Annotated in this window: 42 protein-coding genes and 1 pseudogene; 16 read left to right on the top strand and 27 right to left on the bottom strand. The window is 65.9% G+C overall.

The window, feature by feature from the left end:
* The 10 genes from QZY44_RS00265 to QZY44_RS00310 form a co-directional block, all read right to left on the bottom strand.
* On the bottom strand, positions 1-2,129 hold a 2,129-nt coding region (locus QZY44_RS00265; protein WP_295440591.1), incomplete at its 3' end, for a protein kinase.
* A gap of 133 nt (positions 2,130-2,262) precedes the next feature.
* Positions 2,263-2,853 carry an FHA domain-containing protein gene (locus QZY44_RS00270; protein ID WP_295440593.1) on the bottom strand — a complete coding sequence of 197 codons (591 nt, stop codon included), beginning with the start codon at positions 2,851-2,853 and terminating at the stop codon, positions 2,263-2,265.
* Positions 2,854-3,301: 448 nt separating this feature from the next.
* Positions 3,302-6,142, bottom strand: coding sequence for a serine/threonine protein kinase (locus tag QZY44_RS00275; RefSeq protein WP_295440595.1), 2,841 nt, complete (start codon positions 6,140-6,142; stop codon positions 3,302-3,304).
* 162 nt (positions 6,143-6,304) lie between these two features.
* Entirely contained in the window at positions 6,305-6,850 is a 546-nt protein-coding gene (locus tag QZY44_RS00280; RefSeq protein WP_295440597.1) for a DUF805 domain-containing protein, read from the bottom strand.
* A gap of 27 nt (positions 6,851-6,877) precedes the next feature.
* Entirely contained in the window at positions 6,878-7,447 is a 570-nt protein-coding gene (locus QZY44_RS00285) for a YggT family protein (RefSeq protein WP_295440600.1), read from the bottom strand.
* A complete protein-coding gene (proC, locus tag QZY44_RS00290) occupies positions 7,444-8,277 on the bottom strand; it encodes a pyrroline-5-carboxylate reductase (protein WP_295440602.1) in 834 nt (277 codons plus the stop codon). Before proC ends, QZY44_RS00285 begins: the two co-directional genes overlap by 4 nt.
* A gap of 85 nt (positions 8,278-8,362) precedes the next feature.
* A complete protein-coding gene (locus tag QZY44_RS00295; RefSeq protein WP_295440604.1) occupies positions 8,363-9,088 on the bottom strand; it encodes a YggS family pyridoxal phosphate-dependent enzyme in 726 nt (241 codons plus the stop codon).
* Positions 9,088-9,699: an RdgB/HAM1 family non-canonical purine NTP pyrophosphatase gene (rdgB, locus tag QZY44_RS00300; RefSeq protein WP_295440606.1), complete on the bottom strand. Its 612-nt coding sequence runs from the start codon at positions 9,697-9,699 to the stop codon at positions 9,088-9,090. The genes QZY44_RS00295 and rdgB overlap by 1 nt, the downstream gene beginning before the upstream one ends.
* A 2-nt stretch (positions 9,700-9,701) precedes the next feature.
* Positions 9,702-10,418, bottom strand: a complete 717-nt coding sequence (gene rph / locus QZY44_RS00305; RefSeq protein ID WP_295440608.1) for a ribonuclease PH — start codon at positions 10,416-10,418, stop codon at positions 9,702-9,704.
* 27 nt (positions 10,419-10,445) lie between these two features.
* A complete protein-coding gene (locus tag QZY44_RS00310; protein ID WP_295440672.1) occupies positions 10,446-11,417 on the bottom strand; it encodes a serine/threonine-protein kinase in 972 nt (323 codons plus the stop codon).
* A gap of 198 nt (positions 11,418-11,615) precedes the next feature.
* On the opposite strand from QZY44_RS00310, the gene QZY44_RS00315 reads away from it, so the two are divergent.
* Both QZY44_RS00315 and QZY44_RS00320 read left to right on the top strand, forming a co-directional pair.
* Positions 11,616-12,482, top strand: a complete 867-nt coding sequence (locus QZY44_RS00315; protein WP_295440609.1) for a YicC/YloC family endoribonuclease — start codon at positions 11,616-11,618, stop codon at positions 12,480-12,482.
* A gap of 60 nt (positions 12,483-12,542) precedes the next feature.
* Entirely contained in the window at positions 12,543-12,962 is a 420-nt protein-coding gene (locus QZY44_RS00320; protein WP_295440611.1) for a hypothetical protein, read from the top strand.
* Here the strand turns inward: QZY44_RS00320 and QZY44_RS00325 are convergent.
* Positions 12,955-14,340 (bottom strand): YhjD/YihY/BrkB family envelope integrity protein, encoded by a 1,386-nt coding sequence (locus QZY44_RS00325; RefSeq protein WP_295440613.1) that lies wholly within the window; start codon positions 14,338-14,340, stop codon positions 12,955-12,957. The genes QZY44_RS00320 and QZY44_RS00325 overlap by 8 nt on opposite strands.
* Positions 14,341-15,524: 1,184 nt before the next feature.
* Between QZY44_RS00325 and QZY44_RS00330 the strand changes: the two genes are divergently transcribed.
* The gene (locus QZY44_RS00330) at positions 15,525-16,220 is read left to right on the top strand and encodes a hypothetical protein (RefSeq protein WP_295440615.1); all 696 of its coding nucleotides are present in this window, start codon (positions 15,525-15,527) and stop codon (positions 16,218-16,220) included.
* Between the two features lie 190 nt (positions 16,221-16,410).
* Here QZY44_RS00330 and QZY44_RS00335 read toward each other — a convergent pair whose 3' ends face one another.
* Together QZY44_RS00335 and QZY44_RS00340 are read right to left on the bottom strand one after the other, a co-directional pair.
* Complete coding sequence (locus QZY44_RS00335) at positions 16,411-18,438, bottom strand: SUMF1/EgtB/PvdO family nonheme iron enzyme (protein ID WP_295440617.1); 2,028 nt, start codon at positions 18,436-18,438, stop codon at positions 16,411-16,413.
* A 27-nt stretch (positions 18,439-18,465) separates the two neighbouring features.
* Positions 18,466-19,227, bottom strand: a complete 762-nt coding sequence (locus tag QZY44_RS00340; protein ID WP_295440619.1) for a PP2C family serine/threonine-protein phosphatase — start codon at positions 19,225-19,227, stop codon at positions 18,466-18,468.
* On the opposite strand from QZY44_RS00340, the gene QZY44_RS00345 reads away from it, so the two are divergent.
* The gene (locus QZY44_RS00345; RefSeq protein WP_295440620.1) at positions 19,202-19,528 is read left to right on the top strand and encodes a hypothetical protein; all 327 of its coding nucleotides are present in this window, start codon (positions 19,202-19,204) and stop codon (positions 19,526-19,528) included. The two genes, QZY44_RS00340 and QZY44_RS00345, sit on opposite strands and share 26 nt — an antisense overlap.
* 26 nt (positions 19,529-19,554) lie before the next feature.
* On the opposite strand, the gene QZY44_RS00350 is transcribed toward QZY44_RS00345, so the two are convergent.
* The 5 genes from QZY44_RS00350 to QZY44_RS00370 form a co-directional block, all read right to left on the bottom strand.
* Complete coding sequence (locus tag QZY44_RS00350) at positions 19,555-19,893, bottom strand: VWA domain-containing protein (protein ID WP_295440622.1); 339 nt, start codon at positions 19,891-19,893, stop codon at positions 19,555-19,557.
* A 328-nt stretch (positions 19,894-20,221) separates the two neighbouring features.
* Entirely contained in the window at positions 20,222-20,551 is a 330-nt protein-coding gene (locus QZY44_RS00355; RefSeq protein ID WP_295440623.1) for a Uma2 family endonuclease, read from the bottom strand.
* 355 nt (positions 20,552-20,906) lie between these two features.
* Positions 20,907-21,866: an alcohol dehydrogenase catalytic domain-containing protein gene (locus QZY44_RS00360; RefSeq protein ID WP_295440625.1), complete on the bottom strand. Its 960-nt coding sequence runs from the start codon at positions 21,864-21,866 to the stop codon at positions 20,907-20,909.
* Positions 21,867-21,868: 2 nt separating this feature from the next.
* The gene (gene ptsP / locus QZY44_RS00365; protein ID WP_295440675.1) at positions 21,869-24,130 is read right to left on the bottom strand and encodes a phosphoenolpyruvate--protein phosphotransferase; all 2,262 of its coding nucleotides are present in this window, start codon (positions 24,128-24,130) and stop codon (positions 21,869-21,871) included.
* A gap of 117 nt (positions 24,131-24,247) precedes the next feature.
* Complete coding sequence (locus tag QZY44_RS00370; protein ID WP_295440627.1) at positions 24,248-24,787, bottom strand: RNA pyrophosphohydrolase; 540 nt, start codon at positions 24,785-24,787, stop codon at positions 24,248-24,250.
* 230 nt (positions 24,788-25,017) lie between these two features.
* Between QZY44_RS00370 and QZY44_RS00375 the strand changes: the two genes are divergently transcribed.
* Complete coding sequence (locus QZY44_RS00375) at positions 25,018-25,674, top strand: HAD family hydrolase (protein WP_295440629.1); 657 nt, start codon at positions 25,018-25,020, stop codon at positions 25,672-25,674.
* A 257-nt stretch (positions 25,675-25,931) separates the two neighbouring features.
* Here QZY44_RS00375 and QZY44_RS00380 read toward each other — a convergent pair whose 3' ends face one another.
* The 7 genes from QZY44_RS00380 to QZY44_RS00410 all read right to left on the bottom strand — a co-directional run bounded on the left by QZY44_RS00380 (position 25,932) and on the right by QZY44_RS00410 (position 32,880).
* Positions 25,932-26,891, bottom strand: coding sequence for a serine hydrolase (locus QZY44_RS00380; protein ID WP_295440631.1), 960 nt, complete (start codon positions 26,889-26,891; stop codon positions 25,932-25,934).
* Positions 26,892-27,157: 266 nt separating this feature from the next.
* Positions 27,158-28,264, bottom strand: a complete 1,107-nt coding sequence (locus QZY44_RS00385; RefSeq protein ID WP_295440633.1) for a response regulator — start codon at positions 28,262-28,264, stop codon at positions 27,158-27,160.
* Positions 28,264-29,538: a glutamate-5-semialdehyde dehydrogenase gene (locus tag QZY44_RS00390; protein WP_295440635.1), complete on the bottom strand. Its 1,275-nt coding sequence runs from the start codon at positions 29,536-29,538 to the stop codon at positions 28,264-28,266. Before QZY44_RS00390 ends, QZY44_RS00385 begins: the two co-directional genes overlap by 1 nt.
* Positions 29,539-29,979: 441 nt before the next feature.
* Positions 29,980-30,753: a class III cytochrome C family protein gene (locus QZY44_RS00395; protein ID WP_295440637.1), complete on the bottom strand. Its 774-nt coding sequence runs from the start codon at positions 30,751-30,753 to the stop codon at positions 29,980-29,982.
* Entirely contained in the window at positions 30,750-31,328 is a 579-nt protein-coding gene (locus QZY44_RS00400; protein WP_295440639.1) for a hypothetical protein, read from the bottom strand. The genes QZY44_RS00395 and QZY44_RS00400 overlap by 4 nt, the downstream gene beginning before the upstream one ends.
* A gap of 18 nt (positions 31,329-31,346) precedes the next feature.
* Entirely contained in the window at positions 31,347-31,853 is a 507-nt protein-coding gene (locus QZY44_RS00405) for a 2Fe-2S iron-sulfur cluster-binding protein (protein WP_295440641.1), read from the bottom strand.
* A 277-nt stretch (positions 31,854-32,130) separates the two neighbouring features.
* The gene (locus QZY44_RS00410; protein ID WP_295440643.1) at positions 32,131-32,880 is read right to left on the bottom strand and encodes a class I SAM-dependent methyltransferase; all 750 of its coding nucleotides are present in this window, start codon (positions 32,878-32,880) and stop codon (positions 32,131-32,133) included.
* A gap of 323 nt (positions 32,881-33,203) precedes the next feature.
* Between QZY44_RS00410 and QZY44_RS00415 the strand changes: the two genes are divergently transcribed.
* The 7 genes from QZY44_RS00415 (at position 33,204) to QZY44_RS35560 (ending at position 39,666) form a co-directional block, all read left to right on the top strand.
* Positions 33,204-33,647 carry a DUF4399 domain-containing protein gene (locus tag QZY44_RS00415; RefSeq protein ID WP_295440645.1) on the top strand — a complete coding sequence of 148 codons (444 nt, stop codon included), beginning with the start codon at positions 33,204-33,206 and terminating at the stop codon, positions 33,645-33,647.
* Between the two features lie 616 nt (positions 33,648-34,263).
* Entirely contained in the window at positions 34,264-34,431 is a 168-nt protein-coding gene (locus tag QZY44_RS00420; RefSeq protein WP_295440647.1) for a hypothetical protein, read from the top strand.
* 111 nt (positions 34,432-34,542) lie between these two features.
* Positions 34,543-35,541, top strand: a complete 999-nt coding sequence (locus tag QZY44_RS00425) for a zinc-dependent alcohol dehydrogenase family protein (RefSeq protein WP_295440649.1) — start codon at positions 34,543-34,545, stop codon at positions 35,539-35,541.
* A 68-nt stretch (positions 35,542-35,609) separates the two neighbouring features.
* Complete coding sequence (locus QZY44_RS00430) at positions 35,610-36,170, top strand: metallophosphoesterase family protein (protein WP_295440651.1); 561 nt, start codon at positions 35,610-35,612, stop codon at positions 36,168-36,170.
* Positions 36,171-36,219: 49 nt separating this feature from the next.
* On the top strand, positions 36,220-37,164 hold the full coding sequence (locus tag QZY44_RS00435) for a hypothetical protein (protein WP_295440653.1): 945 nt from the start codon (positions 36,220-36,222) through the stop codon (positions 37,162-37,164).
* Positions 37,165-37,194: 30 nt separating this feature from the next.
* Positions 37,195-37,950 (top strand): ATP-binding protein, encoded by a 756-nt coding sequence (locus QZY44_RS00440; protein WP_295440656.1) that lies wholly within the window; start codon positions 37,195-37,197, stop codon positions 37,948-37,950.
* Between the two features lie 39 nt (positions 37,951-37,989).
* Entirely contained in the window at positions 37,990-39,666 is a 1,677-nt protein-coding gene (locus QZY44_RS35560; protein ID WP_365302867.1) for a hypothetical protein, read from the top strand.
* Between the two features lie 308 nt (positions 39,667-39,974).
* Here the strand turns inward: QZY44_RS35560 and QZY44_RS00460 are convergent, their stop codons facing one another.
* Complete coding sequence (locus QZY44_RS00460) at positions 39,975-40,382, bottom strand: type II toxin-antitoxin system VapC family toxin (protein WP_295440660.1); 408 nt, start codon at positions 40,380-40,382, stop codon at positions 39,975-39,977.
* Positions 40,379-40,633: an AbrB/MazE/SpoVT family DNA-binding domain-containing protein gene (locus QZY44_RS00465; RefSeq protein WP_295440663.1), complete on the bottom strand. Its 255-nt coding sequence runs from the start codon at positions 40,631-40,633 to the stop codon at positions 40,379-40,381. Before QZY44_RS00465 ends, QZY44_RS00460 begins: the two co-directional genes overlap by 4 nt.
* A gap of 1,153 nt (positions 40,634-41,786) precedes the next feature.
* Here QZY44_RS00465 and QZY44_RS00470 point away from each other — a divergent pair.
* From QZY44_RS00470 to QZY44_RS00480, 4 genes and pseudogenes are all read left to right on the top strand, one after another.
* The gene (locus tag QZY44_RS00470; RefSeq protein ID WP_295440665.1) at positions 41,787-42,107 is read left to right on the top strand and encodes a transcriptional regulator; all 321 of its coding nucleotides are present in this window, start codon (positions 41,787-41,789) and stop codon (positions 42,105-42,107) included.
* Positions 42,094-42,399 carry a helix-turn-helix domain-containing protein gene (locus QZY44_RS00475; RefSeq protein ID WP_295440667.1) on the top strand — a complete coding sequence of 102 codons (306 nt, stop codon included), beginning with the start codon at positions 42,094-42,096 and terminating at the stop codon, positions 42,397-42,399. Before QZY44_RS00470 ends, QZY44_RS00475 begins: the two co-directional genes overlap by 14 nt.
* 205 nt (positions 42,400-42,604) lie before the next feature.
* Positions 42,605-42,927: pseudogene (locus QZY44_RS35565) on the top strand (DUF6883 domain-containing protein).
* Positions 42,928-42,953: 26 nt separating this feature from the next.
* On the top strand, positions 42,954-43,178 hold the full coding sequence (locus QZY44_RS00480) for a DUF4926 domain-containing protein (RefSeq protein WP_295440669.1): 225 nt from the start codon (positions 42,954-42,956) through the stop codon (positions 43,176-43,178).
* The last annotated feature ends 562 nt before the right edge of the window (positions 43,179-43,740 follow it).

The raw sequence follows: 43,740 nt of genomic DNA on the forward strand, positions 1-43,740 counted from the left end.
GCCGGTGCCGGCTCGCGTGCCTTGACGGCCGGTGCCGGCTCGCGTGCCCTGGCGGCCGGTGCCGGCTCGCGTGCCTTGGCGACCGGTGCCGGCTCGCGCACCCTGGCGACCGGTGCCGGCTCGCGCACCTTGGCGACCGGTGCCTGCTCGGATGCGTCGGCAGCCGGCGCCGGCTCGCTTGCCTCGGCGGCCGACGCCGGTTCGCTTGCCTTCGCGACCGACGCCTGCTGGCGACGCTCCTGGGCGGGTGTGGCATCCGCCGGCCGCTGGGCGGCCGGCCCCGCTCCCCGCGCAGTGAGTTCGGCCAGCTGGCGCTTCGCCTCCCCCTGGTGCATACAGCCGGCGCCAGTACAGTGTTTCAGGTAGCGCCGATAAGCCGCCAGCGTATTCTCCGTGTGCGCAAGCATGAAGCGTGCGTCATCGTTCAACGCGCGCTGCTGGTCCGCGGTCGCCTGGAGCTTGCCCAGGCCACGGTCGAATGCCCCGTCTATCCGGCTGGCCAGGCGCTGCCTGGCTTCCGCCTCGTGTCGGCAACCGGTGGCGGCGCAGGCGTTCAGATAGGCAAAATAGGCATCACCAGTGTCGGCACGTTGGGCCTTCGCATACTGCTCGTCGTCGCTCTTGGCGTCCCGGCCCGTGACGGCACGCATGGCCTCCTGGGCCTGGGCCTGGTGCCCACACCCGTCAGCCGCGCAGTTCTCCAGATAGTCCCGGTAGGCGGAAGCAACATCCTTACGCAGGGCCATCTCATAGGCCACGTCGTCGCGGTCACGGCGGTCCTGCCCGGGCTCAGCTACCGGTGGTTGTTGGGTCGTCGGCCGTACGGCCAATCCTCGCTCAGACAGATCGTCCGGTCCCAAATCAGCCAGCATGCAGGCATCCAGACAGGCGCGAGAAGGCCCGGTGGGACGCTCTGCCGCAGCCATCGTCCCGGGTACATCGAACCCCTGGGGCTCTTGCCTGGTGCGCTCCCACCAGACGAATGCGCAGCCGATCCCGAGCACCAAGACCCAAGACAACCAGCTGCCCCAGGTGCGCAAAGGTCGCGGCGGTTTCCACGGGGGTATCGGTGCTGGCCGTATCCACGCAGCTGCCGGTATGTCCATGCTGCTGACTGCCGGCGTCGGGGTGGATGGGGGAGGCACCGCCGCGGCCCCACCGGCCAGGAGCGACTGGAACTCTTGGGCGCTCTGCAGGCGCAGTTGCGGACTCTGGGCTAGGGCCGCACCGATGGTCTCACTCAAGGCCGCAGTGACCCCGAAATCGGCCGCAGGTTGGAGGGTATCGTGTTCCTCGCGATCGGTCGCGGCCGGCGGGATGGTACCGGTGACCATCTGATAGAGGACGGCGGCGACGGCATAGATGTCGGTCCACGGGCCCTGGGCCGCCGTGCCATGATATTGCTCGAACGGCGCATAGCCCGCGCTGAGGACCGCGGAGAGGTGGCCGCGACGCTCACCAATGGCTTGGCGGGCGGCACCGAAGCCGATCAGGAGCGGGCTCAGGCCGCCGGACTCCAGATGCACCAGATAGATATGCGCAGGCTTGATATCGCCGTGTAGGGCACCCTTGGCGTGGAGCACCCGCAACCCCGCCAGGAGCGGCAGCAACAATTGCTTGGCCTGCTCCTCCGACAGACGCCCGCCCTTGCACTGAAGGTAGTCGGCGAGCGAGAACCCCTGGTAATAGTCCATGACCACATAGGCGGTGCAGTTGGCCTTGAAGAGCTGGCGAACGCGCGCGAGGCTAGGATGGTGGAGTTGGGCCAGGACGCTTGCCTGGCGCCGGAATTGCTCCAACCCGAACCTGAACGCCACCCCATCCTCCAGCGAATGGCACGCGACGCTCACCCCGTCGGCCGCCCGCCCGGCCAGTTCCCGGGGCAGATACTCCCTGATCGCCACGCAGGCCTCGAGATTGAGATCCCAGCACAGATAGCTGATGCTGAACGCGCCTGGATCAACCAACACCCGCCCGACGACGAACTGCCCGTTGAGCAGCATACGCTGCGGCAGCAGCAGCGGGCTGCGCTGGGCCATCTCGTCATAGCCACAGCGCGGACAGGGGTTGGCCCGGCCTTTTTCGGCGAAACAGCCGGGGCAGCGGGTCGCATGAGCAGGTGCGGTCATCGACTGATCGTCCTCGGTGATGGTGGGCGCCGTGGCCTCAGGCAGATCTAGCCCAAGCTTTAGAGCACCTATATTCTCCGGCCCTGCCAATCACCGCAGCAGTCCCGATGCGGACGGGTATCGATCCTTCGGACTATGGAACCGCCGCCGACCAGAGGAACCGCTCGCCACAGAAGGGGACGAAGAGCAGCGTGGTCGCACCCAACTCGATCTGGTCATAGGGCTTCAGTTCGACAAAGCCGGCCACCTCCTCGTCGTTCACGTAGACCAGGCCGCGGCTCTCGCCCGCGGCGATTCGGAAGGTGTGGCGCCTGGGGTTGTAGCTCAGCACCGCGTGGGTCTCGTGGCTGATACCGCGGTCACCGGCGATGGCGATGTCCATGGCCGGCCCGCGGCCGATGAAATTGCGCTCGGTGTGAATGCGGTAGTCCCGGCCGCGATCCGGGCCTGAGATACAGACCAGCCAACCTACCACCGGATCAATGACGCTGGGCCGCTGGTTCCAGACCGCAGCCGTCGCACCCTCCACCGGGGTGCGATGCTCATGCAGCGGCGCGTCGGTGCGCGTCCGGTCCAGATTGCCCATTGCCCCGGCGTCACCCGCGGACCGGTTGGTATCGTGGGGCCGGGCGGCACTGATCTCTACGGCGATCCCGCAATAGGGGCAGGCCGAGGTCTCGTCCGGATCGTAGAAGTGGCCATTGCCGCAGGGAGTCATTGCCATGGTGCGCCTCGTTTGGAGTTGAGTTGAGCCGTAAGTGAACGCCGATCATCAAAATGCTGATCTTCCGGCGCACGCTGTGCGGTTATCGGCTCTTCAGGGCTTACAGGAGTCAAAAAAATACTTCAAAATCAGCGTACGACTCGCCGACACTCTCCAGATCTTCGGACGATCATGTAATTAACACATATTTTAACCTACTGAGCCACCACAGCGCGATACCCTCGGGGCCTTGAACAGCGCCCCATCACCGCCGGCGACAGACCATTCCAGCGTCCGCTGGCGTCGGCGGGCATCGCGCTGGCCCTCTTTATCAGCCCCGGCAGGCCTGGCGAGCCTCGGCTGCACTCATAATAGCGCGGTCTGGGCAGTGATGAGGCCCATCGCGGCAGCGGCCGGCCCAGGCGTCTTCCATGCCAGCCATCGGCGCCCGATGGACAAGCACATGCCCCTATGATTTCTCAAGATACTTGAAGGTCTCAATCTTCCAATCGGTGCCGTTCCATCGCAGTGGTATCAGACCGCGCCAGCGCTCCTGTTGACCGTCGCGCGTCACACGAGTCCAATCGACCCACACTCTCGCCGATGTTTTACTGATGTCTTTCAGATGCACGGCATGAATCTTAAGAGCACGGGTATGCTCGATGATGGCGCGCGCATGCCTGTCGGGAACATTGAAACAGGCCAGGGCCTCGGTTACCTGTTGGGCACGCACATAGTCGACATAGGCCCATACCTTAGCGACCGACGCCCGCCGGCGGCGCTCTGCGGCCGATAGGACCGGCGTGACTGGCCCGACCGGCGGATCCGGTGGGGCCTCCACGAGCTGCTTGGCCTCCGCCGCCGGTTGGGTGCCCGCTGGCGGTTGGGCTGCCGGATCTGCTCGCCGCTGGCTCCCTGACTCATGTAACGCAGCCAAACCGCGCTCGAATGCCCCTTGCGACTGGGCATCCAGGCGTTGCTTGACCTCCTCCTCGTGCCGGCAGCCGTTAGCGGCACAGGCGTACAGATAGGCAAAATAGGCTTTGCTGGTGTCGGCGCGCTGGGCCTTTGCGTACTCCTCGTCGTCGCGCTGCGCATCCCGACGGGCGAGGACGTCAAGAGCCTCCTGGACCTGGGACCGGTGCCCGCAGCCGTCGGTCGCGCCGCACGTCTCCAGATAGAGCCGGTAGGCGGGGGCGGCATCCTGACGCCGGGCCTCGGCATAGGCCGCCTCGTCGTGGTCAAGGCGCAACTGCTCTGGTCCCGGTGGTTGGCCGGCCACCGGCAGTGCTGGCAAACCGTGCCCAACGACGCCCCGGGCTGGCGCGGCGGCCGCGGCGGCCGTTTCACTCCTTTCGCGGCGCACCAGCTGCTCCTGCGAGGCCATTCCCGACCAGAGCAATCGACCGACACTCCCAAGCACAAGGACCCAGACCAGCAACTTAATCCATGAGGACGAACGCGGTGGCGGTGTCCACACGGGCATTGGTGGGCGCGGCATGGCCGGGCTGCTAGAGGTCAGGTCCAGGGAAGGCGCCAGAGTGGACTCCAGGGACGGCGCAAGGGTTGGGTCGGGAGTGGGCTCCCGGGTCGACCCCGGGGTCGACCCCGGGGTCGGGGTCGGGGTCGGGTTCGGGGTCGGGGTCGGGGTCGGGGTCGGGGTCGCGGTCCGCTCCAGCATCGGCTCCGAGCGATACAAGCACCGGATAGTGAGTTTCTTATTGGTCGGCCCCGGGGCAGACTCCGGGATCGACTCCGGGGGCGGCTCCAGGGTGGGCGCAGGGAGCAGCTTCAAGGTGGGCGCAGGGAGCAGCTTCAGGCTAGACGCCGGGGGCGACAACGGGGTGGACTCCGAGGGCGGCTCCGGGATCAGCTCTGGGGCTAGCTCCAGAGTTGGCTCCCGGGTGAGATCCGGAATCGGCTCCGCGGGCGGCTCCGGAGTTGGCTCCGGAGTGCACTCCAGGGACGACTCCGGGATCGCCGCCGGAGCGGGTTCCAAGGTCAGCTCCGGTGTGCGCCCCAAGGTCAACGCCGGAATGGGCGCCGGAGCGAGTTCCAAGATCGGCTCCCGGGCCGGCGCCAGGATAGGCTCCGGGGGCGACACCGGGGTGGACTCCGAGGGCGGTGCCGGGATCAGCGCTGGGGCTGGCTCCAGCGTCGGCTCCAGCGTCGGCTCCAGAGTTGGCTCCCGGGTGAGATCCGGAATCGGCTCCGCGGGCGGCTCCGGGGTCAACGCGGGGATCGGCGCCGGAGCGGGTTCCAAGGTCGACTCCGGAGCTGACTCAGGAATCGACTCTCGGGGCGGCTTCAGGCCGGGTCCAGACGCCGCCGCACTCGCACCGGCCAAGAGTGACTGGAAGCACTGTACGCTCTGGGGGCGCTGCTGCGGGCTCTGTGCCAGGGCCTCGTCAATGACCTGACTCAGACTCAGGGAAACCCCAAAATCCGCTGCGGCTTGGAGGGTATCGTGTTCGTTGCGATCGATCGCGGCCGGCGGGATGTTACCGGTGACCATCTGATAGAGGACGGCGGCGGCGGCATAGATGTCGGTCCACGGGCCCTGGGCTGCCGTGCCGTGAGATTGCTCGAAGGGTGCGAAGCCCGCACTGACGACGGCGGACATGGAGCGGCTGCGCGCCCCCACAGCCTGGCGGGCACTCCCGAAGTCGATCAGGATCGGGCGCACACCGCCAGAGTCCAGGCGCACCAGATAGATGTTCTGGGGCTTGACGTCACGGTGCAGTAAGCCCTTGGCATGAATCGCCCGCAAGCCATCAAGGATCGGCACCAGCAGTTGCTTGGCCTGATTCTCCGGCAGGCGCCCCCCCTGACTCTGAAGGTACTCGGCGAGCGAGAGTCCCTCGTAATAGTCCATGATCAGATAGGCGGTACCATTGGCCTTGACGAGCTGGCGTACCCGCACCACATTGGGATGATTGATGTGGGCCAGGTTGCGCGCCTCACGCAGGAACCGCTCCAGGCCGAAACTGAAGGTCTCGCCGTCCTTCAGCGCATGGCACACGACGCTCGCTCGGTCGCCCGCCCGCCCGGCCAAGTCCAGGGGCAGGTACTCCTTGATCGCCACCCGCATCTCGAGGTTCAGATCCCAACCCAGATAGGTGATGCCGAACCCGCCTGGCTGGCCCAACCCCCGCCCGACGACGAACTGCCCGTTGAGCAGGATGCGCTGGGGCAGCAGCACGCTGCTGCGCTGCGCCGCTTCGTCATAGCCGCAGTGCGGGCAGGGATTGGTCCGTCCTTTCTCAGCGAAACAGCCGGGGCAGCAGGTCGCGTGGGCAGGTGAGGTCATCGCCTGATAGTCCTCAATGATGGTGGGAGCCTTGGCCCCACATATCCTAGCCGAAATCAACCCATGGTAGGGACATCCCGCGGCCCTGAGGCACCGCCCGGTCAGTCAACGACGCGCGCTCGACGAGGCCATCGCGGGGGAAAACCGCTCCCACGTCGCTCATCAGGGCGGACCAACCTCCTCCGGAGAGACCTCGGCCGGCCCACTGCCAGTCGCGCCGGGGTCCATCGGCGCACCGTCGCTCACGGGTGCGTCAACTGGTACGGGTGGCGCCCGGCGGGCGAAGAGCCCGCTCGGGATCAGCAACAGGGCGAGGATGAGCAGGCCATGGGTGTCCGGGTCCAGCGACACGCGACCCGCGGGCAGGGTGTAGGCCAGCGCGGCGGCGAGCAGGGCTAGACCCAACAACATCGGCCAACCCGGCAGCCCCATGTCGCGGATGCGCTTGACGAGCAGGTTCAACTGGGCCAGGACGAAGAGCAGGCAGCAGAGCCCCAGCAGGGCCGCCACGGGTGGGCCAAAGTGCCCCAACAGCCAGCCCCAGGCCGCGGTCGGGCCATCGAAGAGCAGGGGCTCGGCCAACCCAATGCCGAAGGCGATGCCAACCCCATAGAGGACCGCCAGGACCCAGAGCAGCACCCAGAATCCGAGAAACGGGAGCCGGGCCAGGCGCCCCTGCCGCAGGCCGCCGAAAAAGGCGCTAAACATCGTAGCCCCACAAGGTGCCCGCGGCCATCAGAAGGGACTCCCGGTCAGCCATTTGAGCGGGGGCAGCAGGAGCATCTGTAGCACGACCAAGGCGATCATGACCACCATGGGCGACAGATCGATCCCGCTCACCGGCGGCAGGGCGCGTTGCGCCGGGCGCAGCAGTGGGTCGGTCAGACGCGCCAGCAGTCCGACGACCGGATTGTAGGGGTCGGGATTGATCCAACTGAGCAGCGCCCGGATCAGCACCGCGAACAAGGCAATGTTGATGACCAACTCGAGCAGGGCCGGGAAGGACCAGATCAGGGACCCGAGCGGATTGGCCCCGAGCAACAGGGCCAGCAGGGCCAGTTCCACCGTCTGTAGCAGCCAGGCCAGCACCAGGGATGCGGTATCCATGCCGCCGAGGCTCGGAATCACCTGGCGCAGTGGGGTAAGCACCGGGGAGGTCACGCGCACGATGAACTGGGAGAAGGGGTTGTAGAAGTCCGCCCGCACCCATTGCAGCAGAAAGCGCAGCAGCACCAGCGTGATATAGACCCCGAACAGGGTCTGGATCAGGAACACCAAGGGATTGAGCAGGTAGGCCGAGCTCATGACGACTCCTCCAGCAGGGTCCGGGAGATCTCGGCGGCGCGCTCCCGGGCGGCGTGGGCGGCCCGACCGACCAGGGCGCGCAATCCAGCTTCCTCGAAGACGGCCAGCGCACTCGCGGTAGTACCACCCGGGGAGGTCACCTGCTCACGCAGCCGCGCCGGTGATGAGGCGTTCTCCACCGCCATGCGCGCGGCGCCCAGGGCGGTCTGGATCGTCAGCAGGCGGGCCGTCTCGGCGTCCAGGCCCAGGTCGATCCCGGCCTGTTCCAGGGCCTCCATCAACAGAAAGAAATAGGCCGGACCACTCCCGGAGATAGCGGTGACGGCGTCGATCTGCGCCTCGTCATCCACCCAGCGGATGAGTCCGGCCGCACGCAGGATGGTCTCGGCCCGGTTGCGCCCGTCCTCGCTGACCTCAGGGCTCGCGTGCATCCCGATGGCCCCGGTCTGGACCATGGCCGGGGTGTTGGGCATGGTGCGCACCACCGGCACCGGCGAACCGAGCCAGGTCTGGATGGCCGTCTCCGTGACCCCGGCCATGATCGAGATCACCAGTGGGCCGAGCTCAGAGACCAGGCTGCCGATCTCCCGGCACACGGCCGGGGCCAGTTGCGGCTTGACGCACAGGACCAGGGTGGCCGCATCCGCGATGGCCTGCCGATTGCTTTCATAGGTACGCACACCGAAGCGTTCCGTCAGATCCCGGCGCCGGGCCGCGTCCGGCTCGGCGACGCGGATGGACGCGGGAGGAAAGCCGTCGGCGAGCAGGCCGGCGAGCAGACTGCTCGCCATGTTGCCGCCGCCGATGAAGGCGATACTGGGTTTGCTCATAAGGGTCCCGTGGTGTCACGGTCCGCGTGGACCGTTGGAAGATGCTGCCGGCCCGCGTGCCGCGCCGTTGGGGGGTCAGACGCGATTAGTGGGCCGCGTTGTTATTATACGGGCGCGCCCCGAAGATCGCCGTGCCGATCCGCACCAGGGTTGCCCCCTCCAGGACGGCCGCCTCCAAGTCGTCGGACATGCCCATGGACAGGCAGTCGAGTGGGTGTTCGGGGGTGGCTAGCCGGTCGCGCAGCAGGCGCAGCTCCCGCAACGACTCCCGCTGGAGGCGCACATCGGCGCCGGGGGCCGGCAACGTCATGAGGCCCATGACCTGCAACCCGGGCAATCCGAGGCAGGCCGCGAGCAGGTCCGCGACGGCCGCGGGCACGACCCCGCCCTTGCTCGCCTCGCCGCTCGTGTTGACCTGCAGGCAGACCTTGAGCGGCGGCCGCTCGGCCGGGCGCTGATCACTCAAACGCCGCGCATGCCCCAAGTCCGCCAGCCCGTGGACCCAGTCGAAGTGCGCCGCAATCGGGCGCGTCTTGTTGGTCTGGATACGCCCGATGAAGTGCCATTCGATGGCCAGATCGCAAAGCCCCGCCTGCTTGTCCAGGGCCTCCTGGACATAACTCTCGCCGAAGGCGCGCTGCCCCGCCTGCCAGGCGGCACGCACGGCGTCGGCACCCTGGTGTTTGCTCACCGCGATCAGACCGACTGCATCGGGCGGGCGGCCGGCGTCCAGGGTCGCCGCCAGAATGCGGGCGCGAACCGCGGCGAGGCGGGCAGGGATTGAATCGATCGGGGATGGGCAAGCGGTCATCAACGACCGTCCAGCAGATGATGTAACTGGCGCAGCGCCTGGCCGCGGTGGCTTAGGCGGTTCTTTTCGGCCGGGTCCAGTTCGGCAGCGGTGCAGCCGTGGGTGGGGACCAGGAAGATCGGGTCATAGCCAAAGCCCTGCTCGCCGCGCGGTGCGCGCAGGATCAGGCCCTCCCAGGTTCCCTGGCAGATCAGTGGCGTGGGGTCCTGCGGGTGACGCAGATACACCAGCACGCACTGATAGCGTGCGGTGCGTTCGCCGTCCGCCACGGCGTCGAGCTCGTGCAGCAGTTTCTTGAGATTGTCCGCGTCCGTGGCCCCTGCACCGGCATAGCGGGCGGAGTAGATCCCGGGGGCACCGTGCAGGGCGTCCACCTCGATGCCGGAGTCGTCGGCCAGGGCCGCGAGCCCACTGTGGGCCGCGGCATGACGGGCCTTGAGGATGGCATTCTCCACAAAGGTGAGGCCGGTCTCCGCCACCTCCGGCGCCCCGGTCTCCGCCTGGGAGATCACCCGGATGCGAGCGTCGGCGAGCAGCTGACTGAACTCGCGCACCTTACCCGGGTTGTTACTGGCGAGCACGATGAACTCGCCGCGGTGTGATCGGGTCATCGTCAGATCCCAAGTGCCTGGCGTTGCAGGTCATGGAGTTGGCGAATCCCATAGCCCCCCAGTTCCAGCAGCCCATCCAATTCGGCGCGCGTGAAGGCGGCACCCTCGGCGGTGCCCTGGATCTCGATAAAGCGCCCCTCGGCGTCCATCACCAGGTTCATGTCGGTATGGGCATTGCTGTCCTCCGCGTAGTCCAGGTCGAGAACCGCCTCCGCCTCGTAGATCCCCACCGAGACCGCCGCCACCTGGGTGCGCAGGGGATCGACGGTGAGTGTCCCGGCGGCGCGTAGGCCGGCCAGGGCATCGTAGAGCGCCACCCAGGCGCCGGTGATGGAGGCGGTCCGGGTACCACCGTCGGCCTGAAGCACATCGCAATCAAAGGTGAGGGTGCGCTCACCCAGCGCCCCCAGATCCACCGCGGCACGCAGTGAGCGCCCGATCAGGCGCTGGATCTCCAGGGTCCGACCACCCTGCTTGCCGCGCGCCGCCTCCCGCGGGCTGCGCTCATGGGTGGCGCGCGGCAACATGCCGTATTCGGCGGTGATCCAGCCCCGGCCCTGGCCCTTCATGAAGGGCGGTACCCGCTCCTCGACGCTCGCGGTGCAGAGCACCCGGGTGTCACCGAACTCCACCAGTACCGAGCCCTCGGCATGGCGGGTGTAACCGCGGGTGAAACGGATCGGGCGCAGTTCTTCGGGTTGGCGTGCTGAAGGTCGCATGGGATGGGGTCTCCGGTGGGGTAGCGGTCAATTCGGCCGGTTGGTCGGGGCGCGCGTGCGGTCCGGCCCGCGCTGGGACGGGGCCAGGCCTGACAATTCGGACTGTGGGAGGCTGCCGATTTGACGGGTCAGCGCGTTGAGCAGTTCGCGCGCGTCTTGGGGGCGCTTGGCGGGGTCCATGGCCATGGCCCAGTCTACCGCCTCCAACAGGTAGGCAGGATAGCGATTCTTGAGCTCGACCACGGCGGGGACCAGCGGGTCGTGTGGGCGGCGCTCGATTGAGGGCGGCGGCGTGCAGCCATCCATACAGGTACGCAGGCTGGCCCCCACGGCATAGACATCGGTCCAGGGACCCACATTACCGCTGCGGTAATATTGTTCCACCGGCGAGTAGCCGGAGGTGATCACCTGGCCCCCGCGGGCCCGCCCGCGACTCAACGGATGCACGGCGCCCAAGTCCAGGAGCAGGGGTTGGCGGCTGCGGCCATCGCCGTAGCGCAGGTGAATGTTCCCGGGCTTGACGTCGAGGTGGAGCATCTGGCGTTTGTGCAGCAGGGCCAGTGCGTCGAGCACCGGCAGAAAAACATCCAGGATAAAGGTGGTGCTCAAGCCACCACCGCGCTCAAGGATATAAGCCCCGAGGTTGCGCCCGCGCTCGTTGGGCATCACCAGATAGGCGGTCTGGTTGGCGAGGAAAAAGGCCAGTACACGCACGATATTCGGGTGTTTCAGCGATGCCAGTGCCTTGACCTCCAGGAAGAACAGCTTGCGCCCGCGGTAGAGGTCCTCGGTGTATTTCGCCTCCATGGGAACCACCCACCCACGCTGGTTGCGGCGGGCGATCTTCTGGGGCATGAACTCCTTGATCACCACCTCGTCTCCGGTCTCGTCGATCTGCGCGAGATAGATCAGGCTGAAACCGCCCTTGCCGATGGTCTCCAGGACCCGATAGCCGCCGAGCAGGGTGCCGGGCGGCAGGCTTTCGCGGACAGTCGACAGGGTGCTACGCGGCGGGCTTTCGCGGGAGGCGGACATGGTATCGAACGCCGAACCTCGTTGCTATCTTGGGGGCACGGTAAGGGGCAGCCGGGCGGGACCTGCCCGGCCCGCATGGCCCATCGTCCGGACCCGGCCGCGGGTATGATAGCGTTAACCGTGTCGGTAATCTCCGCCGCCCACCACCTGAGGCACTTTCGGATGATCAAGAGTATGACCGCCTTCGCCCGGGAGACCCGCACCGGGGACTTCGGCGAACTGGCTTGGGAACTGCGCAGTGTCAATCACCGCTTCCTCGAACCCCACCTGCGCCTGCCTGAGGAGCTGCGCGCCCTGGAACCCGCGGTGCGCGAGCGGCTCGGCGCGCGGTTGCAGCGCGGCAAGGTGGACTGCACGCTGCGCTATTGCCCGGCCGTCGGCCTGGTCGGCAGCCTGCGCCTCAACCGTCCCTATGTCGAGCAGTTGCTGGCGGCCGGGCAAGAGATCGCCGACCTGATCGGCCGCTCGGCGGAGCCCTCGGGCTTCGAACTGCTGCGCTGGCCCGGGGTGATCCAGGAGCAGGAGCGGGACCTCAATGAGGTCTCCAAGACCGCCTTGGACCTGCTGGACGCCGCGCTCACCACGTTGCTCGCCACCCGCGAGCGGGAGGGGGCGCGTCTGGGTGTACTCCTCACCGAGCGTTGCGACCGCTTGCAGGAGTCGGTGGTGCGGGTGCGGCTGCGGATGCCCCAGGTGCTCACCGGGGTGCGCAAGCGCCTGACCGACCGGCTTGCGGAGGTGCGCGGTGAACTAGACCCGGGGCGCTTGGAGCAGGAGCTGTCCCTGCTCGCGGCGCGGCTGGATGTGGAGGAAGAAATGGATCGTTTGGAGGCCCATGTGGCCGAGGTCCGGGACGTCTTGAAGCGCGACGAGCCGGTGGGGCGGCGGCTCGACTTCCTGATGCAGGAGTTGAATCGGGAGGCCAACACCCTAGGTTCAAAGTCCGCGGACGTCGAGGTCACGCGCGAGTCGGTGGAGATGAAGGTCCTGATCGAGCAGTTGCGCGAGCAGATCCAAAACCTGGAATGACCCACGCCCCCGTAGGAGCGGCCCCCCCGGCCGCGATGAATCATCTGAAGAGTATCGAATATGAAGCGCGCCCTCTGCCTGTCCCTGGCCTTACTCTTGTCACCGCTCACCAGCCTGCATGCCGAAGGCGTACACAAGACCATCCACTTCCCCCGCGGTCAGAGCGCCACGACCGTGTCGGATAGCGTCGTGCGGGGCGATCGGGACCTCTACGACATCACCGCCAAGGCCGGCCAGACCATGACGGTCAAGATCAGCTCCGTGGAGAACAACGCGGTCTTCACCCTCTATCAGCCCGGGTACCGGGCCACGACCGAGGATGGGATCGCGACAATCAACGGGGCCACCCTGGACGGGGCGGGAGAGGGCGACGATGCCATGCGGTGGCAGGGCACGCTGCCGGCCTCCGGTACCTATCTGATTGAGGTGGGTGGAACCCGCGGTAACGCCACCTACAAGCTGACGGTCGGCATCAAGTAACCGGCCACTCGGTCGCCTGAGTCGCGTCTTCCTGCACCGCGCGATGGGGGCCGTCCATGGCGGCGGCCAGGTCGCGCAGCGTCATGCCCCCCAGGGCCGCCGCCATGGCCTCATCGAGCTGCCGCTCGAGCACCTGGATACCCCGATCCGGGACGGTGCCGGGACCGCCGCCCGCCCCCTCCTCGAAGCACCGCACCGCGTCCAGCAGTGACTTGACGGTGACACTCTCCGGGGCCTTGCCCGGGACATAGCGGGGTGGCTCCTGCGCCGTGCGCAGCAGAAATCCATCCTGTTCCAGGACCTGCAGGATGCGCTCGGTGTTGGCGCTGGGGATGACTAAGGCGGCCGACAGCCTGTCAGCGGTCCAGGGCACCTCGCCCGCAAGAAAGGTGCGGGCGCAATGACCCGCCACCAGCAGGGCCAGGCGCTCGCGCAACCGATTGCTCAGACGCAGGTCGCGGGCGCGGCTCGCGAGATACTCCGGGTGCTGGTGATAGAAGGCAACGCTGGCACCGGTCAGCACGATGAGCCATGCGATATAGAGCCAGATCATGAACAGGATCAGGATCGCCAGGCCCGAATAGATGGCGGTGTACTGGGTGGAGCTGACCATGAAATGGGCGAACAGCCAGCCCATCGCCTGCCACAGCACTCCCGCCACCAGTGCCCCGATCAAAGCCGAGCGTACCCGCACCCGTGCGTTCGGCACAAAGATGTAGATAAACGCAAAGGCGAAGACGATCAGCAGGAAGGGCACCAGGCTGCCGCCGACGTCGATCAGGGTACCGACGGGCTCCACCGCCAGCAGCGACTCCACCAGGGCCGTATTGCGCGCCGAGGCGGACAGGCCCACCGCGGTAAAGAACAGCACCGGCCCGATCAGCAGCACGCTCAAGTACTGGCTCACCCGCTGGGCGAAGGGCCGCGTCTCGGTCACCCGCCAGGTGTCATTGAATACATACTCGATCTTCTGGATCATCGAGACCACGGTATAGACCAGTACCGCCAGGCCCAGCGACCCCAGCACCCCCACCCGCATATTGTCGACGAAGGCGAGCACGTTACGGGCGATCTCCGGGGCCTGGTCGCCCAGGGGTTGCAGTGCATGCAACAGCAGCGGCTGCAGTGCATTGTGTGCCCCGAAGCCCTTGAGTACCGAGAAGCTTACCGCCAGCAGCGGCACCAAGGAGAGCAGCGTCGTATAGACCAGGCTCATCGCCTGGAGCGAGAGATTGCCCTGGGTCGAGTCACGGTAGAGTGCGTAGACCAGCCGGGCGAGCCATACGAGGCGCCAGCGCCAGCGCGGCAGCGCGGCGAGCGGGCTGGACCAGATCAGGGTATCCAGGCGTTCCCACGGGGACCGGGCGGCTGGGTTCATCGGGGGCGGTTTCGCATTGGGGATGGCGGAAGTCGATTGGCAGGTCCGGGCGCGAGTATATCCCGTCGACCGCCCGCACGTGCATGACTGCAGGCCGCCAAACTGGGCGAAGCCCCGATCGGGTCGGGCTGACGGAATTGCGCCCGTCAGCCCTGCCACACCACCGGGCATGCGGTTTCCCGCATCCGGCGGTTGAGCCCGGCGGGCTTAGCCCGCGAGCGTCCACGGTACGGTCAGCCCGCAGCGATTGAGGGTGACGGTCTTCAGCGCTTGGTGGACGACGACGTGGCGGGCCATGGGCCAGGCGCCACGCCGGCAACCGGGCTCTCAAGCGCCAGGTCTCCCCGAGTAAGAACATGTACTTTCTACCCGTGCCGTCAGGCTCTACCTGGTGCGTCTTTCGGTGACTGTTGGATTTCGCGGTCCCTAACCCGCTCATCGCCCGCACCCGGCCTCACTGCCTGTTCGTGTTCCTACGGTCGTGTCGCCGCGTAGCCCTTCTTTCAGCTTAGCCTCGCGGCTTCCACCTTGGGTTTCGCTATGCTTCTTGTCACTCTCTGCGGTTACCTCCTTTCAGGTAACAAGTACATGCCCATGTCGGGCACACTAGGGTCCACTGCGCGGACCGATCGCCGCTCGCTGAAGTGATGATCAAGGCCGGCGCGAGCGAGTGGCGCGCGCTGTAACCCGACATCGTGCTGTTGAAGGTCTGATTGCGCTACGCTAACCCGCGCGACGAGCCGCATCGCTCGCTCAGTACAAGCGTGTAACCAGGCCGCGCTGGTACCCAGCGGATAAGTACGGTGATGGCAGGCATTATGGCCGGTACTGAGCGATTTGGTCTATGTCCAAGGCCCTTTTGTGCGCGTCCGAAGCGATTCTGTACAGCCCTGGAACTACGCCGCGCCAAGCCAATAAGCCAATGATTTTATATCTCTTTATTCGCGGACGACGGCAACAGCAGCGCCGGTGGCGCCAGTGCATGATTGGGTACAGGCACAAAACGCAAGAGTACCTGTTAAGACCGGATGAGGACAGGTACTCGGCGTTGCCCGCCTCGTGACACTCCCATAGGTCCCCTTGACAGCACGCTGATACGAGGCACAATGTCGCCGCGGACGCACCCTCACGTCCGCATCGGTTCCGCTCCCTCTATCAGCATCAGCAAGAGAGAATCGCGCATCATGCCGATGCAGCGTTATGTTCCCAACACCGAAACCGAGCGCAACGCCTGGCTGAGGCGTTACGCGGCGATGCTGCAAAAATATGCCGCGTTCATCGGTATCGGCGCCGAGGAACTTGCCGATACCCTGGCGGGCATCGCCTACTATCTTTGGATGTCGGAGACCTTCTGCCCCGCCGTCCGCCAGGATGGGGTGGACGCCATCGCGGCCAGGAACCATCTCGCCAGCGGCACGGGGTCCGAGCCCGTCCCCGTGCCGACCCCCCGGACCTTCGCGCCACCGCCGCCGGCCGTGCTGCCCGGCCTGTTCAACCGGATCTTCAAGCAGGTGCAGCGCATCAAGCTGCACCCCGGATATGACGAGGGTATCGGCCGGGAACTGGGCATCCTGCCGATCGTCGACGCCACCGAGCATCCGGTGCCCGAGTTCACCCTCACCACCGTGCAAGGTGCCAAGGTGGTGGAGGTACATATCGACTACACCAAATTTGGCCATGGCGGCGTCCTGGTCGACTGCCGCATCAATGCCGGCCCCTGGTTGCCGCTCGGTCATTTCACCCAAAAGACGATCTGTGACAGCCGCCCGCTCGCCATCCCGGGTGTCCCGGAGACCCGCGACTACCGCCTGCGCTGGTGCCACAAGGACCAGGCCCATGGCGACTGGAGCATCGTGCAGACGGCGCTGGTGGGGGCTTGAGGGGCGTTGAATGGATGAGCGAACGAGGGGCTCATCATCCGAACGGGCTCCCGCACTCCGACGTGGGAGTCAGCGCGGGTGCTTCGCGTCCAGCGGCCAGATCGGACGCAGAGCGCCCGCACGGCATTCCCACGCTGGAGCGTGGGAACCAGAGAGGGTGAAAAAAGTTAAGAGTCATAAAATGTATGGGTTAGCGGTCCTGGGCAAGCCGTAGACCCAATCTAACGTCGCGGAAGTCGGGAGGGTTCCAAGAGCGGTTCGATACACGCGTGCCCCACGAGAGGAACCAAGAACCGCCGCGCAACACCCGGCCAGCGGATCGGCAAGAACTGGACCATTCTGAGCCGTCGGACGGGGCGCCGGTATAGCCGTGATGGTAGCGGTCCTGCACCCATTCCCAGACATTCCCCACGGTGTCATAGAGTCCGAAGCCATTGGGCTTGAATGAGCCGACCGGGGCCGCCTCCTTGCCATCCCATTGACTGCCGCACTCGCGACAGTTGGCATTGCCCTTGCCGATCTTCGCGCCCCACCAATAGGGGGTGTCGCTCCCAGCCCGGGCGGCATATTCCCATTCCACCTCGGTCGGCAGGCGATAGGGCTGGCTGCTGCCCTTGGCGTTCAGGCGCCCGAGGAAGGCCTGGATGTCATTCCAGGAGACGTTCACCGGCCTATCATCGCCCTTGAAGCTGGAGGGGTTCGGCTGATCGGTCATCACCGCCTGCCATTGTGCCGGGGTGACCTCGTAGCGGCCCAGCCGGAAGGATTTGATGGTGACCTGATGGGGCGTGCCCTCGTCAGGATAGCACTGGCTATCGCCGGGGCTGCAACCCATCTGGAAGCTACCACCCGGGATCGTGACCATCTCCCATGCGATGGTTCCGACCGGGTCTTGGCGGGGCATTGTTTGCCGCTCGGCGGCCTTTGCCCTCTCATCCCATTGCTGCGCCTCGGCCATGGCCAGCTCGCGCGCCTCGGCCTCGCCCGCCGCCTTGGCAAGTGCGCGATACATCTCGGCACGGTCGCGCGCGAAGGCGAGCACCTGCTCCGGCGCCTGATTGGCGGCCTGCTGGAGTGGCCGATCCGCCGCCGCCTCGTCCCCGCGCTTGAGTGCCTCCCGGGCCTGGGCGAGCAGATAGGTCGGCGAGTCGATCAAGTCTCTATAAAGGATCGGGGCAACGACAACGCCAAGAACCAGCAGGGCGAGCACGGCAAGGGCGCTGGCGACGCGATGGCGGCGCCACCAGGGCGGCCGGATGGATATCTGAGCCGAGGCCGGCGGGGTCTGGATCGGTCCCGCCGCCAGCTGGACCGGAGGCGTTGTGACCGGGGGCGTCCGCGGCGTCTGGGCGCGCGGCGTGGGCGTCCGCGCTGGCGCCGTGGGTGGCGGAAAGGGGTCGATCCCGCCCAGGGCTTGAGTGCGCGCGCACCAGGTGCGGCGACCCTGGTCACGGTGATAATGGTGCTGCGGGTTGGCCTTACAGGCGGTCAGTTCGGCCTCGGCCTGCGCCAGGGCCTTGGCCCAGTCCCGCGCGCTGGGGCGCTGCCCGGGGTTGGCGTGTCCGGCATGAAAGGCTGCGCGGAACAGGTGCCGCAAGGGCGGCGCCAGTTCGCTGAAGAGTGGCAAGGGAGGGGCCGCAGCGGCGGCGCCGGGTACAAAGGGAAAGAGCCCGCGCCGGATGCGCTCCTCCAGTTCGGGCGGTCCGCCCTTGCCGCGAAAGGGGTGGCTGCCCTCCTGCAGGATTTGAAACACCAAGATGGCCAGGGCGAAGCGGTCGTGCTCCTCGTTGCGCCGCAGCCGGCTGAAGTCCTGGCCCTGGATCTCGGGGGCGGTATAGTCGGCCTTGCCGACCGGGCATAGATAGGGCGGGCCGGCGGGGTTGGGGACCTGGAAGGAGTCGGTATCCACCAGGGTGAGTAGCGCGGTGCCCTGCACCAGGCAGTTGCTTTCGTTGAGGTCCCCGACACAGTAGCCCTTGGCATGGATGGCAGCCACCGCGGAGGCGAGGTTGCGCGCGGCCACGTGCAGGTAGCGCCAATGGAAGCCGCGGGCCTTCTGGCCGCGGCTATGCAGGCTATAGACCCCGTGCAGCGGCAGGCCACTCCTGATCCTGGGCATGGCATAGTCATAGACGGCACCCTCGCCCCCGCGCGCCAACTCGCGGCCGAGCGTGATGACCTTCTTTGTCTTGAGGAGTATGTAACTCGGGGGCGGCATGGGGACCATCCGGTGGCGGCGCTGCTGTTAGGCGGGCGGGTCGGTACGCACGGCGATGACCAGGATCTTGTCGTCATCGGTCTTGGCGCAGACCCGTTCGGACTCCAGGAAGGCGCTCAGCTGTTCGGCATGCCGGCCCGCGTCCGGCTGGCGGCGGATGAAGTTGAAGAGCGGGTCGAAGAAGGGGGCGTGCGGGAGCGGCGGCCGGCCGGTCATGTTCAGGGCGAGCATCTGCAGGCCATCGGAGAAGAGTGTAATGGCATCCGGGGCACCATCGCGATAGGCAAACTGGGCGTCTTGCAGGCAGGTGTCTGAGATCAAAAAAACGGTTTCGTTCAGATATTCCCCTTGCTGCGGGGCAGTGAGCAGGGCGAGGTCGCCCTCTCCCGGCATGGGGCGATAGGCGATGGCGCCATCGCCGACCTGGACACCGACCAGCGCGTCGGCCGTGATCAGGGTCAACAGAAAGGTGCAGGCGAGTTCGCGCGGGGGGCAGTCCAGGCGCCGCGCCTCGGCCGCGAGTTCGGCGGGCAGGTGTTCGAGCAGGGTGCGCAGCTCTGCTTCCCAGGCGGCGGGACCGGTGGGCAGAGGGCGCCCGGCCTGGAACCAGGCCAGGGCGCAGGCCGTTGCCTGCTGAGCCGCCAGTTCGGCATGGCGGGCGGAGCCGGCGCCATCGGCGACCGCCAGGACCAGCAGGTCGGCGGTGTCGAGGATGGCCTGGGCGTCCTGGCAGGGTGTTCCGGTCTTGGCGTGGCCGGAGCCCGTGACCGACAGGCCGCTGTGGCGCAAGGCCATCTCAGACCACCCAGTCCTTGGCCGGTTCCAGTGCCACCTGGTCGCCCGGTTGGGAATGGGCGACGGCCTGGGTGCTGCGCGAGAGCCAGACGAACATCTCCTGGAAGTGGACGCCCTTGAGGGGATGGGCTTGCGGGCGGAGAAATGGGCCAGGACGCCGAGATCGGCACCGCTGACACCGACCGCCCAGAAGGCGACCTTCTTGTTGCTGTCGGCCGCGGCGGCGCGGCGCGCGGCGGCCTCCCAGGTGTCGGTGGGTGCGCCGTCGGTGATCAGGAAAAGCCAGGGGCGATAGTAGGCGATGCCGTTGTCGTTGTCGTTTTAGGCGCGCTTGCGGGCCTCGATCATGTCCAGGGCCTGTTCGACCGCGGCGCCCATGGGGGTGTCGCCGGTCACGGTGAGGGTCGGGGCCTCGAATTGGTCGGCGGTGACGAAATCCTGGATGGTCTGGACGCTGCCGCCGAAGGTGAGGATGCCGACCTCCACTCGCTTGGCCGCCAGTTCGTCCGCGCGCAGGGCGCTTTGGAAGACCCGCAGGCCTTCATTGAGCGCGGCGATGCGCTCGCCCTCCATGGAACCGGACACGTCCAGCACCAGCAGGCAGGCGCAGCGCGGTTCGGGGTTGACGGCAAAGGCGACGGTATCCAGTTCGCAGCTCATGGCGGGGCGGTCCTCGGGTCAGGTTGGTGACCAGCCGAATGCTACGTCTGCAACGGGATGCGCATAAGGGAAAAGAGGTTGCGCCTCGGTGGGTATAGCAGCGCAAAGTCTGAGTTCTCTTGGATATCCCGGCAGCCGCCACCGACTAACGGCCATGGCGCCCGCGCCACCCCGAACGATGAAAGTGGCGGGCGCCTGGGCCGTTCCCCTCCCCGGCCCTCCCCCAATAGGGTAGGGGGAAGTGGAGCGCGCTCCCGGCGCGACTTTCACGGTAACGGCAGCTCGACCTCCGGTTGCAAATGATCAAAGCCCTGAGCACGGGCGGAGTCTATGGCAACAACTCAGCGACCGCTATAGTCAGTGTAGGGAAGACGTCGGACCTGATACGACCCTGCTCCGGAAACACGGTCTTGAATGCATATCCGTGCGGTCCGGGTCGGGTCAGGACTTCCAGCACCCGCCCGCGGACATTGAGTATCCAATATTCCGGGATGCCATTGCGGGCGTAGGCGGCGGCCTTGGCGGTGCGATCGTATTCCAGCGTGGAATCAGAGACCTCAATGACCAGCAGGGCCTGGGTGGGATGCGAATTGGCGTAATCCCGCGGCACCCCAGGGACGACGCAGAGGTCGGGTTCCGGCTCGGAGCGATTATCCAAGGCAATTGGACGCGCACCAGGTATCCGGCGGGAAGTCGTTGGCGCAGGGCCTCAGCGACCAGTTGGGTAGCGGTGACGCGCAAAGGTGCTTGCGGCGACTGCGCGATGATTGCTCCATCCAGCAGTTCGAGCCGGGCATCCGGGGCGAAGCGTCCCATCTCGGACATCCGTTCGTATTCCGCCCGGGTCCAGTGATGGACCGCAGGGACCCTCAGGGGCTGTTGCAGGGTAGCGGATATGGCGGCGATCTCCGAATTGGACTTGCTCATGGTTCCGGGCGTCGGCGGTCCCGGCGCAGAGCGCCTGGCACATGCGTGACACCGCTGGAGCGGTGTCACGAGAGTGAGAGCGGGGTTCAGCGTTGCGGCGAACTCATTAGGACCTTCAATGCGCCCCGCTCCCGGCTGCGCCGGAAGGCGGCGGGCCCTTCTTCGAGCGGGTAGACGGAGTCAATCAGATAGGCGAGGTCGAGGGTCCCGGCGGCGAGTAGAGCCAACGCGCGATCGAATGGCCCACAGCGGGAACCCAAGAACCGCACCTCGTCCACCACGATGGAACTCAGGTCAACCTCCAGGGTCCCGCGATAGGTGCTCTTGAGTACGATGGTCCCGCGCGGGCGTACCGCCTGGCGGGCGAGTGCGAAACCGGTACCGGAGCCGGTGCATTCGATGACCACATCGAAGCCGGCCGGGGCGCTCGGCGGTGCGGTAAGCGTCGTAATACCGAGCCGCGCCAGGGGCGCGAGCTTGGATGGATGTCGACCCAGGACGGTGAGCCGGCAACCGGTGGGCGCCAGGGATTGGCCGATGAGTTGGCCGAGCTTACCATCGCCCACCACCAGAACATGGTCGGCCGGACTGAAGGCAATCTGCTCCTGGATCTCCAAGGCGGCGGCCAATGGCTCGGTGAAGACCGCCTGTTCGGGGCTGACACCGCCCGGAACCAGATGCAGATTGGCCGTGGGGACGGCCAACCGCTCGGCGAAGGCCCCGTGGCGGCCGTGAATGCCGATCGCCTGGCGGTGGGAGCAGTGCTTCGCGAGCCCTCGCCCACACAGCTCACAGTGCCCACAGGGAATATTGACCTCGGCGACGACGGTTTGACCGATCAGCTCCGGCGGCCCCGTCTCCACCACCCCGACAAACTCATGCCCAGGCACGCCGGTGAAGGCGTAGAGTCCGTCGACCAGCTGGTGGTCGGTGCTGCAAATGCCGCGCAACAGTGGCCGGACCAGCGCCTCATCGGGCCCCGCGATGGGCTCCGGGAGGTCGCGCCGCAGGGTGAGTATCCGATCGCCCAGCCAGAGCCCCAACATCGCTAGCCCCCCGGCCGCACCAGGCCACCCAGGCCCAGGGTCTCCAAGGTGTTGACCAGCAGCCGGCGCACCGCGGCGGCGTCTTCGCATTGCAGGGCGGCCTTGAGGACCTCGCGGGCGCGCGCCCGGCTGATGCTGCGGATGACCCGCTTGACCCGCGGCAGGCTGTGCGCCCCCATGCTCAGGCTGTGCACACCCAGGCCCACCAGCAGGATCACGGCTAGTGGATCGCCGGCCATCTCGCCGCACACGCTGACCTCGCGGCCATGCACCAGCGCCCCCACCAGGGTCTGGCTCAGCGCACGCAACACCGCCGGGTGCAGTTCGTCATAGAGCTTGGCCACATGGGAGTTGTTGCGGTCGACCGCCAGTAGGTATTGGGTGAGGTCGTTGGTGCCGATGGACAGGAAGTCGACCCGGCGCGCCAGGGCCTCGGCCTGGTAGACCGCCGCCGGCACCTCGATCATGACCCCGGTCGCCGGCATCCGGACCTGGTAGCCATCCTCCAACAGCTCATCGTGGGCGCGGCGCAGCAGGATCAGGGCCTCGTCCAGTTCGGTCACCGTGCTGACCATGGGGAAGAGTATCCGCAGATTGTCGAGCCCAACGGAGGCGCGCAGGATGGCGCGTACCTGCGTCAGGAAGATCTCCGGGTGGTCGAGCGTGATGCGGATGCCGCGCCAGCCCAGGAAGGGATTGGCCTCGTGCATCGGGAAATACGGCAGTGGCTTGTCGCCGCCGATGTCGAGCGTGCGGATGGTGACCGGCCGCGGCGCGAACATCTCCAACACCTTGCGGTAATTGGCCATCTGCGCCACCTCCCCGGGGAAGCTGTCGCGCACCATGAAGGGGAGTTCGGTGCGATAGAGCCCCACCCCGGCGCACTCATCCAGCCCTAAGGGCCGGTTCTCCGAGACCAGGCCGGTGTTGAGAAAGAGCGGCACCTCGAAGCCGTCGGTGGTCTCCGCCGGCAAATGGCGCAGGGCCTTCAATTCGTTGGTCATGGCCCGGTCGTGCTCGGCCATGCGCTGGTATTCCGCCCGCACCGCCGGCGCTGGGGCGACATAGACCCGACCGCGGTAGCCGTCCACCACCATGTCACGGCCCTCGGCCCGTCCGACCGGCAGGTCGGCGACACCCATGGCCGCCGGCACCCCCATGCCGCGCGCCAGGATGGCGACATGGGAGGACCCTGAGCCGCCGGTGGAAACCACCCCCGCCAGCAGCTCCCGCGGGACATCGGCGATCTGCATGGCCGAGATCTCGGCCCCCACCAGGATGGTCTTGGGCGGATACTGGATGGGTGCGGCCGCGAGGTTTTGCAGGTGGACCAGGATGCAGCGCCCGAGATCGCGCACGTCGGAGGCACGCTCGCGCAGATAGGCGTCCTCCATCTCGTCGAAGACCCGCGCATGCTCGGCGATGGTCTCGCGCAGTGCCCCCGGCGCCCAGTTGCCGGCGCGGATACGGGCCAGCGTGCCGTCGACCAGGGTGTCGCTCTCCAGCATCAGTCGCCAGGCATCGAAGATCGCCATGTCCTCGGCGTTGAGATTGGTCTGCGTGCGCGCCGCCAGGCGATCCAGGTCCGCGGCCACATCGCGCAGGGCGCCGCGAAACGCGTCCTCTTCGGACTGCGGGTTCTCGGCGCGCCGGTCGGGGATGGCGTCCAGGTCGGCCGGCGGGTAGACCACCACCGCGGTGCCGATCCCGATGCCGGGGGAGGCCGCCAGCCCGGGCAGGAAGCGTTGGGGGATGCCCTCGTCCTGGAGGCGCGCCAGTTCGCCGTTGGTGCGCGCATAGGTGATGGCGCCGGCGAGCTGCGAGGCCAGCGTCGCGACGAAGGTGACCTCGTCCTCCTGGTACTGTCGCTTTTCCAGTTGGCGCAGCACCAGCACCCCGAGCACCTTGCGGTTCTGGATGATCGGCGCCCCGAGGAAACCGTGGTAGCGGTCCTCACCGCTGTCGGTGATCCGCAGATAGCGCGGGTGGGCGCAAGCGTCGTCCAGGTTGATGGGCTCCGCCCGCTCGCTCACCAGCCCCACCAGGCCGCGACCCAGCTCGATGCGCACCCGCCCCACCGCCGCCTGTTGCAGGCCGTCGGTGGCCTGGAGGATGTGGCGACGGTTCTCGTAGTCGTTGAGATAGACCGAGCAGACGTCAGCCTTCACCGCCTCCTTGACCCGCCGCACGATGATCGCCAGGGCCTGTTCCAGATCGGGGGCATTGTCGACCTCTTGGACGATGCGACGCAGGGATTCGAGCATGCCGGGCATGGGCAACGGGTCCTTTTTTTTAGAAACGGATGAACGGGGGACGGGGATCGGTGGGGCCAGGTGTGGCATCGGCCGCGCGGCGGGCGCGGCCGCGCTGGCCCTTAGGCATCAGCGGCGCCGCTGGCGCAGAAAGCCGGTCGCACGAGCCAGTGCCTCGCTGCGCTCGGGGGTCCCTTCCGGGTAGAGCAGCGGCGCGAGCTCTTCGAGCGCCAGCTCATAGACGCGGCGCTTGAAGTAGACCACCTCGCGCAGGGGCTGCCAGTAGCGCACCCAGCGCCAGGCGTCGAACTCGGGTTTTTCGGTCTTATCGAGACAAAAGGCGTCCTCGGTGCAGTCCACCCGCAACAGGAACCAGACCTGCTTCTGGCCGATGCAGGTCGGGCCGCAGTGGCGGCGGATAAAGCGTCTTGGCAGGTGGTAACGCAGCCAACCCTGGGTCGAGCCCAGAATTGTGACATGGTGCGGTTGCAGTCCGACCTCCTCCTCCAGTTCGCGGTACATAGCCTGCGCCGGGGTCTCATCATTGTTGATGCCCCCTTGCGGAAACTGCCAGGCATTCTGACCGATGCGCCGGCCCCAAAACAGGCGGCGCTCCTCGTTGCTCAGAATGATGCCCACATTGGGGCGAAAACCATCGTGGTCGATCAAGGCACCACTCTCGGGCGTCTACATGCCGCCATTCTTCCACAACCGGCTTGCAAGCGGCAAGGAAAGGATTGCATAAGCAATTGCCGTTCAAAGGCTTTCCCGACGGTTTTCGGGACCCTGCGCGCGGCACCGCGGCACGCGCGCCCCCGAACGAATCTTAAGGCACAATGCACCCGACCCCGGCACCCCCGTCCCCGCCCGGGCGCGACGGCAAAAGGAGGAACCATACCATGGCCTTAGCGATTTTTGACCTCGACAACACCCTCATCGCAGGGGACTCAGATCACCTCTGGGGGGGCTTTTTGGTCGCCCACGAACTGGTGGACGGCGCGGCGTACGCCCGCGCCAACGATCGCTTTTACCAGGACTACCGCGACGGAACCCTGGATATCGACGCCTTCCTGCGCTTTGCCCTGAGCCCCCTGCGCGAGCACCCGCGGGACCTGCTCGAGGCCCTGCGTGAACGCTTTGTCGGTGAGGTGATTGCGCCGCTGATGCTACCCGCCGCCCATGACCTGATCGCCGAGCACCGCGCTGCGGGGGATACCCTGCTGATCATCACCGCCACCAACACCTTCGTCGGTGCGCCCATCGCGGAGCGGTTCGGCATCGCCCACCTGATCGCCACCGAGCCGGAGCAAGTGGACGGTCGCTACACCGGCGCGGTCGCGGGCATCCCCGCCTTCCGCGAGGGCAAGGTGCGGCGCCTGGATGACTGGCTCAAGGCCCATGGCGAGACCCTGGCCGGCAGCAGCTTCTACAGCGACTCACACAACGACCTGCCGTTGCTCGAGCAGGTGGACCGCCCGGTAGCCGTAGACCCGGACCCGCAACTGCGCGAGGCGGCACTGGCGCGCGGCTGGCCGATCATGTCGCTGCGGGGGTGAGCGGGCCTTGAAGACCGGGCTACCCGGGTTTGGATCGATGGCCGGTCCAGCTCGGGCGCCCCGTTCGGCCTCCCCTGGCGCTGGCCGCAGCACTCAGGCTGAGCCGTTATACCGACCATCGGCGCACGTGGCGCGCAACGCCTGACACCGGCGTGACAGCGTGCGGAATCACGAGCGGATGAATCTTCCTTGGCGCCTTGGCGTGAGCAACTTGCGGACTGCGCTTGACAGCAGATGCGCCGCCGGTACACCCGCCATCACGCCAACCGATAGCGCGCCTTCATATCCAGATACACCAGATTGGACACCGCGCGGATGGCGTTGCTGCGCCGGGTGATCCAGGAGTGGTAGTTGCCGGCGCTGTAGGGGCGCTCGATGATGCCGACGAAGATATAGGGCGCCCGCCGGCCGGAGTAGCTCGGCGCATCGATAATGCCCATGTCGCCGCACAGCTGCGAGGTCGAGCCGGTTTTGTCATAGACCCGCACCCCGGGCGGCATCGAATCCACACCCTGGCAGATGCGGTCGCGGTTGGGTAGGCTCATCAGTCCCTTCAGTTCGCCGCTGTATGGCAGGCGGTCCTGCCAGAGCGAGATGAGGAAGCGGGTGTAATCACCGGCCGAGGCAAGGTTATTAAAGGTTCGACCGGTGACCGGGATCTTCTCGACCACGCGCGTCTGTTGAAAGACCGCCGGGGCGTTGCTCTTCAGCACGACCTCCACGTCGCGTGGCCCGCGCCCGGACTGGTGGGAGCTCACCAGGTCCATGAGTCTGTTGGTAGCGGCGTTGTTGCTGTGCTGAATCGAGCGCTCCATGGTCTCGCGCACGTCCTCCGTGTAGCGGACCTGCCCGCGCGAGTTCTTGACCTCGAAGAAATAGGCCTGGGCAACGAATGGTTTGATCATGCTCGCCGCCTGGCGCGGGGCATCCTCGTTGATCGACAGGAGCTTCTTGCCCGCGTTGAAGTCATAGACCGACCAAGCGGTGCGCTCGCCCGGCGCGAGCAGCCCCTCGGCCTGCATGCGGTAGAGCAGTTCCTGCACTTGGCGCTGTAACCCGGAGCTGGCCGCGTAGTCGGCGCGGGCGAAACTCGGGGCTCCACACAGCAGGCCGGCCGAGGTGGCGGCCAGTGCCTCAAGGAACCGCCGCCGCGTCAGGAAGACATCCTGGTTGAACAGTTCCGGACGATCGCTGTCGCGCGTTGGTTCGTACATCATCGATTCCCCTCTCCGAAGTGAATAATGGCGCCGCCGCGGGCGCACGCTGATGCCGGTGCCCGGGCGGTCGTTCGGCGGTCTGAGCGGGAAGTACCTGTGAGGTCAGCGACGGTCAACTCGCTCGACGGCGGCAATCGGTGAAAAGAATAGGCGCACCTGCCGCCGATGGCAAGGGGTCCGTCAGTACAAAACTCCCACCAAGTCAGCGGTATCCGACGCCTATCTGAAGTCACACCGCAGCCGGCTGCGTGGCCTTGGCGGTGCGCTCAGTGGGGCGAATAAAAGATAACGGACACGATCAGGCCACCGATCAGCAACGTCCCCACGACGGCGACGTAGAGCCATGTCAGGCGGCGGCGGACCTCCTTCATCATCGCGTCCGAAATCCGTTGGGCCTGTGCCACGGCCCCCGCGGCGGCCTCGCTCGCCTCGCGCTTGGCGACCTCGGTGGTCTCGATTGTCTTGGCGGTGATGACCTCGTCGAGTGCCGCCCGCCGCTCCGCGTCGCGCTGCGCCGCGGTCGTGCCATCCGCAGAGAATTCCCGCAGGCATTGATTGACCAGGGCCATGATCTGGTCGCGCTCGGTCTCAAGCCCGACCCTTACCTTTTCAGACACGGCCTCCCCAATCAGTTGGGCGACGGCCGACTGACACTGCGCGGTGATGGCCTCGGTCTGAAGCCGCCGCGCCGCTTGACGCTCGTCGGCCAGGCGTGCCGCGATCAGTTCGCGGGTCTCCGCCGCTTGGGACTCGGCTTGTGCCTCGGTTTGCGACTGGATCAGTTTTCGGGTTGTCGCCAGCAGGCGCTCGTTGAGGTTCCGCTCCAGGTCCTGCATCAGCGGCTCGATCATGCCGGTCATACAGGCGTCGATGCGGTGCTCGATCAGTCGCACCAGTTCCGGGTCCAGGGCCAAGGTCCGCTCCGGCACGCCCAGGGAGACGGCGACCTGTGGGGCAGCCGGCTGGGCGACTGGTGTGGGCACTGCCTGAACCGTCGGCAGGACTTGATCGAGAGCGCTTTGCAAGCCGCTCAGGAGGTCGGGGAGCCGTTCCGCGGCCATCGACTTGGGCAGCACACCGACCGCACCGCGGCGTCGGGCGTCCGCCGCAAAGTCCGCTGCCTCATGGGAGGTACACATCACCACCGGGATCTGCGCGGTCCGGGGGTCCGCGCGGATGACGTCGAGGGCCTCAAAACCGCTGAGCCCGGGCATCATGTGATCCATCAGGATGGCATCCGGCAGGCTGCCCGCCAGAACCTGGAAAGCGGCCTCCGCGGACTCCGCGAGTTCGACCTCCACGCCCAGGCGCTGCAGCGCAAGCCGCAGGGCGTAACGGGCGGACTTTGAATCATCAACCAGCAGGATCTTCATCAGCCGCGGACCTCCCCATTACCCAACACCACGAATTTAAGTGAAGTCAACCCTTCCAGCCCCACCGGCCCGCGGGCGTGGAACTTGTCCGTGCTGATGCCGATCTCGGCACCCAAACCGTACTCGAAACCGTCGGCGAAGCGGGTGCTGGCGTTGACCATCACGGAACTGGAGTCCACCTCACGCAGGAAACGGCGGGCCCGGCCATAGTCTTGGGTGACGATGGCGTCGGTGTGGGCGGAGCCGTGGCGGGCGATGTGGTCCATCGCGTCATCGAGCCCGTCCACGACCCGGATGGCGAGGACCGGGGCCAGATACTCGGTGTCCCAATCCTCTGCGGTCGCGGGCTGCGCGTAGGGAACCACATCAAGGGTGCGCGGGCAGCCGCGCAATTCCACCCCGGCCGCGGCCAGGGCGGCAGCGATCGGCGGCAGGATGGTCTCGGCAACCGGGGCGTCTACCAGCAGGGTCTCCAGCGTGTTGCAGGTGCCGTAGCGCTGGGTCTTGGCGTTCATGACGATACGCAGCGCCATCTGCGGGTCCGCCGCGGCGTCGATATAGACGTGACAGATGCCGTCCAGGTGTTTGATCACCGGCACCCGCGCGTCGCGGCTGATGCGCTCGATCAACCCCTTGCCGCCGCGCGGGATGATGACATCGATACATTCGGGCATGGCGATCATGGCCCCCACCGCGGCGCGGTCGGTGGTGGCGACCACCTGGACCCCATCCGTCGGCAGTCCGGCCTGCGTGAGGCCAGCCCGGATGCAGGCGGCGATCGCCTGGTTGGAGGCCAAGGACTCGGAACCGCCGCGCAGCACGGTGGCGTTGCCTGACTTCAGACAGAGCCCGGCGGCGTCCGCGGTCACATTGGGGCGGGATTCGTAGATGATGCCGACGACCCCCAACGGCACCCGCATCCGCCCGACCTGGATACCGGAGGGCCGGTAGTTGAGGTCGGTGATGGCACCGATGGGGTCCGGCAGAGCGGCGATCTGACGCAGCCCCTCACACATCGCATCAATGCGCCCGGGGGTGAGTTCCAAACGATCCAGCATGGCCGCATCCAGGCCCTTGGCGGCCCCGGCGTTGAGATCGGCGCGGTTGGCGTCCTGGATGGCCGCGCGGTCCGCCTTGATGCGCTGCGCGATGGCCAGCAAGGCCGCGTCCTTGTCGCAGGTAGTAGCGCGGGCCAGGGCACGCGAGGCGGCGCGGGCGCGCCGCCCGAGGTCAGCCATATAGCCGGCGACATCGGCAATCGGGGTCTCGGTCATGGTCCTTCCGGTCTGCAATGGGCCAGTGCAGGGGGCCGCAAGCGACGCGCACCCGCGGAGTCTGTCGCGGGATCATATCAGTTTTCGGGTGGTTGGCGCTGCGGGGCGCAGCAGCGGCGATCGAACCTGCGCGCCGTGGCGGCGGTTCGTGACCTGGCGGCAGGGAGCCGGGCGGACAGGTTCACCCGCTTCGGCATCTTCCCGGGTGATTAACCCTAAGAACGGCAGTTGTCACACCAAGGCGCCAAGCTCGCCAAGGTTTTTCAGTCTGTTATCGGCGCCGGGCCATTCACCCCAACGGTGACTTGGCTGCCTGGGTTATTTGCTGTATTTCTTGGCGAACCTGGCGCCTTGGCGTGAGCAATTCCCGGATTTAGGTTAACCGGCGCTGGGTCCCGCATCCTGCGAGGCGACGGCGATCGCGGTCGGCCACTACCCGCGTCAGTCGTCGTCTTCTTTCTCTTCGTCCTCGTCCGCGTCACCGTCCTTGCCCTCGCCACGCTTTCCTGAACGGCCCTGGTGCCCGCCCTCTTTGTCGTCGCCGCTGCGGTGGCACTCCACACAGGCATCGAAATTGTAGATGCCCTCCTCCACATGCTTTTCGCGGATGCCGGCGCGTGAGTGCTCGTGGCAACCGTAACAGGTGTAGCGGGTGTAGTCGTTCCCGCGGTGACAGGTGATACAGGTGGTGTTGTGGTCCCCGTCCAGCCGGAAAAACCGGTCGTGATCGAAGGTGGCCGGGGTCCAGGCCTGCTGGTTATGGCATTGACCGCAGTTGCCGGTGAGCGCCTGGTGCAGTTCGTTCTTGGGCGCGCGGTGACAGCCGCTGCACTGTTCCAACAGGCTGCCCTGCAACAAGCGGTGCGAGAAGCGGGCGATCTGGCGGTACGGCCGCACCCCGCGGTGATCACTGTGGCAGGCCACGCAATCGCGCTCCACCAACCCCTGATGAAAGGGGGTGAGCTTGGCCGTATCGACAATCGGCAGGCCCTTGGTCGTCACCAGGCCGATTTCGTTGGGCCGGTGGCACTGTTGACAACGGGCCGGGCGGCTGCCGAGCAAGGGGGTATGGCAGGCGAAGCAATCATGCTCGAGCGCCGCGTGGGCCTTGATCAGGTGGCCGGGGGCGATCATCAGGTGCGGATAGAGCAGCACCAGCGCCAGCAGGACCACCAGATTGGCGGCCACCACATAGAAGACCCGCTGGCGGTTCATCGCCACTGCCAGAACACAAGAATGGAGAGGATATGCGCGAGCCCGAGCACGCCGAAGGCCAGCGTGATGGGGAAGTGGACGGTGCGCCACTGCTTCATCGCATCCACCGTCACCGTGTCCCAGAAGACCTCCTGCTCCACGGCCACCGGCGCGAGCCCGGCCGCCGCCTGCTCCGCCCGCTTGGCCGCCAGGTGGCGCCGCCCGCGCTCCAGCAGATATTCGCCCGTCATCCCGCTGAGCACCGTCACCAGGAGCGCGATCAGGGCCAGCCAGGGCAGGATGGCATAAACGTGGATGCCGGCATGCACCAGGATCATCAGCGCCCCCAGCCAGGTGAAGACCTCATGCATCCGCAGCAGGGTCTTGGGTCGGCCGATCGCGATGAGCTTACGCTTGCGCATCGAATAGAAGAACGAGAGCAGGATCAGCAGGGTGCCCGGGATGCCCAGATACCGTCCGACCCAGGCGAGTCCCAACAGGTGCAGGAAGACGTCGACGATGAGGGTCGCCAGCACCAAGGCCCCGAAGCGGCCGAGGAACGGCAGGACCTCGGCAGAGATGATCGATCGGTTCATGGTCAGGGGGACCCGCGATCAGAGTGCCAGTGTGAGATCGCCCTGCGCGGTACCGATGCACAGCAGGCAATGGCCAGACTCGATGCGGACCTCGGGCGTCTTGGCGTAAGCCACCTCGCCCGACTCGACGGCCGTCTCGCAGCAGCCGCAACTGCCGACCCGACAACCAGGGGCCACCGGGACGCCCGTCGCCTCCGCCAGGTCCAGCAGTGAGCCACTGCCCGGGGTCCAACGCGCCTGCCTACCGGAGCGACTGAAGTGGACCATCACCGGTGCGGTCGCGGGCGGCATCATCGGGGCGCCCGGCTCGCCAACCGCCGGTATCGCGGCGGCAACGCCGGATGCGGCCGGGGCCTGGACGGGAGCGGTCGTGGCGCGCCGCGGCAGCGGTGCGGCGGCCCGGGCCGCCCCCGATACCAGGGCCAGGTAGCGGCCGCGCTGGCGATAGAACCCCAGCAGTGCGAGCGTGAGCACCTGAGCGAGGATCGCGGAGCCGATGAAGAATGCAAGGGTTGCGGTATTCATGATTTGTAGGGTCTGCCTGCGGGTGTCATCCGGGCGAATCGGTACCGCCCGACCGTCCGGGCAGTGGCCCGGACCGGTGTTGCGTGCAAGACTATCCGCAGGGGTGTGAACGGAGTCTGACCATGACTGTCAGCGAATCGTCAGGCAGGGGCGCCCCCCTGGCCAATACACGCAAGGCCCCCAAATAGTGAGCAAGCGGTCATGCAGACCCACGCGCAGCTCGGCAGCGACGCGATCAAGCGGACCGGGCAGGGTGCCCCGCATTCGGTCGCTTCGATTAGCCTTTAGCGAATACCCGGTAATAATACTGTGATTGCGCTATTTTCCGATTATTTCGATCAAACGCCGGCCGCTCGCGACGCAGTTGGTTCTTGATAAACGGCAGGGGGATGTAATGTTCGGCGCAGCTGGTATCCATAAAGCTAAAGTCAGCGTTGTCGATCACGAACAATCCGCCTGATTTGACTTTCTGATGCAATAGCGCCACCTCCTCTTCAAACTGTCCAAACAGAAAGCCTTGGGCAGCTGAGTTGTCGCCGGTGGTGCGGTTTTCTGTCCGTTGCAAAACGGCCATACAAAACACCGCGTCGAAATCCTGCGCCGCGTCGAATTCGGGAGACAGCCGATGGAGGAAAGAAAAGCGCTGTTCCTTATACTTCTTTCGGCATTGCCTCAGGCTCCAGTCATTAATGTCAACACCGACAATCGTGGCCGCCGGAAAATAATGACCAAGGGTCTCGACCTCCTCACCGGTCGAGCAGCCAAAAGACAGTATCCGGGGCTTCTCGATTGATGACAAATAGTCGGCGCATGCTCTAAAAACAACAGGGTAACGATCGGGGGCGGTAAAGGTCGCTGACTGATGAAAGTGCTTGCCGAAGCGCAGCTTGGTCAAGGTCTCGGCGCGAAACCGACGGTTTGAGAAAAACTCAATTCCCAGAAGGCCTTGCCTGAGGCAGCGATACACGAACCGCCATCCGGCAAATCTGGAATGCTTGAGTTCTCTTATTCGCTCGCGCACCGACATGATATCTGATAAAGCCGAAGATTAAGATCCAAGCATAGCGTCGATGGGGCGGCGGCGAATGAGGTATAGCGCCACAGCAGCCACCTCATGGGCCGGAAATTCACCGCTGCACCGCGGGTAAGACGGTGATTCTAGACGCGCAGCGGGGACCCGACAAGCGGACCCGCGGGCACTGCGCTGCGCGCGCGAACGCGCCGGTGCCGCCGCACCGCGGCACAGGAAGCGCTTGCCGCACCGGTTGAAAAAGGTGCCGCGGCTCCAGATGTAGGCCGCATCGGTTGTTGTTTGTACCCCCGTGCGTCAACCCATTCGGAGACTCCAGCATGTTTACCCGGACACCCCGCCGCACCACCCTCATCGCCGGCATGGCCGCGGCCCTGAGCGCCGGGCTTTACTGCACAGCGGCGCTCGCCGAACGCACCCCGGCCACCCCGGGCGCCCAAGTCTACATCATCACCCCCAAGGACGGCGCCACCGTACCACAGACCTTCAAGGTCCAGTTCGGGTTGGTCGGCATGGGCGTCGCCCCCGCCGGGATTGACCTGCCCAAGACCGGGCACCACCACCTGCTGATCGACGCCGCCGAGTTGCCGCCGCTCGATCAGCCCTTACCCAAGAGTGTCATCCATTTCGGCGGCGGTCAGACGGAGACCCAGGTCACCCTGCCGCCCGGCCCCCACACACTTCAACTCATCTTGGGGGATAAGAGCCACATCCCCTTCGACCCGCCCATTGTGTCCGAAAAGGTCACCGTCACCGTTCAGTAGCGGGCAGGCAGGAGTAAGCCTTGGACAGCCTAGCAGATGCAACTGATCGCCCCGCCGGATTGCTGTTCGGGCCGGGGCCGGCCGGGGCCTGGGACGACGAGCGGGTCTCGGGGCCGCGGGTGCTGCGCGCAGCGGACGGAACCTGGCGGATGTGGTACTACGGCCGCGACACCCGGTTTGATCGCGAGATCAACCTGGCAAGCGGGCGTTGTGGTCTCGCGCAATCCGCGGACGGTCTGACCTGGCAGCGGGTACCGGGGCCGCTCACCGGCGGATCGGTCTTCGAGGCCCACTCGGACCCCGCGCGGTTCGATTCCGCCCATGTCGGCGGGAGCGACGTGCATGAGCACGACGGCCTCTACTGGATGTGGTACCTCGGCGGCGACCACAGTCGCCAGCAGTTCGGGCAGTTTGCAGTCAAGGGCATGAACCTGCGTCCCGGCTGCGCGATCTCGCGTGACGGCCTGCATACGAGGGCGTCACTGCCGATGGCCATCGCTCGATCGGACTCGCGTCCTCGCGCGATGCGGTCCATTGGGTCAGACGCCCCGGCCCTGAGACCAACGGTTCCATCTTCGCCCATGCACCCAGTGGCTCCGGGCGCTGGGACGCCTACATGGTCGGCACGCCCTGCATCGTGCCGATGCCCGACGACAGCTTTAGCATGTATTACGTCGGGGCGATCGAGACGGCCAGCGGCTTCACCGACGAGATGGCCATGCGCCACCAGATCGGACTGGCACTCAGCGACGGACCCGATTACACGGTTTGGCGGCGCTGGTAGCGGCCGGCGAGCCCGTTTTTCTATGGTTTGTATCAATCACGGTGTTGTCAGGTGCACGGCGACAAGGCTACTGTTAGCGTCTTTGCTGCGATAAGTCGGTGAGTGTTGCCAATGAAAGTGATCGAGATACGTGAGACCGGCGGCCCCGCGGTCCTGCGACTGACAGAGCGTCCCCGTCCCGAACTAACTGGTCCGCAAGACATTCTGGTGCGGTTGATGGCCGCCGGCGTGAACCCGGTCGACACCAAGATCCGCACCCACGGCGCGCTGCTGCCCGCCGGGTTGCCGGCCGTCCTGGGCTGCGACGGGGCGGGCGTGGTCGAGGCAGTCGGCGCGGACGTGACCCGCTTCAAGCCCGGCGATGAGGTCTGGTTCTGTCACGGCGGGTTGGGCGGCCCGGTCGGCAACTATGCCGAATATATCTGCCTCGACAACCACCTGGCCCAGCCCAAGCCGCGCGCGCTGACGTTCGCGCAGGCCGCCGCCGCGCCCCTGGTGCTGCTGACCGCCTGGGAGGCGCTAAGCGACCGGGCGGGCCTCACCGCCGGTCAAACCGTGCTTGTCCACGCCGGGGCCGGGGGTGTGGGCCATGTGGCGATCCAACTCGCCCGCATCGCCGGGGCACGGGTCTGCACCACGGTGAGCGGCCCGGAGAAGGCCGATTTTGCCCACTCGTTGGGGGCCGAGTACTGCATCAATTACCGGGAGGAGGACCTGGTCGCGGCGGTGATGCACTGGACCGGCGGGCACGGGGTGGACGTGGCGCTGGACACGGTGGGGGCGGCGTGTTTCCGTCAGAGCATCCCGGCCATGGCCCACTACGGCAATCTGGTCACCATCCTGGACCCCGGGCCGGACCTGGACCTGAAAGAGGCGCGCGTGCGCAATCTGCGCCTGAGCCTGGAACTGATGCTCACGCCCCAATTGCGCAACCTGCCGCGGGCGCTCACCCACCAGGGCGAGATCCTGCGCCGCTGCGGCAAGCTGATCGACAACGGGGAGCTCAAGATCCACGTCTCGCAGACCTTCCCCCTGGCCCAGGCCGCGGCGGCCCACACCCTGATCGGGGCCGGCCACGTGACCGGCAAGCTCGCCCTGACGATGGATTGAGCAGCGCACGCCGGGCACCGCCCGCGCGCGACCCGGGAAGCCGATGCAAGACGACCGCTGGACTCGACATGACGGATGCCACACCGACCAAGCCAACGGACGGTCACGACGACCAGGTGCGGGTCGCGATCCTCGCGGACACCCACGGCTGGGTGGATCCGCGGGTACTCGCGGTGGTCGCCGACTGCGACCTGGCGATCCACGGCGGGGACATCGGCAATGCCGCGGTCCTCGCCAGACTGCGGCCGCGCCGCGGCCTCATCTATGCGGTGCGGGGCAACAATGATCACCCGATCCAGTGGCCGGCCGTGGACCAGGCGCTGCTCGCAACCATTCCCACACACACCCGGATCGACCTGCCGGGCGGCACCCTGGTGGTGGTCCACGGCCACCGGACCCCGGCGCGGGTACGCCACGAGCGGCTGCGCCACCGCTTCCCGGACGCCCGCGTGCTGGTCTACGGCCACAGCCACCGCCTGGCGTTGGATCAGGACACCCTGCCCTGGGTCCTCAACCCCGGTGCCGCCGGGCGGACCCGCACCGACGGCGGCCCCTCCTGCCTGATGCTGACCGCCACCACCGGGCGCTGGGAGGTCACGGCACTGCGCTTCCCGCCGCTGCCTCGTTAGCCTGAATATCTCACGCCAAGGCGCCAAGCTCGCCAAGAGGACGAATCACATGATTTTCAATGTGCGTGATGCGCGGGTCTTGCGGCGACTCTATCTCCTGGCGGCGGCGACCGGCTTGCTCGGGTTTACCCTGGTCGCCCAGGCCGTCACCATACTCGATACGACCTGGCGCGAAGAAGGTGGCACCAAGCGTCAGCCATGGGCGGGCTTTGGCGCCCATCTGCGCTTGGCAGCGCAGCCGCAATTTCGCGCCGTACTCGCCTTTGCCAGCGATGACGAGACCTGGGGCGAGGCGTCAGGTACCTGGATCGGCAACGATGAGGACCACGCCTACATCCTGACCGCGGCCCATATCTATGAGCGGCCAGCCGATCCGGAGGCCTATGCGATACGCTCGCCGGATGGCGCCATCCATCATCCCGACCGGATTTGGGTGCATCCGCAGTGGAACGGTGATGCCGACACGCGCACCGGTTGCGATTTTGCACTCGTGCGGCTGCCCGACCCGTTGGCCGATCTGGGACCACCGCCCGTCCTGTACAGCGGCCACGCAGAAGCGGGAAAACTGATAACGTTCATCGGCTTCGGTAGTCGCGGCATCGGCTCGACCGGCGAACAGGAGCGTTTCTACCACGGCTCCGACAAGGCCGCCGCTCAAGGCGTTGCCGATGAGTGGGTCGATATCGTCAAGCCACTGCCCCGCAACGGTGAAGCCGGTAACTATATCGGCGTCTATCTGCCGAAGGAGGACGGCAGCATTCCCAATCCTTACGGCGGCGCGAGCGAGCCGGCAACGCGCCTGGTGGGACTCTTAGGCTCGGGCGACAGCGGTGGCTCCGCCTGGATGCAGGTACAGGAAAGCTGGGTGATGGTGGGGGTCAACTCCGATGGTTCGGGGACCGCCAGCTATGGTGACTCGTCCTGGTTTGCACGCATTGCACGACAGCAATCCTGGATATCCGGCATTTTCCCTGGTGCGCATTTTTCAGAATAAGCATCCATCGAAGAGGATTGACAACAGCCCATGGCCGACACTCGCCCGAAACCCCCAAAATCACTCCTGCGCCAGGTCGGCCGTGCCATCGCGGATTACCGCATGATCCGCGAGGGCGACCGCCTCCTGCTCGGCGTCTCCGGCGGTAAGGACTCGCTGTCGCTGTTGCAGATCCTGCGGCACCTGCAAACCTATGCCCCGGTGCGCTTTGAGCTGGCGGTGCTGACCGTGGACCCGGAGGTACCGGGCTTCGACCCCTCGCACCTACCGGGCTGCTACCCCGATATCACCTGGCACTACATCCGCCAGCCACTGATCGCGCAGGCGCGCACGCACATGAACGGCGACTCCTTCTGCGCCTACTGCTCGCGGATGAAGCGGGGCATCATGTACCGCATCTGCCGGGAGCACGGCTACAACTGCCTGGCCCTGGGCCAGCACTTGGACGACCTGGCACAGAGCCTGCTGATGTCCATCTTCCACAACGGCCAGTTGCGCACCATGAAGGCACACTATGTCAACACGGTCGGGGATGTGCGCATCATCCGCCCGCTGGCCTATTGCCGCGAGCGCCAGACCACGGACTATGCCCGCGCGGCGGCCCTGCCGGTGGTAGCGGACAGTTGCCCTGCCTGTTTCACCATGCCCACCCGCCGCGAGCACATGAAGGCGCTGCTGGCGCGCGAGGAGGTCGGGCAGCCCAACCTCTTCGGCAACCTGCTGCACGCCATGCGACCCATCATGACCGAGGGGGGACTGCCGGATGACGCGGGGGCTCACCCATGAGGGCCTTGATCACCGTTCCGGCCACTGGTCGAGGCCTTTTTGCCGGTCCGGCGCGCAAGCGCCACTGATTTCTCTTGGATATGTCGGAAACTCGCCCACGGCCCCCAGCGCGAGGTCGAGGTCCTGCACGACCAGTTGCTCGCCGCCTTCAATGCCGACCCGAGCCTGACCCCGCGCGACCGCATCGTCATGGTACCGGACATCGACGCCTATGCACCCTACATCCAGGCGGTGTTCGGGTTGCTCGATCGCAGCGATCCGCGCTTCATCCCCTACAGCGTCGCCGACCAGGGCCAGCGCGCCACCGATCCGCTGGTCCAGACCCTGGCGACACTGCTAGCCCTGCCCCAGTCGCGGCTCGCGGTGAGCGACCTGCTCGACCTGCTGGATGTCCCGGCCCTGCGTCGGTGCTTCGGGATCGACGCCGATGACCTGCCGCGGCTGCATCGCTGGGCGCGGGGCGCCAACGTCCGCTGGGGCCTCCATGCCGAGCAGCACGCGAGCCTCGACCTGCCGCCCCAACCCGAGGCGCAGACCCAACACACCTGGCGCTTCGGTCTGCGACGAGGCCGCGCTCACCCAGCTGCTGCCGCTGTCGATCGTCGGCGAGTATTGGCTGTCGCGGCTCGACGCGGGAAGCCTCTCGCAGCGCTTCTTTGCCGGCGCCGTCACCCTCGCCACCCTCATGCCCATGCGCGCCATCCCCTTCCGTCAGGTCTGCCTGCTCGGCATGAACGACAGCGACTACCCGCGCCAACGCAAGCCCATGGATTTCGACCTCATGGGCCGGGACTATCGGCCGGGCGACCGCTCGCGGCGCGAGGACGACCGCTATCTCTTTTCAAGACCTTTTTCCGTCAACGACTCGGCGTCTATTTCGAGGACGATGAAGGCCCCGGCGAGGACCAGGAACCCTTTGCACTGGATGGGCTGGAGCGTTGGCAACTCCAGAACGAATTGATCCACGTCCAGGCCGCGGCGCTGGCGCGGGATGAGACGATCGAGCCCGCCCGTGCCGAGCGGATGGATCGCATCCGCCGCCGCGGCGACCTGGCCGCCGGGGCCTCTGGCGAGGCCCTCGCCGCGGAGTTGGTCGCCCCCATGGACGACCTGTTCGAGCGCTATCAAAAGGCGCTCGCCCGCTGGCCGCGCACCATTGAGGAAGAGGCGCCGATCCGCTTTGAGGCCGCGGACGCGCAATTGCCGCCGCTAGCGGACTGGCTCGGCGGACTACGCATCGATGCGGCCGGCGAGCGGGGCCGGGTAGTGCTGGAGTCCAGCGATCTGGTCAAGGACAAGCAATACCGCGCAGAAGTCATCATCCGTCACTGGGTCATGCATCTCGCCGGGCACCTGGCCGGCGCGCCACTCACCACCCAGGTCATCAGCAAGGTGGGCGATGTCGAGCTGAAACCACTCACCATCGAGCAGGCGCAGGCGCTCTTGAGCGATCTCCTGACCGCCTGGCGCGCGGGCATGCGCCAACCGCTGCCGCTCACCGCCAAGACCGCCTTTGCCTGGCTCAAGACCGGCCAGGAGTCCGCCGCCCGCAAGGTATACGAGGGTGCCGACCCACAACGCGGCGAGGTAGAGACCGACGCCTATCTGGCGCGTGCCTATTCGGGGTTTGACTCACTCTGCGCCGACGGCGCATTTGTCCATTGGGCCGAGACTCTGCTGCGACCGCTCTTTGAGGCGCTGCATACCAAGGAATAGGCGCCGGCGCTCCCGGCGCGGAGCGCCTGGGAGCGCCGACATTCTGCCGACCAACCGCCGCAGGCGGTTCGCGGTTTCGCGGTGAATCGCAAAGGGCCTTGTTTTCGCGAGGATCCAACGGCGCTTCGCGCCGTCGCCGACAGACTGTCGGCGCTCCCAGACGCGGCGGGGTTTGGTGTCTGCGAATACTTGCTAAGTCTCTGGATCGGTGTCACGAGAGGCCGGATGGCCGGATGGCCGGAGTTATGATCAACGCCACGACTCAGGTATCTCGGGCTCCCCTGTGACCCCTGCTGCCCATGGCCGACTCAACCCAGCCACTCGACCTTGGGCATCAGCTCCAGCGGTCCGGCGCGTTTGGCAAGTCGGCGGTCGAAGGTGACGAACGCGCTTGCGTGCTGGCTGCGGGCGAGGTGCAGTGCATCAGCGAAATCGAGTCCGGAATCGAAGGCATCCAGTGCGGCGATGACCGCGGCACGGTCTTCGATCAAGATGTGCCCGATGCCCGTCAGGGCGCGCAGTACCCGCGCAACCTCGGAGCGTGGCAGGTCATAGAAGCCGCGCATGACCCACTCGAACTCCAATAGCACCGTGACTGTGATCAAGGCGGGTGCTGACATGGCTGTCACGGCAACCGGACGTTGCAGAGCGGCTTGCGCGTCGTCCGGATCATCAATGAAGAACCGGGCCAAGACGTTGGTATCGAGCGACTTCACGAACGCTTGCGCGCCGTCAATGTCGCCGGGTCGAAGTCTTCCAGACGGCGCGGAACGCCCCGTGACGGTGCCGTCACCAGACCGGCAAGCCCAGTGAGATCGACACTGGGCTCGGCGCGGACCACGCGCAGTCGCAGTCCGTCGCCCTCCTCCAGCAATTCGAGTTGTGTGCCGGTACCCAGGCCCAAGCGCCGACGTAGCGCAGCTGGCAGTTGGATCTGACCTTTGCAGGAAACGACGACGGTGGTCATAGGCGGTTCTCGCGGGATATCTCGATCAGAGCAAGGGCGCTCGTGAAACATATCGGGATCGGTGTGACGGATCAAGGGCCGGAGGATACGGTGAGGCACGTAGCGCACTTTCGGGGGGCAACCTGCTCCTCAACGCCCAGCTTCCACCGGCAACGGCCCCTTGATCTGCGTCCGGCCAGCAGCCGTTGGGGAGTCCAAGGCTTCAGCCTTGGTCCTGTCCATCCAAGGCTGAAGCCTTGGACTCTGGCCCCGAGGTGGCCGAAACGACGACCAAGGCCCATTCCGGCCTTGATTGTCATTCCGACCGGGACGCAGCAATCCGGCGCCACGGACGGTAACCTCTCGGCCGCCGCGGGCTCCCAGACTATCGCGGACTGGCCGAAACGACGATCAAGACTCTCGCGCAGCATCCGAAAAATGGTCTACACTTCACCTCCAACAGCCTCCTTAGCCACGCCTGCGGAGCCTCACGAATGCCCAGTTTAGGTCCCACAAACGGAAAACGGGGACCGGAAAACGGGGACAGACAACGAATACGCGAAAAGGAGCCAGGCTCAATTAATTTGTTTGCCGCCAGCTGGATTTTATTGAGCCTGCCCCCTTATTCCCTCTGCATTTCCAAGTCTAGCTTTATCGCATGTTGTTCACACGAAACACATCCGCCCTTACCGGGACCCAAGTCGAATACTGCACGATGGAGGAGAATGGGGTCAGAGGAGAATGGAGAGGAGAATGGGGTCAGGTCTTGCAATCAAGAGAGGAGAATGGGGTCAGGTCTTGCAATCAAGAGAGGAGAATGGGGTCAGGTCTTGCAATCAAGCATTCTCGAGAGGAGAATGGAGAGGAGAATGGGGTCAGAGAGGAGAATGGGGTCAGGTCTTGCAATCAAGCATTCTCGAGAGGAGAATGGAGAGGAGAATGGGGTCAGGTCTTGCAATCAAGCATTCTCGGGTTGGTGCGTCATTGCAAGACCTGCCCCCCGATCCTTTGTGACCCCGATCCCCAATCCCCGCACCCGGGGTAGACCGCGGTTTCCCTCCGCCCCCTGCCCCGGCAGCAACCTACACAAAGATGGCCTAACCGTGCGTCGCTCGCCGCGCGTCCGGGTTAAGGCTAGGGTTGCAGAAAGTACGTCGCAGACGCACAATTTGGTGTGCTAACAATTTACGAAACCGACACATTTGTCGCCGAAGCGGAAAAGCTCTGGTCTACAGAAGAACGACTTGAGTTTTTCGCCTGGATCGCTGCCGACCCGGAGGCTGGTAACGTTATACCGGGAAGCGGCGGTTGCCGAAAGGTGCGATGGTCACGGCCCGGGATGGGCAAACAAGGAGGCGTCAGAGTCATCTACTTCACGCACCGTGAAGCTGGCGAGTTGTGCATGCTGCTCGTCCACCCCAAAGCCGTGCGGGATAACATCCCTGGACACATTCTTAAAGAAATCCGCAAGGAGATTGAAGATGACCGTTCGTAAGGTAAAGGACGTTGTGCCGACGGGCGAGGAAATCGGCCTAAAACTACTCCAATCTGTACGCGAGATGAAAGCTCGAACCTTCGCGCGCTCCACCGAAATCGACGTTAACGATGTCGTTCAGGCGCGCCAAGGCACTGGTCTGTCGCAATCCGAATTTGCTTCAGCACTCAACATTTCAAAGCGAACACTCCAAGAGTGGGAGCAAGGACGCAGAACGCCATCTGGTGCCGCGCAGGCGCTGATTCGCATCGCACGCAAGCACCCAGAAGTCGTGCGCGAAGTTCTCGCATAAAAAGCTCAACCTCAAGCACATCATGCCGGACTGAAGCGCATGTTCGCGTTTTACCCCCGGATGGCTAGGCGAAATTCTGGCTGACTCCAACGGTACGCTTGGGAGTTTCGGTGGAGTTTCGGTGACAGTTTACTTCATTCAGCGTCGCGCCAAACCTGAGTTAGATATGCTGTCCCCGGAAATCCCTGACCTGACCGACCCGAGCATGCGCCTACCCAACGCCGACCGAGCCTTTGTCGACCTTCAGAAGCTACGGGAGTACTGTCTGAATCCGGCGCATCCCCGCGGCCAGCACAAGGCCCGGGTCTTCGCCTCCGCACTGGGCATCACTGCCCGCGAAGCAGCCTGGCTGCGCACCGCCTTTCTGCGCGCCGCGTGCACGCATGACGCGACGGCCGGCGAGGCGGATGCTATGGTCGGCGCTATCATTTGGATAGCTCAATTGACGGTCCAAAGGGAGCCGCGGCAATCCGAACCACCTGGATCGTCAGAACCGGAGAAGACTTCCCCCGGCTCACCAGCTGCTAGGTCCTGTGATCGATCGGGAGCCCCCCATGACCCAACCCATTAAACCTTTCGATGTCGTTGCCCTCACCGGCGATCTGCCCGAGCGCGGTCTGCTCACGGGGCAGGTCGGTACCGTAGTGGAGTCCCTCGGCAAGGACGTATTCGAGGTCGAATTCATCGACGACGAGGGTCGGACCTATGCCCTGACGGCTATCGGCGCCGATCGGCTCCTGGTGTTGCGCTACGACTTAGCGCAGGCAGCTTCGGGGTAATCGGGCGGTACGCCGGGATAGAGTATGAGGGAAAAGGAGAGAAAAAGGGGCTAGCCTCAATTAAATTAGAGCGGTAGCTCTCCCTCGGGGGGCGATTCGTCGTCTTTTCGCCGCTTCGGGCGCCCGCGCTTCTTGAGTTCGCGCCGCTGACCAGTCGCTGCTTCGATCTGGGCGTAGAACCGTTGATTCCCAATGGGCTGATTCTGGTTCAACGCCATTCGGGGTTCGTTGATCGGTTCATCGTCCAGGCCGGTGACAAACAAGTCTCGGTAGGCCTGTTGCCGAGCGACGGCGCCATTGCCCAAAGCCGTGTACAATTCATGTGGCGACAGGATGCTGTTTGTAGCTGTGGTTGATATAGTGCACGTACTGGCACCCCACGGCGATAATGACCCGCTGAATCGATGCAGCGCTTGCGGGCGTGACCAGCAAATGGACGTGGTTGGTCATAAGAACTTAGGCGTGCAGCGCGCAACGCTCGCGTGCCAGCGCCTCGCCGAGCCACTGCAGGTAGGCATGGTAGTCCTGTTCGTCGAAGAAGCACGGCTCACGATTATGTCCC

Source organism: uncultured Thiodictyon sp. (genome assembly GCA_903837595.1).
Taxonomy (GTDB): domain Bacteria; phylum Pseudomonadota; class Gammaproteobacteria; order Chromatiales; family Chromatiaceae; genus Thiodictyon.

Coding starts and splice junctions, on each gene's coding strand:
- QZY44_RS00320 (WP_295440611.1), top strand. CDS start 12,543: ATGAAGCGCGCCCTCTGCCTGTCCCTGGCCTTACTCTTGTCACCGCTC.
- QZY44_RS00480 (WP_295440669.1), top strand. CDS start 42,954: ATGACCCAACCCATTAAACCTTTCGATGTCGTTGCCCTCACCGGCGAT.
- QZY44_RS00285 (WP_295440600.1), bottom strand. CDS start 7,447: ATGAGCTCGGCCTACCTGCTCAATCCCTTGGTGTTCCTGATCCAGACC.
- QZY44_RS00330 (WP_295440615.1), top strand. CDS start 15,525: ATGCCGATGCAGCGTTATGTTCCCAACACCGAAACCGAGCGCAACGCC.
- QZY44_RS00335 (WP_295440617.1), bottom strand. CDS start 18,438: ATGCCGCCCCCGAGTTACATACTCCTCAAGACAAAGAAGGTCATCACG.
- QZY44_RS00440 (WP_295440656.1), top strand. CDS start 37,195: ATGGCCGACACTCGCCCGAAACCCCCAAAATCACTCCTGCGCCAGGTC.
- QZY44_RS00295 (WP_295440604.1), bottom strand. CDS start 9,088: ATGACCGCTTGCCCATCCCCGATCGATTCAATCCCTGCCCGCCTCGCC.
- QZY44_RS00275 (WP_295440595.1), bottom strand. CDS start 6,142: ATGACCTCACCTGCCCACGCGACCTGCTGCCCCGGCTGTTTCGCTGAG.
- QZY44_RS00325 (WP_295440613.1), bottom strand. CDS start 14,340: ATGAACCCAGCCGCCCGGTCCCCGTGGGAACGCCTGGATACCCTGATC.
- QZY44_RS00420 (WP_295440647.1), top strand. CDS start 34,264: ATGGTCGGCACGCCCTGCATCGTGCCGATGCCCGACGACAGCTTTAGC.
- QZY44_RS00315 (WP_295440609.1), top strand. CDS start 11,616: ATGATCAAGAGTATGACCGCCTTCGCCCGGGAGACCCGCACCGGGGAC.
- QZY44_RS00395 (WP_295440637.1), bottom strand. CDS start 30,753: ATGAACCGCCAGCGGGTCTTCTATGTGGTGGCCGCCAATCTGGTGGTC.
- rdgB (WP_295440606.1), bottom strand. CDS start 9,699: ATGACCCGATCACACCGCGGCGAGTTCATCGTGCTCGCCAGTAACAAC.
- QZY44_RS00475 (WP_295440667.1), top strand. CDS start 42,094: ATGACCGTTCGTAAGGTAAAGGACGTTGTGCCGACGGGCGAGGAAATC.
- QZY44_RS00390 (WP_295440635.1), bottom strand. CDS start 29,538: ATGACCGAGACCCCGATTGCCGATGTCGCCGGCTATATGGCTGACCTC.
- QZY44_RS00425 (WP_295440649.1), top strand. CDS start 34,543: ATGAAAGTGATCGAGATACGTGAGACCGGCGGCCCCGCGGTCCTGCGA.
- ptsP (WP_295440675.1), bottom strand. CDS start 24,130: ATGCTCGAATCCCTGCGTCGCATCGTCCAAGAGGTCGACAATGCCCCC.
- QZY44_RS00410 (WP_295440643.1), bottom strand. CDS start 32,880: ATGTCGGTGCGCGAGCGAATAAGAGAACTCAAGCATTCCAGATTTGCC.
- QZY44_RS00350 (WP_295440622.1), bottom strand. CDS start 19,893: ATGAGCTGCGAACTGGATACCGTCGCCTTTGCCGTCAACCCCGAACCG.
- QZY44_RS00375 (WP_295440629.1), top strand. CDS start 25,018: ATGGCCTTAGCGATTTTTGACCTCGACAACACCCTCATCGCAGGGGAC.
- QZY44_RS00360 (WP_295440625.1), bottom strand. CDS start 21,866: ATGTTGGGGCTCTGGCTGGGCGATCGGATACTCACCCTGCGGCGCGAC.
- QZY44_RS00430 (WP_295440651.1), top strand. CDS start 35,610: ATGACGGATGCCACACCGACCAAGCCAACGGACGGTCACGACGACCAG.
- QZY44_RS00385 (WP_295440633.1), bottom strand. CDS start 28,264: ATGAAGATCCTGCTGGTTGATGATTCAAAGTCCGCCCGTTACGCCCTG.
- proC (WP_295440602.1), bottom strand. CDS start 8,277: ATGAGCAAACCCAGTATCGCCTTCATCGGCGGCGGCAACATGGCGAGC.
- QZY44_RS00415 (WP_295440645.1), top strand. CDS start 33,204: ATGTTTACCCGGACACCCCGCCGCACCACCCTCATCGCCGGCATGGCC.
- QZY44_RS00405 (WP_295440641.1), bottom strand. CDS start 31,853: ATGAATACCGCAACCCTTGCATTCTTCATCGGCTCCGCGATCCTCGCT.
- rph (WP_295440608.1), bottom strand. CDS start 10,418: ATGCGACCTTCAGCACGCCAACCCGAAGAACTGCGCCCGATCCGTTTC.
- QZY44_RS00400 (WP_295440639.1), bottom strand. CDS start 31,328: ATGAACCGATCGATCATCTCTGCCGAGGTCCTGCCGTTCCTCGGCCGC.
- QZY44_RS00465 (WP_295440663.1), bottom strand. CDS start 40,633: ATGACCACCGTCGTCGTTTCCTGCAAAGGTCAGATCCAACTGCCAGCT.
- QZY44_RS00380 (WP_295440631.1), bottom strand. CDS start 26,891: ATGATGTACGAACCAACGCGCGACAGCGATCGTCCGGAACTGTTCAAC.
- QZY44_RS00280 (WP_295440597.1), bottom strand. CDS start 6,850: ATGTTTAGCGCCTTTTTCGGCGGCCTGCGGCAGGGGCGCCTGGCCCGG.
- QZY44_RS00270 (WP_295440593.1), bottom strand. CDS start 2,853: ATGGCAATGACTCCCTGCGGCAATGGCCACTTCTACGATCCGGACGAG.
- QZY44_RS00435 (WP_295440653.1), top strand. CDS start 36,220: ATGATTTTCAATGTGCGTGATGCGCGGGTCTTGCGGCGACTCTATCTC.